Origin of the sequence: Candidatus Formimonas warabiya, from assembly GCF_002777255.1 — a bacterium.
GTDB lineage: Bacteria > Bacillota > Dehalobacteriia > Dehalobacteriales > Dehalobacteriaceae > Formimonas > Formimonas warabiya.
Genome location: NZ_CP017634.1, coordinates 5,709,052 through 5,766,722 on the forward strand (window position 1 = coordinate 5,709,052; position 57,671 = coordinate 5,766,722).

Genomic DNA, 57,671 nt, shown 5'->3' on the forward strand with positions numbered 1-57,671 from the left:
GTATAACCGTCAACCATACAGCTTGCCCAAACCCTTCTTCTTTCTCCGCATTCCGGGTTGTCCTGGTAAAAGATATCCTTCATGGTGAAACAGGTACAGGTGGGACAGGAAAAATTACATCTCCCGCAGCCGATACATCTTTGATCATAGTCCTCCCAAAATGGATGGTGGAAAAGATCAGCCTGATGTTTATTTAATGCCTCGATGGATGGAAGCCGGACTTTCATGGAATTCTCATGAATAAATTGGGGTTGGTAATCAACGATCTCTCCCCTGCCGAAAAGAGCGGTGAATTCCTGAGATTTTACATCACAGACAATCTCTTCTTTTGCTAGGCGTAAAAAGACATCATAGTTTAAAAATTGATGAGATCCCACAGAAACACAGGAGCAGGTTTCAAAACCCGTGAGGCATTCCACCACGAAAAACTTCACCTTTTCTCTTAATTGCATATAATAACTGTCTGCACAGGAGCCATTATGAATCAGGATATGATCTAATTTTAAGACGGCATTGGCATCACAAGGCCTTAAAAAGAGAATCATCTCTTTCTCATCAATCTTAGGTTCCATAACTTCATCTTGCGTAAAATAAAATAAGGTTTGTGTAATAGGGTGGATGATCTCCTTGGGGGAGAATCTGGTCTTTTCCTCCCAAACCATATCCTCCAGACAGGAGATTTCACCATAGGTAATCAGATCCGTGTCGGAAAATGCGCCTAAACCTTTCCTTCTTATGGGGCCATACAAGCGATATTTGTCTTTTAAAACTTGTGCAATTGTGTTGAATTCTGTTGGATTTAATTTGACTCCCATCTTATCACCACTTTCTCGGTTCACGAATATTCTCCTAAATACGCCTCATGCAGCGATGTTCCTTTAATTTTAACATAATGGGCTATGGACGTGGAATATTTGTTTTTTCCTTTTTATCAAAGATTCAGGATTGTGACCCTGACCGGACTGCATGACAATACAAAAAAAGGAAGGATATGGATGACGAATCAGATCGCGCAGGCTGAGCGTATCCCTGTTAGGGCAGGGTACTTAGAGGGGATGAAGGAAGCCATGGTGATAAAAACCATGGCTCATTTTTGTCCTATAAAAATAATTTGGCCGGGGAGTTGTTTCTTATCTCTCCATTCCGGTGTATAATTTTAACCAGTGCATTATTAACTTCTGGGAGTATGCCGATGAATCACGAAAATAATGGAAGCATCATGAAACCGAAAGGGCAAAAATATCTTGGGGAGAGAGGGTTTGTCGTCTTTATCGCTTTTTTAGGTGCCTTTATCCCCTTGTCTACGGATATTTACCTCCCTGCCCTTCCCAAGATGGTGCAATACTTCCATGCTGCCCCCAGCATGGTCAATCTTACGCTGACATTTTTCTTTATCTTCTATGCCTTGGGAACCCTGTTTTGGGGTCCGCTCAGTGATAAGTACGGCAGAAAGCCGGTATTGCTGATCGGTATGGGCATCTATTCCTCGGCCAGTATTCTGTGTGTGTTCTCTGTTAATATTTATGCCCTGATTCTATTTCGGGTTTTCCAGTCCATTGGCTGTGGGGCCGCCACCGCCGTAGCTACCGCCATCGTCAAGGATGTCTATGCCGGCCGGAAAAGATTGACCATTCTTGCCGTGGTGCAATCAATGGGCATGGTTGCACCAATCATTTCACCGGTGATGGGGGCGATTATATTAACCTTACTTTCCTGGCGGGGCGTTTTTGCGGTATTGGCTGTCTTTGGGATCCTATCCTTGCTGGGGAGTATCGTCATGGAAGAGACGATAGGCATACGCAATACGGGAAGTATCCTCAAATCCCTGGGACGATTAGGGGTGGTGGTAAAAAATAAGAGCTTTTCATCCCTTCTCTTTACTTTTTCCCTGACCTCGATTGCCTTTATGGCCTTTATATCTGCCTCATCCTATATTTATGTGGATGACTTCGGGCTCAGCGAACAAACCTACAGTTATTATTTTGCCGCGAACGCCCTGTTCTTTATGTTAGGACCCTTAGTGTATATCAAAATATCAAAACACTTCGGCAGCCATTCCATTATCACTTTCAGTTATCTGGTGATGAGCATCAGCGGTTTGATGGTAAGTATCCTGGGAAATTTGAGCCCCGTGGTATTTGCCTTATCCCTGATACCGGCATCCTTGTTTGGCAGCATTATCGGGCCTGCCCGGACGAACCTGATGATTGAGCAGCTGGACGGGGACACCGGAGCCGCATCCTCCCTGATGAGCTGCGCATATACCTTTTTTGGCAGTATCGGCATGCTGATCATTTCTTTTGATTTTTCCAATCGTATCTTCGTATTGGGATTGTTGCATATGGTCATTGGCGTTGTAAGCCTGATCCTATGGACCATTATTGCCCAAAAACCATACATTAAACAGGTACCTGATCAGGTGAAAGACAGAGACACTATCATTGCATAATAGCTATAGACGGCCCTTTGTTACATGTATGGTTCCAGAACAGAAGCTCTTGCGCTCATTTGTTTTTCAAAGTCGAAAACTTCCCGGAATTTGGCCTGCCCGCGGGCAGACATCAGGTATAGTTTTTCCGGGTCATGATAATACTCCAGGATACTGTCGGCAATATCGCCTGCACTGAGCGGGATGAGGAAAATATCCTTTCTATGTTCAAAATACTCATTCTGGTTAAGTCCGTCGGTGCAGAAAATGCCCACGTTGTGTAAGGCGGCATCGATGCAGCAGCCTGTAGGAAAGCCGTCGTAATTTTTACCCGGGATCAGGATGAACGGAGCATTCGGTGAAACGATCATATCCATTCCCGCATAGAATGCGGGGAAAAAACTGTGGTCTCTCAGCCCGTAAAATAGGATCCTGTTCTCTAGGCCGCTGATATCGAGTTCATACCTGTCAAAGTTGCCCACCACATGGAACATGATATCCTGGGCCGCCGGGGCAAGCTTTTTGCACACATCGATGAAAATGTGATATCCTTTGTCCAGTCCCAGGGGCATATATTTATGGGCCACAAAACAGATATCAAAGGTTTTTTTATCTTTTTCGTAGAATTTTTTGGTTTCGGTGGTATGGAAATACTGGGGATGAGTTACCATCCCATAGATATAGGCAATTTTGTCGGGAGTAACAAAACCACGGTTGATAATATAATCCGCGGTCATTTTCTGCGTCACAATCACTTTTCTTAAAAGAGGGGATTGCAGGACCTTGATCAGCCTTGCATCAATCTCTGCATCATTGATCCAATATCCCCCGCCGGGATATAATTCAAATACGAAGGGTGTATTTAACAGTTCATAAACGAAGTAAAAACTATAGGCATTACTTAGAAAAACCGTATAATATAAGGAGTAAGCTTTGCCTGTCCAATCAAAAAGCGTAAACGGCTTAATTCTATCCTGGAATTGGGGATAGGCGGCCGCATATTCAGCATGGTGCATGTCATACCTGGTAGAGTATACTACGCAGTTGGGATATTTCTCCAGGTAATAATTGAATTCGGATATCCGGAAGCCTGTCTTTAGATTGGGAAAATAATCATCGAGAATCGCCAGTTTTCTTGGCGTCATATCACTTGTTTCCATGCCTGATCCCTCTATTCTTTTGATTTTCCTCAGGTATACAATTGTGATGTTGTGTTGTTTTATTTACATTTTACTTTTTTCCGCCTACTTGTCCTTATTTGACCAGTATTTTGCTTTCAGCGGAATTGGTTCCTCTCAGCCTCCTCATTTTTTTCTTCCTAATTCCCATGGATGGCATAAAAGTTGAAATTCTCCAGTGCCCAATCCATATGATAAAGATGGGTCCGGTAGGATTCGGGATCATGGATGGATGCGCAGTAAACCGTTCTCTTGCCCTGGTTTAGCTCGTTGAAGTACTCGAAATATTTCCACCTGTTGGTTTCAGCGAAGGATAAGTTCTTGTGCTTATTGTTCCTGATGCTAAAGCAGGTATTGGCAATTTTGTCAAGATGGCACCACTGGCTGCCTTCGCAGGCCTGACAAGGTATGGTTTGGGTCATATCGATGGGAATGTCGGTAGTAAATCCGGCTTTGAAGGGAGTATATTTATGTACTCTGATGGACAGTTCCGCATCCCCGTAACCGTTTTCTTCGCACCAGTATCCGATGAGGCTGATCAGTTCCGGCCTTAGGCACTGGCAGTGTCCGGGTACAAAATCAATGATTGTGCCCACTTCGCTGTTCTTTAACTGGAGATAACTTACGCCGTCTCTCTCCTGGGGGACGACATCCGGTTGAAAGGCCGGAAGGGGGTAAGCTCTGGGGATTCCCAGGAGCCCCACCTCCGGAAAGGTCTGAAAGATTTTCATAAAACGGCTGATCCAGTCGGGAACATAAAAAAATACATCGCTTTCCAGGACAATAAAATACTGGTCGGGCCTGCGGCGGGCCAGATTAAAATTGATGGGGTAAATCGGTCCGGAATTCACGGGAAACCTGGTTTTCGACTTGATGCGACTGTCTGCCAGGCTTTGGATATACTCCCAGGTGCCATCCTGGGAATTGTTGTCGATAATATGGAGCTCAAAATCATCCGTTGTTCTTAAAAGGGAACTTAAGTTTCTGACTGTTAATCCCATTCTATGGAAGGTAGAATAGCTGATTAAAGGAGGTGTCATAGATATCTCTCCGTATTCATGCCGGCAAAAACCGAAAGCAGAAATTTGATTTTTTTATGAACCGGTGCCTTTCCAAAGCTGGTGAGAGAATAGTTCTAATCATATTTATTTAGTATATTATTATCTTATGCAACCGGCGGGACATGTTGTGACAAAAAATGTGGGGTCAGGCTTGGCTTATTTGAAAGTTTTACTTATTCAAAGATAAATTTGCCCACCCCAGGTGGCCTGGTTTCGTCATAAGTTATGGTGCCGGTTTTTCGTGCCCATAACATACCAAAGGAATTTCCCCATCGAGAGAGAATTTATTACATAGCTGGCAAACCAGAATCATGTATCCTGGCTTGTTTTATGTTGCCGGCTTCTGCCCGGAAAGGACAAATCGCCATCGCGCATTTTTTCTTGTAACAGAACTGTGACAATTTGTGGGTATACTATAGTGCGGAAAAATTAAATTAAAAGAAAAACTTAAAACAGTTAGAAACAATTGGTGATTTGTAGGACAATCTTTTTAAGCTTCTTAAAATGAAATTTACTAAAAGTTTTGAATCAAACGGATTCCTTTGCGACAATTATTTATGCAGGAGAAGTAATTTGCCTATGAAACGTATTTATATAGCACTTATTATACTTGCTTTTTTATTACTCCGGGTACCACCGGCCTATGCCGAACCGCCTTCTGCCGAAAATCTTGTCACAGATGCTAAGGCATGTATTCTGATAGATTCCCAAACAGGTCAGGTGCTTTATGAGCAAAACGCGGATCTGCGCCTGTATCCTGCCAGCACTACCAAGATGATGACGGCAATCCTGGCGATTGAAAACGCAAAGCCCGGGCAGGTGATGACGGCTAGCCAGAAAGCCATCAACGAAATCGGTGCGGACGGCATGAATATTGGCATTATGCAGGGGGAAAAGATGACCATGGAGCAGCTATTGAAACCTCTGCTAATAAGTTCTGCCAATGAGGCTGCCAATATATTATCGGAAAACGTATTCAGCAGCCAAAGCGAATTTATTGATCAGATGAATAAGAAAGCCCAGGAGATTGGCGCCGTTAATACACATTTTGTCAATCCTAACGGCATGCATGACCCCGACCATTACACTACGGCGCGAGACCTTTCAACTATCGCCCGTTACGCAATGAGCCTGCCTGTTTTCCGTAATACTGTTTGTCAAAGGTCCTATCAGCTTGGCGCCACCAATAAGCATAGCAGCTGGCCTGTTTTATATACAAGCAACCCGCTCTTATACAGAGAATCAGAGTATTTTACAAAGGTGACAGGCATCAAAACCGGTTACACAAGTGAAGCCGGGCATAACCTGGTATCAGCTGCGGCAAACGACAAGGGGATGGAGCTGATTGCCGTTGTGCTGGGGGTTTCCGGCACCGGTGCCGGTGCCAAAGCCAGGAGCGCGGATGATTGTGAGAAACTTCTTGAGTATGGCTTTCAGAATTATGGAAGGCAAAATGTGATCGGCACGAACCAATTTGTCAAGAAAGTGAGTGTAAAAGATGCAAAAGATGATACGGAGTTAACTCTTGTAACAGCGGCATCTGTTGATTATGTTTTACCTTATGATAAAAGTCAGTGGAATATTGTATCGACTTCCCTCATTCCAACAAGCTTCCAAGCACCTATCCAGAAAGGGGAGGTTTTGGGATCTATTGAATATAGAAGGAACGGGGTTTTACTGGGAAAAACCGACGTAATTGCTGCGAATAGCGTGGAAATAAGTCCAATAACCATATTTTTTAAAAAAATACGGTATCCTCTTATCGGGGTGGTCCTATTTTTTATTTTAGGGATCATATTTAAAAAGGTGTCTAGGTCATTCCGGTGACGCGAAATATTCTAAACTACAGCATCTGTTAATTCAGATGCTTTTTTCTGCCAGACCATGATCCTGACGAATTGTCTTGTACCCGGAAAGATGGAAAAAATATTGTTAAAAATTAGCATAGATGTGGTACAATTTTAATGGTATTCTGTTCGTAAATGAGTTGTACAGGTGGGCCAGTATGATAAAAATCCTTCAAGTTATTACTTTATCAGAAATCGGCGGTGCCCAAAAGGTATTGTTTGATATTGTCCGTTCATTAAATAGGAAAGAATCCTTTGAGTTCCACGTGGCCTGCGCTCCCGGCGGTGAGCTGGTGGAGTGGTTGAAGTCAATGGAAATCAAGGTCTTTGAACTGCCTGAACTGGTTCGCCCAATTTCCCCTGGCCGAGATCTGGCTGCCTTTATTAAATTACACCGGATTATCAAGGAAAATAAATATGAGGTGGTACATTGCCACAGTTCCAAGGCAGGTATTCTTGGAAGGCTGGCGGCAAAATTGACTGGGGTACCGCGGATTGTATTTACCGTACATGGCTGGGGGGTAACGCCCCTGCAGTCCCCGTTAAAAAGGTTTGTGTTTGGCTTTTTCGAAAGGCTGGCCGGGAAAGCTGCTACCGATGTAATCTGTGTGTCTAAAGCAGATTTCGAAATGGGAAAAGGTTTTGTCCCGGGGAAAAAACTGAAGGTTATCTATAATGGGGTGGAATCTCTTAAAGGTTCCCCTGGTGGACTCCGGCAGGAAATTGACGTTGGGGAAAAGGATGTCATTGTTGGCATGGCTGCCCGGCTGAAAGAGCCGAAGGACCCCTTGTTTTTGCTGAAAACGGCTGAGAAGATACTACAAAAACATCAAACAGGTGTGTACTTTGTCTTGGTTGGGGACGGGCCTTTACGGGAAGAATGTGATGATTTTATAAGAGCTAATAAGCTCCAGAGCCGGATTCATCTGTTGGGGACAAGGCCAGATTTAATCCATTTGTATCAAGATTTTGATGTTTTTGCATTATTTTCTTCCTGGGAAGGGCTGCCTCTGACAATTTGTGAGGCGATGATGGCCGGTTTGCCGGTTGTGGCCTCTCAGGTAGGCGGGGTGGGGGAGCAGGTAACACAAGGATGGAACGGTTTTCTTTTGGACAAGCATGATGTTGATAAGGCGGCCGACTATGTGAACCGGCTAATTCTTAACGAAGCCCTGCGAAAACAAATGGGGGAAAACAGTAAGAAACGGGCAGAAGAATTATTTCGGATAGAACGAATGACGGAAGCGTATAAAGAGTTGTATTTAGCTTCTAACAAATAAACCTTGTGTTTATGGTCATGTGGACGCCTGGCCAAGGAGGAGCGGATTCCAAAATCCGGGTACAGTTACCGGAATAACTTGGGGAGCGTTGGATGCCTACTTAGTGATCAATATTTATCAGTATATATATGGAAGGGGCAAAAGGATGAAGGTTTTGGTAACCGGAGGGGCAGGGTTTATTGGTTCACATATTGTAGATTTGTTAATTGAGAAGAGTTATCAGGTAACAGTGGTGGACAACCTGTCTTCTGGGAAACGGGAGAATGTGAATACTCAAGCAGACCTTGTAGTTAAAGATATTAGAGATAATGATTTGATAAATCTTTTTGAAATACTCCGCCCGGATTATGTCATTCACCAGGCTGCTCAAGTGAGTGTACCCCGTTCCTTAAACGATCCTTTAGAAGATGCCCAGACAAATATCTTGGGACTGATTAATGTGTTGGAATGTTGCCGGAAAACCGGGGTGCGTAAAGTGGTATTCGCCTCGTCTGCAGCCGTATACGGCAACCCAGAATATTTACCTGTTGATGAGAGTCACCCCTGCAATCCATTGTCTCCTTATGGAATTTCTAAACACACCGCTTCTTATTATTTCAAAATATATCAAGAGTTGTATGGATTGGATTATGATGTTTTACGTTATGCCAATGTTTATGGCCCTCGTCAGGACCATCTGGGAGAAGGTGGTGTAGTGACGATCTTTATTAATAAGCTTTTGGCTGGGGAACAGCCGGTTATTTTTGGAGACGGGAACCAGACTCGGGATTTTGTGTATGTAGGTGATGTGGCGCGGGCAAATGTTATTGGCATGGAGGCATCAGGATGCCAGGTTGTGAACATCAGCACTGGGAAAGAAGTTACTGTTAATGAGCTTTATGGAACAATAAAAGATGAGTTGGGATCCAAGATGGCACCTGCCTACTCTCAACCCAGAGCTGGAGACATTTACCGAAGCTGCTTGGATAACTCTGCTGCAAGGAAAATGTTGGGATGGCAGCCTGAAATCTTATTGGGAGAAGGAATAAAAAAGACGATATCTTTTTTCCATAATATTAGGCTTACATGATTTAAGGAATGAAATAGATGTCAAATTAAAGGAAATTTTCGTGGAACGGAGAATTAGAGAGAAAGTATGCGAAGAGCAAGGGAGGCACTAATCATTGATAATACTTGTTAGTAGGGAAGCAGGTTTTATTGGGCCTAATTTTTTACGAATGAAGGATAGTGTGGAGATTTTAACAGGGAAGAAGACTGAAAAAGAGCCGTGGACGTATTCTATGATATGATAAGCTATGATAAAAGCTGGAGTGTGAAGATGTGGGCTCTAGTTTTTATTTTGACATTAATTAGGAGGAAAAAGATTAATGAGAATATCTATTATAGGGACCGGTTATGTTGGCTTAGTAACCGGGGCATGTTTATCGGAATTTGGTTTACAAGTCACATGTATGGATATTAATGAAGAAAAAATTGGGATGTTAAAAGAAGGTACAATTCCCATCTACGAACCTGGACTGAAGGATATTGTTGAGAAAAATATAAGATTAGGTAGGCTATTTTTTACCTCAGATATTAAAGAAACAGTAAAAAATTCAACGGTTGTTTTTATTGCTGTTGGTACTCCTCCCAATGAAGACGGTTCTGCTGATTTAAAGCATGTGTTATCAGCTGCTTGTTCTATTGCAGAAAACATGGAGGGATACATACTTTATGTTAATAAAAGTACAGTTCCAGTAGGTACTGGAAAGAAAATAAAAGAAGTCGTGAAAAAAGTTTTAAAGGATCGAGGAATTAATCTGGATTTTGATGTTGTATCGAACCCTGAATTTCTACGGGAAGGATCTGCAGTTGGGGATTTTATGCATCCTGATAGAATTGTCATTGGTGCTGAGAATGAAAAGGCTCGAGAAATCATGAAAAATGTTTATCATATTCTATACCAGAATAAACATCCTTTCGTTTTTACAAATATTGAGACGGCTGAGTTGATTAAATATGCTTCAAATGCATTTCTTGCTACTAAGATCACATTTATTAATGAGATAGCCAACCTATGTGAAGTAGTTGGTGCAAATGTTCAGGATATAGCCAGAGGAATGGGGCTAGATGAACGTATAGGTAAGTATTTTTTACATGCTGGTCCAGGATATGGTGGAAGTTGTTTACCTAAAGATACCAAAGCCTTGGTAAGTATAGGTGAGGAGTGGGGCATAGATGTTTCGATTGTGGACGAGGTTGTAAAAGCTAATGATCGACAGAAACTTCGTATGGTGGATAAGATTATCAGTGCAATGGAATATGTGGATGGTAGGAAAGTGGCAGTATTAGGATTGTCCTATAAGCCTGAGACTGACGATATGCGTGAAGCCCCATCTATTACGATTGTGAAAGAGTTATTAAAACGAGGTGCCATCATTAGTACCTTTGACCCTGTTGCCATGAAAAATGCTATGAGATATGCTTTTAAGAAAGACGAAATTTACTATGTTCCGAATGAGTATGATGCTGTGGATGGTGCTGATGCGCTGGTGATAATAACGGAGTGGAACCAATTTAGAAGTCTTGATATTGATTTAATTAGGGAAAAAATGTCTGGGAGGTTCTTTTTTGACTTAAGAAATATATATGATAGGAAAGTACTGGAAGAAGCAGGATTTGAGTACTATGGTGTAGGAAGATAGGATGTGAAATTGTGACGAATGTCACATGAGTTATTAGTTCTCGTGTCTTAAGGATTGTTTTCCAGATACATTAAGTGGTGTGTTTGATAATTTTATGATTTTTTGTCCAAATCTAAGAGGCAAAGATCATTAAAGTCTGAAAAATATTATAATCTATGATGGAGTAATTCGTTTGTCAGGAAAAAGGAAGGTATTGAATCTTTTAATGATGCTTGGCTGGATATAGGCTACTAAAGATCATTCCATGACGTCCTATCTCTATTAAAATTGATTTTAATCCACTAGCTCAGATTCTATTACTATTAATAAAGGTAGAAATGCAATAGATTCAGGAAAGTGAAAATACTTAAAAGTGTATTACTGACACGTAGCAGGACTTTAGTTTTTATCCGAAAAACGTTGATTACCAATGAGGTTACTGCTTTATCACTAACCTGTGAATTGATTAGGAAAGATAAGGATGATTATAATGAAAAAACATGCAATCTTAGGAATTTCTGGATTGTTTTTAGTTTTTGTTATTACATTAAACTCTAATATACAATCTTATGGAATTTATGGGGATGAATCAACACATCTGTTGCAGGCTAAAAGCATTGCATTAGATAAAGACCTTAAATTTTCTTATAAAGATGTCGAACATTTTTATGAAGACGGGTGGACCAATGCACCTGGAGGTTTATTTTTAAAAATAAATAATAAAGGAGAAGTTTTTTTCGCTAAACCTATACTCTATTCATTGTATTCTTCATTCTTTGTTTTCTTCTTTGGCACAAAAGGAATAATACTTGGTAATGGTATTTTACTTTATATTTTAATAGTTTTAAGCTATTTATGGTTAAAAAAATATAATTCAGAGTTACTATCTCTGATTTTTTCTTTATTATTTTACTTAGGGTCAAATGCATTTGGCTATGTTTTTGTCATTCATCCTGATATTTTTATAGCTACGCTCTTATTTTTATCTTGGTTTTTCTTGAATTTATATTGCGATACAGAAAATGAAAAATTATACGCAGATGATTTAGCCAATATCAAAGGATTAAATAGATCTTTTATATCGAAGAAATATCTCTTTTTGTTTGTTTCAGCAGTTTTTATGGGATTGAGCTTATATGAAAAATTACCATTTGGTATATTTTTTATTTGTGCAATAGTATGTTTAATTATTAAAAAATATTATAAAGGAGTTCTAATATTCTCAATAATAGTCACATGTGTATTCGTTATTCCGACATTAGTAAACATATTTCAAGATGGTAATTATAGCTCATATAAGGGAGAGCGCTACTATTTTGGGGATAATATTCCTGGAGTGAACTTCGGTAGTGAAAACTCACAAGAAAAATTTGATGCAAACTTAGTGAAAGAGTTTAAAAGCAAAGGGATTTCTCCACAAACTGAAGAGCTATTTTCATTTAAAAAAGTTTTAGTAAATTTAGTTCATACTAATATTGGATTAATTAGGTATTTTGCGGATTGGTTAATTGGAAGAAACTTAGGAATAATATTATATAGTTTTCCTATTATAGCATGTTTATTCTTTGCTTATAAGAATCGCGATAAAGTTTTTGTCTTAGTTATTCTTTTTGGTATTTTTACATATACTATTTTTTATTTTATGTTAATTCCGAATAATTTTTATGGAGGTTCAACCTCATTTGGCAATAGATATTTTTTACAAGTATTACCCCTTTTTATATTTTTAGTAAAAGAATTTACTGGATACAACTATTATAAACATTTAATTTTTATTAGTATAATATTTGTAACTATTTTTTTAGGACCTTTTTATCAAAACCCATATGCTTTACCATTAAGAAAATGGGATAATATTGAAAATAATTTTATTTATACAATTTTTCCTATTGAAACAACACAAATAGAAACAATATATTATGGTAGAAAAAATAGTATTGTCAAACTAAATGACGATGTTACTTTATATAAATTAAATGGTGTATATGATAATGAATCGGACGGAAATTTTTGGACAAAAGGAAAGCATACGTCTAATTTTGTAATTAAGTCATCAACAAGAATTAACCAAATTTCGTTTAATTTATATAATGGCTTTAAGATTAACAAGGTTAGAATACAATTTAGTAACCAAAACAAAACTCTTAACTTTATTCCATTTCAGTCTGAAAATATTGTAATTAATATTAGTGATATGATAGAAGTGAAACAAGGACTTAAGGCATATTGGGTATATAAATTTAGCATAGGTTCACTTAATGGATTTACTCCAAAGTTATATGTTAATCAAAATTTAGATGATAGATTTTTAGGTGTCAGAATTCAAAATATCATAGTGCAATAAAAAGCAGATTTTATATTTAGAAAAGAGAGCGAGGACACAATATGAATTCAGTAAATTGTATATCGTTAGTTATACCTTTATTAAATGAGCAGGATAGTATTAAAATATTATATAATAAGCTTACATCAATTTTAAAGGTAATTGACAAAGCATATGAAATAATATTTGTTGATGATGGAAGTAACGATAATTCTCCAGAAATAATTAGGGAGATATGTAGACAAGATATAAATGTAAAGTTAATTAGATTTCGTAGAAATTTTGGTAAAGCTACTGCTTTATCCAGTGGTTTTGAAATAGCAAAAGGGGATGTAATTATTACTATGGATGCTGATCTGCAGGATGAACCGAATGAGATTCCAAAAATGTTAGCCAAGTTAACAGAAGGATTTGATTTAGTATCTGGCTGGAAACTAATCAGAAATGATCCTATTTCAAAAACTCTTCCATCTAAATTGTTTAATAAAACGGTATCTTTTGTTTCTGGTTTAGAATTGCATGACTTTAATTGTGGATTCAAAGCTTATAGGAGAGAAATTATAAAAAATATCCAATTATATGGGGAAATGCATCGGTATATTCCAGCACTTGCTCATAATATGGGCTTTAAGGTAGGGGAAATACCTGTAAAACATAATGCCAGACAATTTGGAAAATCAAAATATGGGTTTAATAGGTTTCTAAGAGGGCTATTTGATTGTCTTACTGTGTTATTCTTGACTAAGTATGTTAAAAGACCACTGCATTTTTTTGGGAAATTTGGTTTAATTTCGGGGTTCGTTGGGGCCGTTATATGTATTTATCTCACAATTATTAAAATATTGGGAGAAAAGATTGGGAATCGGCCGTTACTTAATTTGGGAATTTTATTAATAATTCTTGGAGCACAGTTTTTTTCTACAGGGCTAATAGCTGAAATGATAACATTAAATAATCATAAAAAATATAATAAAAATAATCAGGTTCAAATATTAGAGATTATTAATATAAATGATAGCCGTTTGCAAAATGCTGTTAATTGATTAACTGTAAGAAAGTAACAAAAAGTAAGGTGACGATTGCCGTCATGAATAAAAAAAGTCGTGAAGAAATTAATTGTACCTTGTGTTAACTCGAAAAAACTGCACAGAAAAACAAGCCTCAATAACAAGAGATGTTATGAGCGTATAAAATTAAGCGATCAGGGGCTTGAGGCTACGGAAATATTTAGGTTGATGGATTCTATCAGCAAGTATAACAGTTATTAATTGTGTAATACCTGCCAGAAACAAATCAGCTTTGATTGTGAATCGGTCAGAAGTTTTGGTATTTCCAACAGCCATTGGATCTTTGAAAAATTGAATCGTCCTTTCGATGGTGCACCGGGTTTTGTATTCCGTAATCCACTCCTCAGAATCCCTGATAATACCGGGATACGAGCGAAGATCCTGACCAGAGGATGTATAAATCATTCGGCCAGAGGGCTTGTCCGTGCAAGGATTAGGACAATGGCAAAGGCGTTTTCTGCCATCCCAGTGGGTCTCAGGGCATATCCATTTAAATCTGTCACTTCGTCCTTTTTCCCTGGTCCATCCGCAAGGAGTCATAGCCTTAGAGGAATCTTTTGGGCAAAGAGGCCAGCCTGATTCGTTGTAACCGGGCTTAGCCAAACCGGTATTGGAGTTTCTAATGTTAAAAGGAATTAGTACCTTTTTAAACTTAAATTCTTTAAGGAGTAGGGGATACGTAGCAAAGGAATCAAATATGGCATCACCGAGAAATGTATCGTAAGAGACCTGGGGATGGAGTTTAAAGAAATCGGACAAAACGGGCTTTAAAGATTTGGAGTCGCTAATGGATTTATCCTCCTCCGGAGAGTCGGATTTCTTATCTACTTCGATTTCAGGATGTTTGGACATAAAATCCTCATCGAGAAACGAGATATTTCTAACGATGCCAAGCCCATTGGTCATAATGGCAAATTTGTAAGCATAGCAGAAACAACCGTTGATGTAAAGCTGTTTAACCTGATGATTGGCAGACGCGCAGGAGGGCATAAGGCCATAGGCCATTTTATAGACGTCGATATCAGGGTTATCTTTGTAAGCGCGTTTCAGTTTTTTGATAAGAGCGTTGATGAACTTGGGATTGTTCTCGGTCACATAAGGTTCAATACCGGAAGTATCGAACACCAGGGTAGAAGCTAGTTTAGCGTCAAGACTTTGGCAAATAGGCGCTGTGACGTCAACCAAATGATGGAAAAGAGATTCGATTTGAAGTACAAAATCTTGCTTAAACCTTGTAAACCGAGAATTGTCGGGTACTTTGCGAAAACCACAGAACTCTCTGGCTTCACGACAAAGGAGTAAAAAAAGAATCAGTAGTGAAACCGTGGGAATACCGAGAACTTTCTGAAGAATAAGAGCTGCTAACATGGAGGTTAGGGAATACTCCCGGTCTCTACCCAGGCTTTTGTAGTAGGACCAATAGAATGGAGCAGGGATAAGTGATGATAAATCCATGTGTTTTGACAGCAGTTCGAGGAATTTTGGTTTGTTGTTTTGTAAAACCTCTTCACAGTCTCGATACGTATCAGACAAAGAAAGTTGATAAAAATGTTTTACCATTTGTTCGTAATTGTCAAATCCTAAGCACCTAAAGTAAACAAAACAAAAAAGCCCAACCCAAAGGTTGGACGTAGATTCTCAATTTTTAGTTTTGTAGCAGTTAGCCGGGAGCTCTTTCGACCAAGGAACAAATTTCTCAATCAGTTCTGGATGTTGGTTGAAATCGGTATTCGGCATTTGTTTCAATAAATAGACTAGATATTCATAAACTTTCAGGTCGTTAGCCAGCGCAGTCTGTACGATGCTGTATACTATGGAGCTGTCGTGCGCACCGCGGTCCGTTTTCATTGTGACCCAATTCTTCCGGCCAATTGTGAAGGGACGTATACTTCTCTCGACTAGGTTATTGGTCAGCTCCAGTCGGCCATCCAAAAGGACATTTTCAAAATACGGCCACTGGTTCAACGCATAATTTATGGCTTCATAAGCATGGGATTTGGGTACAGTAATGGGCTTGGTCTCTTTAAGCCACGACAAAAAGGCATCCATCACCGGTTTTAACAGGGTGAGACGCTTGTTATGACGCTCCTCGGGGGTAGCATCCTTGTATTTCTTTTCAATATGGAACAGGTAGTCGCAATACTCCTGTCCCTTGAAGCAAACGGTTTTCTTTTGCTCCTCCGGACTTAATGCTTTAATAGCATCAGTGAATTTGCGTTTAATATGGGCGAGACATCCAACCACCGTGATTCCCGGCTCCAAACGATGGTAAACCTCGTAGCCATCTGTATGCAAAAAACCAGAGTAATCCTTTAGGAACTCCTTGGCCGATTCCGTAGCCCGGCTTTCATGGAATTCATAGTAGATAATTGGCTCGTCATGGACCCCGCTGCAGTAAACCCAGATATAGCATTTTTTCTTGGAGTCTCTGCTGTCCTGCTGCACGACACGGGTCCAAGTTTCATCGGCGTGCAAGATGTCTTTGCTCAGAAGGACATTTCTCATATGGGTATAGATCTTTGAAAAGTATTCCTCCGAACATTGGAGTACCCAATTGCTCATATTCTGCCTAGAGATCCTGACGCTGTCCATCCGGTCAAACTCTCGCTCAATCCGGGCAAGTGGCATTGCATTGGTATATTTGCTATTGATGATGCCAGCGATCAACTCCGGGGTAGCAAAACTTCCGGGAATCGGCAAGTTGGGCATATTAGCACGAACGAAGGGTATTTTATCACCTTCACCTTGATTCTTTTCACACGTACGGCAGGTATAGACATGACGGCGGTGTTCCTCAACTTCGAAATGAGCTGGTACAAGTTTCAGTGTCTTAGTAATTTCAACTTTCATATCGTGTAAAGGACTGTCACACACTGGACAAACCTGCTGTTCTGCAGGAAGCTCATGTTCAATGACGGTGACCTTCAAATCTTTAAAGTCTTGTTCACGCTTACCCTTTTGTTTGGGTTTTCTGGGGGTCTTCGCCGTCGCTTCTTCAAAGGTCGGTTCTGGCACTCCTTTCTGAGCAGTGGCTTCGACTTCGTTGAATAAGCAGAGTTGATCCAAGCCATCAGGATAGGATACAGAATCACCGCTGGAACCATACTTCTTATGGTTATTCAAACGAATCATCTCAATGAGACGATTCATATTCTGAGTCAGTTCGGTAATGGCCTTATCTTGCTTTTCGCAGTGTGCAGCTAGTTCTGCTTGTGACATTTCCATGTAATTCAGTTGTGGTTTTTGAGGTAACTTTATCTCGTTATTCATGTCCTTATTATATAAGAATTTAACGAGAAATCACAGGATAATAGCGGTAAAAAGCCCTGAAACAGGGGAAATACAGCAATTATTTTAGGTGCTTTTCCGCAAAACCGGTTAAAGGATTATCCGCTGCTTAACAGGCTTATGTGCTGATGGCTGATCCATTGATAAACCATCTAAAAGCCATCTAAACTGCCGTTCAGAAACCTCAAGGACCTGTTTGTTTTCGTAAAACTTCCATCGGAAGATACCACGGCTCAATTTGCGATAGTATAACCACCAACCGTTATTAGACCAATGAAGGATCTTACATTTATCACAGGTCCGGTTACAGAACACGTAAAGGCAGTTTTCAAAAGGGTCCATTTGTAACTGCGTCTGGACCAATGTAGCAAGACCTTCGATGCTTTTTCGCATATCGCAGGGCTTGCAAGAAAGGAATATTCTAAGGCCAGCAGCATTTAAACCCATGTGGAACGAATAGCAGCAATAGCTTCGCGTAGAGTCTCTGCTTGAAAGCCTGAATACAGCTCGATAGAAATCACACCGATTTTAAGAATGACCGGAACTTCTTTTAAGGATGGTTGCTTCAGCTCAATAAAGGTTTCTTGTTTGAGGCCAGCTTTGTTTTCGCGATTGCACTTGGTAAGCCAGTACCGAAGTGTGCTGATGCTTAGGTTATGTTCCGTACACCATGCGGTAGCAGTTAGGCCAGAAGCACGAAAATCGTTTACCTGCTGGCGTCTGATCATGGACTGCTCTTCAAGAGTCAAGGATAATTCCTCCCCTAAATAGTTTTGAGGTTATTATCCCAATTCTTAAAGGAAGTTGCTATGTGCAAAGTTTTTGACAATTACGGAGCAGGGATAAGTGATGATAAATCCATGTGTTTTGACAGCAGTTCGAGGAATTTTGGTTTGTTGTTTTGTAAAACCTCTTCACAGTCTCGATACGTATCAGACAAAGAAAGTTGATAAAAATGTTTTACCATTTGTTCTTCTCCTTTATGAGTAAAATTTGGTGTGCATAGCTATATTTTACAAGATCTAGAGGAGAAGAACAATTAAAATTGAAGCTTTAAGTCCTTGATATTCAAGGGCTGCAAGGTTTCACAAACGTCTAACTATAAATGAATGAAGGAGAAATACTCAATGCAACAACCAAATCTATCAGAATCACTAGTAAGGTGGGATAAAATATCTAGGTATTCAGACTGGATGTATAATAATTTCAAACATTATCTAGGTAATAGAATTTTGGATATTGGATCAGGTACAGGAACTTTTGTGGAAAAATTTCTCAAAAAGAACAGTTTGGTAATGGGTACTGATATCTTCGAAAATCAAGTAGAATTTATGAAACAAAGATTTAAAGATTTTCCGAATTTTACATGTTTATTAGTGGATATTGAAAAATCAGATATTAGCTTCTTAAAAGAATATAAATTTGATACAATAACCTGTATTAATGTATTGGAACATCTTAGCGATGATTTAGAAGCATTAAAAAAGTTTGTTACTATATTTAATAAAGAAGGTACAATTATTATCCTTGTTCCAGCTATGCCTTTTTTATTTTCTGATATGGATAGAGCCTGCGGCCATTTTAGAAGATACAAAAAGGGAATGATTGCTGAAAAAGCAATGAAAATTGGTTTAAAGGTTTTGGAAGATAAATATATGAATTGCCTGGGAATTGTACCCTATTATATAAAAAGTAAGTCGACCAACAAAGGAACCTTTTCTGATTCTTTAGGAAATGTAGATTCTAGATTATATAATTTGTTCTCGTCCCTGCTGGAACCTATGGAAAAATTGATTAAACCACCTTTAGGTATTTCAGAGATTATAATACTGAAAAAATAAATTTTACTCTTATTTACAAGGATGGTAATTACAGTGGGAAAAATAAATGAATAATTTGTTCGAGAAACTAAAAAAGAGTATATTCGCTAAGCAAATAAGTTATTTATTGATTTTTATATCTTTTGCATATATTTTTTATTTACTAAGCATTAACTGGAAGAAATTAATATACACGCTTCCCCTCGATAAAATGTTGGCTTCTATCTTTTTAGGTAGTATATTTTATGGTTTGAATACGATATTACTAGCTTATACATGGTATCGCTTACTCAAAGTACTAGGTGAAAAAGTCGATTATAAAACTAGTCATTATATTTTTGGTTATTCTCAAATAGCAAAATATATTCCGGGCAATGTAATGCATTATTTGGGTCGGTTTGTCTTATCTAGAAATTCGGGTATGTCTGAAAAAAATATTTTGACAAGTATATTTTTGGAAACACTTCTTTTAGCATTTTCTGCATTATCGATTACCTTTGTTACAGTATTTTTTTTTGAATGGAATACAATTTTTAATATAATCTTTAGAAAACTTATCATTATATTTTTTATAATTTTGTTTATTACTGCAATAATTTTTTTATTAATATTTATTTTTAAAAAGTATAGATCTATAACCAAACTGGGTTATTTTTTTAAAACTATATATCAAAAATATGTTTTTAGAGAATTATTTTATTCATACTTAAAATATTTTTCATTTTTTGTTTTAAATGGCATTTTTTTATGCTTTTTATCAAAAATAATGTGGATGATTAATTTAAAAAGCAATATTTTAATTTTTATTGGAGCATATGCTGCTTCTTGGATAATTGGTTTTGTTACTCCTGGTTCCCCAGGTGGAATAGGTGTCAGAGAAGCTTTATTAATTTTAATTTTACAGATGTATATTTCAGAGTCTCAAGCTGTTACTCTTGCTCTTGTTTTTAGAATAATTACTACTCTTGGTGATATTTTATTTTTCTTTTCATCAAGTTATCTTAATGTAAAATATTTAAAAATTAAATCTTAATTGAGGTCTATTGATCATCGGAATAGTACTAATTTGAAGGAATCTCCAAAAATATAAAGGGGTTAATCTATCTAATATTTGCGTGTTTTAAAAATATAAACATTTGGTAATATGATGTAGCAGGAATTTAATAATACAGCAAAGAAATAGTCGAAGGAACAGAGGTGATGTAATGATTTTTCCTGTGATACTAGCTGGGGGAAAAGGGGAGAGGTTTTGGCCTCAAAGCCGGGAAAAAAGGCCCAAGCAGTTTCTTAACTTAATTGGAGAAGAGTCTCTATTACAGCTGACCGTAAAACGGTTGTCCAATCTAGTTCCATTTACTAATACATTTATTGTGACAGGACAGAATTATGTTGGCCTTGTGCAGGAACAACTGCCCCAACTGCCGGTAGCTAATATAATTGTGGAGCCTATGGGTAAAAATACTGCTGCTTGTACAGGATTGGCTGCTGTTTATTTGGAACGGATCAATCCAGAGGGTGTGATGGTTGTTTTGCCATCTGATCATTTAGTTGGGGATAGTAAAGAATTTCTTCAAGTGGTAAAGGCAGGCATTGCACTTGCTCAAGAAGGTGATTTTCTTATTACTATGGGGATAACCCCTTCTCATCCAGAAACTGGTTATGGCTATATAAATTATGGGGAAGAGTATGGTATTTATGAATCTTATCCTGCTTTTTCAGTGCGTCGTTTTGTGGAGAAACCTGATTTACAAACCGCTAAAGAATATTTAGAATCAGGTGAATTTCTGTGGAACAGCGGGATGTTTATTTGGAAGGTTTCTACAATACTAAAAAAGATAGAAAAATATATGCCTGATCTTTTTCAGGCCGTGCAGACGATTAAAAATTCTATAGGTACTAGGCACGAAAAGGAGGTTTTATTCCGAGAGTACTGCAGATTGGAGAGCATTTCTTTGGATTATGGGATTATGGAATTGTCTGATCATGTTTTTGTGTTTCCTGGTAATTTTGGTTGGGATGATATTGGAAGCTGGACATCTTTAAGCAGGATTAAGGAGACTGATGATAAGGGAAATGTTTTTGGGGGAAACGTAGTCGAATATGGTGCTCAAAACTGTATTGTAGAGAGTTCGGAAAAGCTAATTGGTGTAATTGGAGCAGAAAATCTCATTATAGTGGAAAGTGATGATGCTTTTTTGGTCTGTTCTAAAGAGCATGCTCAGGATATTAAAGGGTTGTTGCAGAAGTTGAAACAGGAAAAAAAAGTAAAATACCTATAGGGTTATATCAATGGAGGGGTTTGCTACGTGTAAGTCGGAAATAAAGTTCGGGACAGATGGATGGAGAGGAATTATCAGTGATTCTTTAACTTTTGAAAATGTTCGCGTGGTGGCACAAGCTATTGCTGACTATCTTCAAGGGATAAATCAAGGTGATAAGGTGTTTGTTATTGGGTACGATACCCGCTTTCTATCCCGACAGTATGCAGAGGAGTGTGCGCGGGTAGTAGCCGCCAACAAAATAAAGGTGTTTTTAACAGACAAAGTTGCTCCTACCCCAGTGGTATCATATGGAGTAAAACACTTGCAGGCTAGTGGAGCTATTATGGTTACAGCTAGTCATAATCCTGCAGAATATAACGGAATTAAGTTTAAGGCTCCTTATGGAGGGTCTGCTTTACCCGAGATAATTACTGAAATTGAGAAGAATTTATACTGCAAACCAGTAAAGATCATGAATTTTTTTGAGGCCTTAAATCTGGGTATTGTTCAATATTTTAATGCGGATGAACCGTATTTGAATCAAGTAAGACGATTTATCAATTTCGATCTTATTAAAAATGCTAATTTAAAGGTTGTAATTGATCCTATGTACGGTGCAGGAGCAGGTTATGTCAGGACATTATTGGAAAATACAAGTGTTTCAGTTACAGAAATTCGGGGTGAAAAAAATCCAGGTTTCGGGGATATTTCTCCTGAGCCTATTGCTAAAAACTTAGATTTGCTAAAAAAAATTGTATTAGAGGAGCAAGCGGATATAGGGTTAGCCACTGATGGAGATGGGGACCGTTTAGGAGCTATTGATAACCACGGAAGTTTTGTTAATTCTCACCAAATCTACGCACTTTTTCTACGCTATTTAGTAGAACAAAGAAAATGGTCCGGTGGAGCGGTCAAGACCTTTTCGACTTCAAAAATGATTGATTGCCTAGTAAAGAAATATGATATTCCTGTGTATGAGACTCCTATCGGGTTTAAATATATTTGCGCTCTTTTTTTGAAAAAAGACATTTTAGTTGGTGGGGAAGAAAGTGGAGGTATTGGTTTTAAGAACCATATTCCCGAGAGGGATGGAATTTTGTCCAGCCTCCTTCTTTTAGAGCTTATGGCTGCTCATCGAAAAAACCTGAGAGAGATTCTTGATGATTTAATGAATGAAATAGGACCATTTTATTATGAGCGGGTGGATCTGCACATTTCCAACGAGCGAAAGAAACTTGTTCTGGATCTGCTTCGTAACAATACTCCTGATAAAATTGCCGGTATTGATGTCATAAAGGTTGAAACCATGGATGGGGTTAAATGCCATCTTGCTACGGGAGGATGGATATTATTCCGATCCTCAGGAACAGAGCCGGTGGTACGGATCTACGTTGAAGGATCATCTCCAGCCGAAGTGCAAAGCGTATTAAAAAGCGGCATTAGTTTTGTTGAAGGGAAATAACAATGATTAGTCAGCTCAAAGAGCTATACTTATATAGAGAAATGTTAAAAAATTTAGTGTCCATGGAGCTTCGGGCTCGTTACAAAGGATCTGTGCTTGGTTTTGTATGGACTTTTATAAATCCACTTTTAATGCTGGTGATTTATTCCTTTGTTTTTTCTTTTGTAATGCGGATAAAAATTGAAAATTATTCTATGTTCCTATTTGTAGGACTTTTGCCTTGGACTTTTTTTCAGAATTCAATTTTAATGAGTTCACCTTGTATTGTTAGTAACGGAAATTTAGTTAAAAAGATTTATTTTCCAACGGAAATACTGCCTTTATCCATTGTGATTGCAAATCTGTTAAATTATATTTTTAGCTTGGCTATTTTGCTTCCTGCCTTATATTTATTTGGTATTAAACTTACTGGTTGGATAAGTCTATTTCCAATTATTCTTTTAGTGCAGTTAATACTGGTATCTGGTATATCTTTACTGATCAGCAGCCTTAATGTGTATTTTCGTGATTTACAACATATTGTAAATGTTTTTTTAATGGCCTGGTTTTATATTACCCCAATTTTGTTTCCACCGACAGTTATCCCTGAAAACTATAAGTGGTTAATTGAAGCAAACCCTATGGCACCGATTATTATAGCTTACCAGGATATTTTCTTTTATGGTAAAAGCCCTAGTGGTACATCTTTATTTGAGGTATTTCTTGTTGCATTAGTTATTTCAGTGACAGGATTTCTTATATTTGGAGAACTTAAACGGAATTTTGCAGAGGAGATTTAGCCTTGGAGGTTTTAAATGATTGCAATTGAAGTTAAAGGTGTTTATAAAAAATTCCGCATTTATTATGATAAGAATAAGACTTTAAAAACACATATTCTCTTTTGGAAAAGGCAGAGATTTGAGGAATTTTGGGCCTTAAAAAATGTTAATTTTACTGTGGATACCGGAAAAACTATTGGTTTAATTGGACAGAACGGATCAGGTAAAAGTACACTACTCAAGCTGCTCACAAAAATCATTTTTCCAGATCAAGGGAAAATTAACCTCTACGGAAAAGTGTCAAGCCTTTTGGAATTAGGAGCTGGATTTCATCCCGATTTCACTGGAAAAGAAAATATTTATATGAATGCATCCATTTTGGGTTTGACGAAGCGTCAAATTGACAATCGTTTAGGGGAAATCATTCAATTTTCAGAGTTGGAAGAATTTATAGAGAATCCTGTACGGACCTATTCTTCAGGAATGTATATGCGTTTAGCTTTTTCGATTGCTATTAATGTCAATCCAGATATTTTATTGGTTGATGAAGTTTTAGCTGTTGGAGATGCATCATTTCAAAAAAAGTGTTTGGAAAAAATCAAAGAGCTTAAAAGAGATGGCAAAACGATTGTTTTTGTTTCTCATGATCTTAGTATAATAGAAAAATTATGTGATGAGGTCATATGGGTGGACGGTGGGATAATTAAAGAGCGTGGGCAGTGTCGTAGGGTTATTGACAGTTATTTAGTTTTTTTGGCAGCCAAAGAGAATCAAAAAATGATTCACAAAAATGAAATGACCAACAAAAAAGAAGCTTTATCTTCCGGTTCTGAAAATCAGACCTCAGATGTCCGAAAGGTAACGGATTCTGAACCTTCTGTAGTTGACCGTTGGGGAAATATGAAGGTATTAATCAGTGATGTTAAATTTTTAGATGAAAACGGGCAAATAAAATATGTTTTTGATACAAGTGAAAAATGTGTGATAACTTTTGATTATGAAGTAAAAAATAGAATTCAGGATATTGTTTTTGGCATTGGCATTTATACCAGCGATGGTATCTGCTGTTATGGGACAAATACTTATATTGAAAGAGTTGATCTAGAGAAAATTAGTTTGCAGGGAAAAATCTTTTTTGAGATTCCTGTGGTATCTTTGATTGAGGGGACCTATTTAGTTGATGTAGCGGCTCATGCCTCTGATGGATTACCTTATGATTATCATAGCAGAAGATATTCCTTTAAAGTCCATTCCGAAATAAAAGATGTGGGAATATTTCGCCCAGAACATAAATGGCGGTTTTTATAATTAGGGAAAAGAGGTAACTAAAGTGGACAACATTTATAAAGATAATTTAACAGTGCCGGAGATAATGGCCTTGATTAAAAAAGGTTTAGAGAACAATAATTTAACTGATGTTCTAGTTAACTCTGCTGAAACCGAATCCGTTTGTGATACTTTAGGGGGAGAACATGAAAAAGATGACCAATTAGATAAAATGTCCCAACACTGGTGGGTACACCCTCATAGGCCGGTGGAATCCCACAAGCGCAGGTTACAGTTTGTACATGTTTTTTTAAAAAAGATAATTAGGAAACTGTTAAAATGGTACATTAATCCTCCTTTTGAAGAACAGTCTCGTTTCAACGATATGGTGGTTAGATACCTGAAAAGAGTTAATATACACTTAAGTGAATTAGATAAAAAGTTAGCCGATATAGATAGAGACGCAACCATTAGTTATTTAAATTTTGAGAACAATTTTCGAGGACAGTCTGACGTGGTTAAGCGAAATCAAGAGGTCTATCTTCCGTATTTTTTAAACAGAAAAAATGTTTTAGACGTAGGCTGTGGTCGAGGGGAGTTTGTGGAATTGTTGGTTTCCCATGGGGTAAGCATAACAGGGCTTGATGTTAATGAAGAAATGGTTTGTTATTGTCGAGATAAAGGTTTGCCGGTGTTTAAGGAAGACTTTTTTGACTTTCTAGCTAAGACCCCTAATGAGTCATTAGACGGAGTGTTTATGGCACAGGTTATTGAACACTTAAAACCCTATCAAATGGTGGAAGCTGTTAACTTGGTTTATGAAAAACTAACACATGGGTCTTACTTTGTTTTGGAGACTATCAATCCCGAGTCTTTGTATGTATTTGCACATAGTTTTTATATCGATTTGACTCATGTTCGTCCGCTTCATCCGCAGACTGCGAAGTTTATTTTTGAATCGAACGGTTTTTCCGAGGTTGCGTTACTGTATTCTGGTTTTGTCGATGGCAGTAAACAGGTTCCATTCATCGATGCTTCTCAAAATTTAATTTCAAATATTCAAGAATTAAATCAAGGTATTGAAAGACTTAATAAGTTAATTTATGGACCCCAGGACTATGCTGTAATTGGGAGAAAGTAACGTTAGTAGCGAGGTTAAAACAATGAAAATTGCGTTGGTGGGCCCCAAATCAGTACCATACGTTTTTGGCGGCATGGACAGGTTTTATAATGGGTTAATACAATCATTGATTGAGGAAGGACATAATGCAGACTTAATTTTAATTCCTGTTGATGAGAACAGTTTTGAAGGCATATTAAAAGGGTATCATGATTTTTATTATTTAAATTTGGACCAGTATGATCTGGTTATTTCTTGCAAAGCGCCTTCCTTTATGATTCAACATAAGTGTCATTTAAATTATTTAAACCATAGGATGAGGGTTTTTTATGATTTGTACAGTTACCGGGATTACCAGCACGAGTTAAATAAGAAATTGATCCAAAAGCTTGATAACTGGGCTTTAAGTCCCGAACGGATAAAGAAGCAGTTTGCCATCGGGGAAACAGTAGCAAATCGCCTAAAAAAGTGGGGAGGATTGTCATCGCAGGTGGTGTACCATCCCACAAACCTTAACTCTTTTAAAACCGGAAAGTATGAATATTTTTTGGCCGTAAGCAGGTTGCATCATCTTAAACGGGTAGATCTAATTATAGAAGCATTTAAACTGTTTCCATCGGACTACGCAATAGAACTTCATGTAGTAGGGGAAGGACCGGAGGAGCAACAATTGAAAAAACTAGCGGCAACAGACTCTCGCATTAAGTTCATTGGACGAGTTTCTGATGATAGACTTGTTAATGAGTATGCTGATGCCCTGGCCGTTTTATTTACTCCAGTCAACGAAGATTTAGGAATGGTTACAATTGAGGCATTTATGAGTAAAAAAGCAGTTGTTACGTGTACGGACTCAGGTGAGCCGGCGGTAATTATAAAACATTTAGAGAATGGGATGATAGCTCAGCCGAATCCCGACAGTATTTTTTTTACCATGCAATATTTACTAGATCACAGAGATCAGGCCTCTCTTATGGGTGAAGCTGGGTATCAAATTGCACAAAAGATTACCTGGAGAAATGTAGTAAGGACCCTTTTGGATGGTGTTGAGAAGGAAATCCAGGCAAAAACGGAAAAATCTGCGAAAGTAGTGATTACAGATAATCAAATTCTTGATCCTCCGGTCGGTGGTGGTCGTATTCGCATATACAATTTGTTTCGGAATCTGCCTGATAAATTTGATTGCACTTACGTGGGAACTTATGATTGGTTAGGACCATCATATCGAGAGCAACAGCTTGCGCCAACTTTACGTGAGGTTGTCACACCGCTCACAGTCCCTCACTTTGCTTTTGATCGGATATTTCACCGACTTACTGGTAGAAAAGTAACTATTGATGTTACTATTCCTTGGTTATTGAGGTTTTCCCCTAAATATCAAAGAGTGTTAAAAGAGAATTTATTAAATGCATCTGTTGTTGTGGTATCACATCCTTGGGTATATCCTTATGTAAAGAGAGCTATTAAAAATTTAGGTAATAAGCCAGTTCTTGTTTATGATTCTCATAACTGTGAGTATGTAGTAAAGAAGCAAATATTGGGTGATTCGCTAATTGGGCGTATGTTGGTTCGAAACATTTTTTCTGTAGAAAAACAATTATGTCAGGAAGCAGATATCATATTTGTTTGTTCATCAGAAGATGTAGGCAAGTTTGGAGACCATTATCGAGTATCTAAAGAAAAAATGGTTTTAATCCCTAACGGAGTAATGGTTGACGAGATACTACCGTCTAAACAGGAAGAAAAAGTAAGATGTAAGCAGGATTTAGGATTGCCTCCAAACATATGTGGAGTATTTGTAGGAAGCAATTATGACCCTAATGTTGATGCCGTGAAATTTATAGTTGATATATTGGCACCTCAACTCCCTTATGTAAATTTTCTTATTGTAGGTGGTGTAGGGGAAGGATTTTTACAAGCCATGGCGGATTCTAATGAGTTGCCGAACAACGTAAAGATATACGGAATAGTAGACGATGAGAAAAGAAATTTAGTTTATAAGGCGGCGGATTTTGCGGTAAACCCCATGTTCCGTGGATCAGGAACAAACATCAAAATGTTTGATTTTATGTCGGCCAAACTTCCGGTTGTCAGTACTCCTACTGGAGCAAGGGGGATTGATGCGGAATATGGAAAGGATTTTATTGTCTGTGCTCCTGAACAGATGTTAACAAATATTCAGAGTTTACTTTCACAACATGAAAAAATGGAACAAATGGGGGAAAATGCACGAAGACTAGTTGAAAAATTGTACGATTGGAAAGTTATTGGACAAAAAGCCGGAGAAGTGTTACAAGGTTTCCTTGGGGAAGGGTAAAAAATGAAAATCTTGATGGTATCAACCTATCCACCGATGAAGTGTGGCATTGGAACATATGCTTTTCAAGCAGTCCAAAAATATAGAAGTGAAGGAAATATTGTAGATACGTTGACTCCTCATGAGGGTAAGGGTGATTTTGTAGAAGACTTGTGTGGGAGTTTTAAAATACTAAAACTGTTGAAGTATGTCTTCTTTTATAATAAAGTTATTATTCAATATCATGCTTCTTTTTTCTATCGGAACGGGCTTGAGAGATTACTTACCCACTGCTCTTTTATTATAGTTATGTTGTTATTCCGGAAGTTTGAAGTAATAGCACATGAAATAAATTATCCATTAAACAAGGATACCATCAGACTTAGAGATTATTTGGAAAATTTGCTGGAAAGAATTAAGTGGGCTGTAACTCCAAAGATTATTTTTCACACCAATACAGAGCTTCAAGACTTTAAGAAGTTTTTTAAAATTAATCCTGGTAAAAACAAGGTGTCAATTTATCCACCACATTATTTTTTCTATAAATTTAGAGATATTAGTCAATTCGATGCTCGGCAAGAATTAGGGCTAATACCAGGGAAAATTTTTTTATGTATTGGGTTTATCCAGCCTCATAAAGGATTTGACCGGGCAATAAAGGCATTTAACAAATATCATAGTACCAATATGCATCTTTATGTAGTAGGTTCTCTTAGGTTAGCTTATAAAGAAACGATAGACTATTTATCTAACCTTAAGTTTCTAGCTGCACAAAGCTCCCAGGTGCACATAATTGAACAATTTGTCTCTGATGAGCTATTTGATACGTGGATTTCAGCTAGTGATGTGGTGATTGTTCCGTACCGGGAAATATGGTCTTCAGGAGTAATGGGTCGAGCTAAGTTATTTGATAAGCCTGTTATTGCTGCAAAGGTAGGGGGCCTTAAGGAACAGGCTGAGGGAAATGATCTGTTTTTTTCTAATGACAAACAATTAGAATATATTTTTGAATGTTTTGGCAAGTTTTAATAAACAGACAACAAACTTCTAAGTTTAGAATCTACTGCTCCTGTGTATATCAGCATCAGAAATATATTTTTTAGTAGTGTTTTGTACTATTAGTAGTGAAGATTTATGAAGGAAGTATAAGATGATTAATCTGAGTATTGAGTATAAAAGGAGAAAATAGGAGATTTTTATGAACAATGTATTCAAGTTATTTCAATGATTATCAAGAATAACAGAGAATGTGGATACTATGTAAATTATCTAATGTTATACGCATTTTATGATTTATAGAACCTTAATAATTTAATCACACTTATTTCCAGTAAGCAATATGAGGCAACGATTTTATTTTCTAATGGATACTGGGACTATAAGATATTTGTATTTACTAAATACTAAGGTTATTATTATTATGGTATAGTGAGAGCGAGTCTAAAAAAAGATGAGAATTGGGATTGATGCCAGATCACTAACTAGGATAAAAACCGGAATTGGACAGTATACGGCAAATTTGGTACGGTCAATGGCTCAGTTAGCTCCTAATGATGAGTTTATTCTTTTTTCAAACCAGGAAATTGTTTTTCCAAAGGAATCAAACTGTCACTTTGTTGTAAAAGGCCAAGGGGTAAAGAGCAATGTCTGGCTACAGACGGTAATGCCTTGGTTGCTTTTAAGGTATGGGGTTGAACTTCTGCATTCACCTGCTTTTCTACTACCTTTAATAAATAGGGTTCCTTCTATAATTACTGTCCATGATTTAGTTCATGAAATCTATCCGGATACTACTGATATAAAAAACCGTTTACCTTTAAAGTTACTTTTACCTTTATCATTAAAAAAGGCTGGAAAAATTGTTGCTGTGTCAGAAAACACAAAGAAAGATATTTGCCAATATTATAATGTTGACGTTTCCAAAATTCAGGTGATCTATTTAGGATGTGATAGTCGTTTCCAGCCTGTTTCTGATAACAAGCTGATCCATGAGGTCCGAAAAAAGCACGGTCTTCCCGAAAAATATATATTAACAGTCGGAACCCTTGAACCAAGAAAAAACCTGATAGGGTTGTTTAAGGCTTTTTCCAAAATGTTAAAGATCTGCCCAGAAACGGAATATCGTCTGGTGGTTGTAGGTATGAAAGGATGGAAATATAGCAAAGTTTTCTCCGAGTTCAAGGGGTTAAATCTGGAGGGGAAAGTGGTAATTGCCGGCTATGTCCCAGATAATGATTTACCTTTGATTTACGGAGGAGCAGATGTTTTTGTTTTTCCTTCATTTTATGAAGGATTTGGTCTTCCTCCTTTAGAAGCGATGTCCTGTGGCATCCCAGTTATTACTTCTAATGTTGGGTCTTTACCGGAAGTGGTAGGAAACGGAGCACTATTCATCGACCCACGTGATGAGAGTGATTTGTGTCAGAAGTTAATTTCAGTGTTATTTGATGCAGAGCTTAGAAGGAATTTAATTATTCGTGGCCAAGAGCAAGTTAAGAAGTTTTCTTGGCAACATACGGCACGAGAAACTCTTGCCCTTTACCGTGAACTTTGGATAAAAGAAAACAAAAAAGGGGTAAATTTGTGAAAGTAATAATCAGTGCACTTCAGGTTTCTAACAATAATTCTGGAATTGGTCATTATATTATGAATATGACAGATGCTTTAGTAAAGAACTTTGATCACTCATATATAATTTACATTTCAAAGGGTGTTAAAGGAGATTATTGGACTAACGAGAAAAATGTTAAGGTATGCCAAAAAGATTTTGATAAGACCAGTTTTTTCCAAAGGAATTTTTTTGAGATATTTTGTTTTGGACCAAACGTCAACCGCTTTTATCCTGATGTGTTTTTTGCTCCAGATACAAAGCTTCCTTTGGGTTTAGATAAAAGAATTAAAAAAATTGTTACAGTTCATGATTTGGCTGTATTTAAGTACCCCGAGACATATCAAAAATCTCGTGTATTATATTGGCAGAAGTATTTTGATTCCTCTGTAAAACGAGCGGACAGGGTCATTGCCATTTCATATGCAACAAAAAATGATTTGCAGGAGATTCTACATGTGCCGGAAGAAAAGATACAAGTAATATATAATGGGGTGAGTTCTATTTTTAGACCGGTTAATGACCCTAAAATATGTCTTGAAGTAAAGGCTAAATATGGGTTGCCGGAAAGGTTTATTTTGTTTGTGGGAACTTTTTCACCTCGAAAGAATTTAGGCCGTTTGGTCGATGCCTTTGCTAGACTTCATAATGAAGGTAGTTTACCCCACAAGATGGTTATTGCTGGAGAAAAAGGATGGAAATTTAAACAGGATTTGGAACGGGTTAAAGCTCTTAACCTAGAAAATGATATTATCTTTCCAGGTTTTATTTCTCACGAAGACCTTCCTGTAGTATATAGCCTTGCAGATGTCTTAGCGTATCCTTCTCTATATGAGGGGTTTGGTCTGCCTCCCTTGGAGGCGATGGCATGTGGAACTCCAACAATTATTTCTAACACCTCGTCGTTGCCGGAGGTAGTGGGAAAGGCGGGGGTACAAGTTAATCCGTTTTCAATAAGCAGTATTACGGAAGGACTATTTCATCTCCTTACTGACTCTCAGCTTAGAAAAAGATTAATTCAATTAGGTTTTGAACGGGCCAAATTTTTTTCCTGGGACAAGGCTGCTGATGAACTTAATAAAACAATGAAGTTATGATAAAGGAAAATTGTAAGACATTTATACTAGAGCTTGACTAAAGGGAGAGGGAGTATTTATGCTAAACAGCAAATTTTATGGTTTTATCCAGATAATTGTTGATGTATTATTAATTCATGCTGGGTATCTGATTGCTTTCTATATTAGGTATCTTGGGGAATTTCCAGAGGCTAATTTTCCTTCGTATATAAGATTAATTCCTTGGATATCGTTATTAGCTATTTTAATGTTTTTCATTTATGGACTGTATGACACAATATATAAAAGATGGATAGAGATATTTTCCAGCATATTATGGGTGATCGGTTTTATTTTCGCAGGAAATACAGCTCTTTCTTTTATGTTGCGTCAGTTTGCATTTCCACGGACAGTTCTATTAATGGCTGTATTTGTACATGTCATTTTACTTAGTTTTTGGCGCTATTGGATCTGGAAAATGGCGAAAAAAACTCACGGTAAAAAAACAGTTATTATAGTCGGAAAACGTGACGAGGCTGAATTTCTGGCAGGAAAAATAAATGAAAGCACACCTGATTTATATAAGGTAATCGGAGTTGTTGTTACAGTAGACTCGATATTATCTGAAAAAAAGGATCATTGTTTTTCTATTTTGGGCGAAATTAATAGTCTGGAAAGTGTTTTAATAGAGAACAACCCAAGTGTAGTTTTTGTATGTTCAGATTTATCCAAAGAGGAAAAGGTTGAAATTTTGAGTAAATGCTTAGAATATGATTGTGATATCAACTTTATACCCGACTTTTATGATACGCTAATGGCTCAAGCGAAGATTCTCCAAGTTGATGATATTCCTGTGTTATATGTGAATAGCTCCATTCTACCTTCTGCTGATAGGACAGCCAAACGAGTTATGGATATATTCGTAGCTGTTTTTGGCTTATTATTGACCATGCCTTTATTCCTTATCATTTCTCTTTTAATTAGATTAGATTCTAAAGGACCAATCATTTTTAAGCAAGAGAGAGTTGGTCGCAAAGGGAAAATATTTTTTCTCTACAAATTCCGAACGATGGTTGATAATGCGGAAAAAAGTTCTGGCCCGGTTTTATCTAATTTGGATGATGTTAGAGTAACCAGAATTGGAAAGCTGTTACGTCATTCCCGGCTTGACGAGTTACCCCAGTTTATTAATGTTTTAAAGGGGGATATGAGTATTATCGGACCCCGTCCGGAAAGGCCATTTTTTGTGGAACAGTTTAACGAAAGTATTGCTGGGTATGATTATCGTCATAGAATTAAAGGCGGCATTACAGGCTTAGCTCAAATTTCAGGAAAGTACAGTACATCCGCTGAAGATAAACTACGTTTTGATTTATTGTATGCAAAAAATTACACTCCCTTAATGGATCTGCAGATATTGTTTCGTACTTTAAAAGTATTGCTGATTAAAGATAAGGCGTCCTAACTTGGAAAAATGGTGCAGAAATTAGTTTTTAAATGGAAGATTATTAAAAACGAATACAGTTTGGAGTGTGGCAGATGACTAAGGTAAGAGGTTCTTTTATAGAAAGTAATTTTTTGTTTTTAGGTAGCTTTTTGGGGCTTATAGTTCTTATTTTTTATCCTCCTTTTTTTCGGGGACTATTTTTTCAGCCTGAGCAGCAATGGGCTTTAATTTTTGCTTCTTTACTATTTGTCATAACCTGGTTTTGGAAGCTTTCCTGCCGGGAAGCAAGCTTCTTAAAAAAACCGGTGGATTATTTAGTAGTAGCACTGGTTTTATCATACGGAATTTCTTTTTTTGCTGCGGCAAATCCCAGGCTCGCCCTGGCTGAAGTAATTAAATATGCCATCTATTTTCTGGTCTTTTGGCTTTGTTCCCAACTAGTACGGAATCATAAAGATGTAAAGATATTGCTTCACGCCATCTATTTGGCCGGAATTGGCGTGGCTTTGGCCGGGGTGATGTGCGCCACCGGTTTAATTTATATCAAAGACGGCTTTTTATATGGCCGGATTTTTTCTACCATGCAGTACCCCAATGCTTTGGCCTCTTATTTAGCGGCCTTGAGTTTTATTGGCATCTATTTGTGGCTGCAGTTTTGGAAAACAGATGAGGGATCAGAATTCGGGAAAAAAGCAATTCCTGGCTTTTTGTATGCCATCGGCAATTACATCCTGCTTTTGATCTATATCGGTACCGGATCCCGGGGTGGATTAATTGTTTATCCTTTGGTGCTGCTGGTTTATTTTATTGGGCTCGGGAAAGAGTATCGCTATTTAGCTTTTGGTCATTTTACCCTTACTTTTATCGCTGCTATGGCGGCAAATATAAAATTAATGCCCATGCTGGTAGCTGGTAATGCAGGGGGAGCCTGGCTGTGGTTTTTCATAGGCGTTCTAGCAGCTGTTATTGGACAGGCATTGATTCTGGCTCTGTCACGGTTGAAAATCAGCAAGCAGGTAATCGGTGCCGCCGCCGGTATAATTGTGATTGCAATTTTAATATTTGGCTGGATGCAGGTAAAAGATACCGACGTATCGAGCAAACTGATGCCCAGTCACTTGATATCCAGTATTCGAAATATTAATTTGGCGGACCGGAACGTACAGGAGCGGTTTGTCTTCTGGCAGGATGCGTTTAAGATTGTAAAAGATCATCCCGTCTTTGGGTTTGGGGGCGGGGCATTTGAGGAAACCTACCGGAAGTACCAATCCTACTTTTATTCTTCTACCCAGGTACATAACCATTACATGCAGTTGTGGGCGGAAGTTGGCACTGTAGGTTTAATCATTTTCCTCAGCATCTGGCTCTTTTATAAGCTAATGGTATTTAAACTATGGTGGAAACAAAAGGACCGGGAAACCAAGCTCTTGGTGTGGTCGATCTATGGCACGGCAGCAACGATTGGCCTGCATGCCTTTCTCGATTTTGACCTGTCCCTTTCCGCCATTACCATTGTGTTATTTGCCATGCTGGGACTTACGCGAGGTATGGAACGGTACACATTTAATGAATATAAATATATGGACTACCAGAAATTTGCCCAGTGGAAATGGGTCTACCAAGGGGCGGTTATTGGGGTCTCTGCACTGGTGATTATCTTTGTGTCCATGCTGAATATGGGCATATCGGAATCGCAGGCCGGTTCTAAAGCCTTTACGGCGAAGGATTATGCCCAGGCCAAATCCCATTTTGAGAAAGCGGTATCCTATGATAGATTCAACCCAGACTACCGAAGCAGCTTGGCTGTAGCATATTTGAATTTGAATGAGCAGGAGGAAGCGATTAAGACTATTGAGCAGGCGGTTGCAATTGCCCCCTATAATGTGAATGTTCTGGGCACGGCGGTGAATGTTTATGCAGAAAGCGGCAACCTGGACCAAGTTTTGAAGTATTCTGAGAAAACGGTAGAGAGCTTTCCTTATAACTATGCTTTATGGGAGGGTTTGACGTACAGATATTTTGTGGTAGGCTATCAAGCCTGGGCAAAGGGTGACCGGGAGCAGGCGGCAAAGATGCTGAAAAAGGCACAGGAAGTGCCGGGACGGGTGGAAAAACAGATGGCCGGAGTAACGGAACAGTATAAGAGTATGTGGGGGACTCAACTATTGCCGGTCCTGGAGGTAACCCCATCGATGAAATTATACGAGGGGGCGTCACAGTATATTTTGCATGATTGGACTAATGCGGAGCAAAATCTTAAATTCGCCTTTGAGCATTTACAGGACAAACAACTGAAAGGGGAAGCCGCGATGTGGCTGGGAGTGCTCTATCAAAAACAGGGGAATAAGATTCAGACAGCAGTAATCTCGGCTGCCGGCTCTCAGCTTATGGATAAATTTGAAGCAAATGTGCGCGGATTGGCTGAGTTGGAAACGTTGCAATAAAAAAACAGATCAGGAACAGGTACGTGCGAGTTAGAGATAATTCGCACGTTTTTGGTTGTAACAAGCAATAGCAAAGTGAATCAAGCCGTCTCCATCCCCGGCGTTTTTTTGCCGTGTAAGAAATAATATAAAAAACTACAGGCGAACACCACGAAAACCATCCCTAAATACATGCCGCGGAACCCGGTTGCCGGTACGAGAAAGCCTAATAGGAAGGGCCCGATTCCCACCCCTCCATCGATAAAGCTAAAGAAAGTAGATGTGGCCAAGCCCATATTATGAGCGGGCGATACCTTAATCGCAATGGCTTGAGCGCTGGACAGGAACGTTCCATATCCCAGGCCGACAAAGACTCCGGCTAATAACAGGAGAAATCCGTGATGAGCCTGGCTCAGGATCAACAATCCGATGGCAAATAAGAAAAACGATGGATACATGACAAAATTTTCCCCTCTCTGATCAAACCATCTTCCCGTTAACGGCCGCGATATTAAAATGGAGGCAGCATAAACAACAAAGAAAAAGCTGCCCGGTCCTACCAAATTGATTTCCCTCGTATAAGAAGTTAGAAAGCTAAGGATACTGGAAAAGCTTAATCCGATCAATACGCCGATGATAGAAATCGGAATGGCTTTAATTTCAAAAAAATAATGTAAGCTGAATCCTTTTATTTTGTCCATTTGCTCTTTCGTAAACTTTACCTCAGGAATTGTTAAAAAGAATGTGGCGATCAAACTGGCGGCTAATAGAATCACCGATAAAATCAAAACGGTATCAAAGTCTCCCTGACGAATGAGCATCATTCCTAAAAAAGGCCCGATGGCCGAAGCAAGGGTGGCGCTCATCGCATAATAACTGGTACCTTCACCACGCCGGGCACAGGGGATAATACCTGCAACAATCGTTCCTGTCGCTGTGGCAGAGATACCGAATCCTGCTCCGTGCAAAAAACGAATCACAAAAAGGAGCATCAAATTGTTTGCCACAAAATAGAGCAGGGTCGTGATTAAGTAAAAAACTAATCCGCAATAAAGAATCTTTTTTTGTCCCACCTGGTCTATTGCTCTTCCTGCAAAGATACGTGCCACCAGGGCTCCTAAAATAAAAATGCCGGATGCGAGTCCAGCCTCACTTGGCGAAGCCTGCAAATGGTCACTGGAATATGCGGCTATGGTGACCATGAGAAAATAATACACTAAATAAACAAATAAGTTTGTCACAGCGTCAATTAAAAAGTTCTTTGTCCATAACCTGGGTTGATGCATTTTTGTTACCACCTGGCCTCAATGATTGTCTGTAAGATGCAAAAAGTATCTTTTTGTTTCTTAAAGTGCCTTCCGGTATATTATAACTACATACTCTGTAAATTTCTATCATATTTTCATGGCGTGCTTTTGGGGGTGTGAATGTCAACGAATTTGTTTACCACTTGACAGCGAATTTTTTTACCAGTAATGGCAATGAATTTGTTTACCACTTTTGTGTTTTTGACAGTGAAAAAGTTTACCACTAAGTTTTTAAATATAGGGAAACACTGGTTGTGCAGTATTTCCCTTGATGCTAATTGTTGGGAGTATTAGAATACTCTGCTCTGTATGGGTGGTCGGAGTTCATATTTAGTACATGGGACTTAAAGGTTAATCGATCAATGAGTGCTGTTACCATTGTGGTATTTTCAAACATGGTGACCCAATCCGAAAATTTTAAGTTTGTTGATACAATGACGCTCCTGCGCTCAGCCCTGTCAGCGATAACTTTAAATAATAATTCAGACTGATGACGGTTAAAGGTAAGATAGCTTAGTTCATCAATAATCAATAATTCGGTTTTGGAAAGCTGCTTCTCTATTTTGATAAGTTTCTTGTATTCTTGGGCTTCGATTAGTTCATTAGAGAGGTTTGCCGCTGTGTAGAATTTTACGTTCATGCCCTGCATACAGGCTTTAACACCAAGGGCTATACTAAGATGTGTTTTACCCGTCCCAGGGTTTCCGATCATCACGATGTTTTGGCGTTTGCTTACAAAATCACAGCTTGAAAGTTCATGGATAAAGGCTTCTGTAAGATGCTCAAACCGACTGCAATCAAGTTCATCAATGGTTTTAATATATGGAAAGTTTGCCGATTTAATTTTACGCTTCCGACTGCTTTCCATTCTGGAGTCAAGCTCCATTTTCATTAGAGCAAGAAGGAATTCCTCATAGCCTTTGTCACTTCCAAGCTGACGAATTACGTTATCATAGTGATTAAAAGTGGGTAGCCTTAACTGCTTGGTATAAAGCTCAATAGTCTGTACGTTTGTATTTATCATTGACCTGCTACCCCGTATTTCTCGTCATATTTTCTTAAATCCGTTTTGGTTATGGCAATCTCATTTTTAAGATATATAACTGAAGACTTAGCCGGCTCATTTAAGTAGGTTCTTACCATATCGACTGTTGAAATAATATGCCCGGGTATAAGATGTTTGATGGCAAGGATTCGTTCTTCTCCATAGTCCACGCATAAGCGAAGAAGCTTAACCATCTCTTTATTTCCACCCGGTAACTGACTTCCCCAGTCCAGCAGTTCCTTGGTCATGGTCTCCTTAACTGGCCGAGCATTAAATACAGAACGAGGCTTTTTTTCCAGAAGGTCAATGTAGTGCTCTAAGCGGTATTCTGTATTGCCGGTACCATACTGCCGCGAATAAGTTGCAATGACTGATCCTTCATGTAGTATACAAACACTATTTGCGTAACCTTTTACTGTGACATCCTTCCTAAGATATCTTGCAGGAACAGAATAATTGTTTTTCTCATAGCGGACAGTAGAAAAATCATCTACTCTGGTAATAGCGGTTTTGCTTGTGTCAAATCTGAACCGTGGGATAGTATTTAAGAATCTAACCTCTTCTTGGTACATTACTTTTACAGGATGATTCCGGTGTTCAACCTTATGGTTCTCACGGTAACTGATGCAAGCATTCCAAAGCTTATGGTTCAGTTCCTCAATGTCAGATATTCTTGGAACAGGCACAAGAAAATTTCTTCTCGAGTAACCAACTAAGTTTTCTACAAGGCTTTTTTCATTACCACTGGCTGGGTTACAAAAATCTAGTGTAAAGGCATAATGGGCACTAAAGGAAAGATATCTGTCCTGTGGCTTCGCATAAATACCGAATCCTTCTTTTACAGCAACCTTTGCATTATCAAATATTAAGCGTCTTGGAATACCACCGAAGAAATCAAACATGAGTTGTTGGGCTTCTAAAAAGGTTTCTTCATTGGCAGCCTTGTACACTTGGACAAAAATGTCACAGCTATAGCATAATCGGCCACAAAAGGTATGTACCTTGGTTTTTTGACCGTCTAAATATACAGTAGCTTCACCCCAATCAATTTGGACAGCTTCTCCTGGTGCATAGGATAGTGGAACACAACTTTGTGGTGGTACTGTTCTTTCAGTTTTTAGAGTTCTAACTGCTGCACGTATAGAGGAATAAGATCCTGTAAATTTTTTCTCTACCACCAACCGGTCATATATTCGCTTTGCTGTATGTTTTTGCTTTTTAAGGTTTTCATCCTCATCTTCTTTGAAACAGCTAAGAATGAAAGCATTGACATTATCGGTTAATACTTCAGGTTCCCTCTGATAAGTCTTTCGTATTTCCGGATGGGTGGAACCTTCGCAATACTTTTTAACAGTCTGCCTTGAAATACCAAGGCTTTTGGAAATTGATCGTATGGATTCGCCATCAGAATACCGGATTCGAATCGCTGAATAAATGTCCACTCCAATAATCACACCTTTCGATTCCTCCTAGTAAAATATTAATAATATTTTACTGGATTCTAATATTAGGTGGTAAACTAATTCGCTGTCAAAATGCCTTGAAGTGGCACACTTTTATATTATCATTTACATTTGGGGGCTAGTAATTTCTAAGCAGTCAGTGCTGTTTCTGTGCACAATAATTAAGCTGTCAAGAAAATTGTCGTCTAATTGAAATAAAAAAACACCTTTCAGATAGAAAGGTGCCGGGTAAATTGGTTCCCAGTTTTTAAAAGAAAACGGTGCCAAATCGTTTTATTTTTATCTTATAAAAGTGGATCTGCTTTTTCAGCCTTAAACACAATGGTACTGCCCTCAATACAAGCCTTTCCTTCTAACCTGTAGCCTTTTGGCCCGCCTTCCATAGATGCCAGAATTACCTGCATCAGGCCGGTTTCCTTTACATTTTGTTGCGTTGTTTGCATTTTGTAAATCCCCAAAGACAGTTTGTCATCCCCCAGCACTTCCTTCACTTGGCCGACCACAATAGTATGGGGTTTTCCTGCCGCCGACACAGTTGTAACGGGAACAAAAGGGACAGCTTTGATGAGTTCTTGGATCTGTTCATTAATAAGCATAATATCAACTCCTTTTCTTCTAATTAAGCCTATTTTAATTCCATAGGGGGAAGGTGGCTGTAAAAGAATTTACAATTGTAAGAAAAATTTTTTTCCAGGTAAAGATGAAATTAGCCTGAGAAGTAAAATATTTTACTGAAAAATTATTTGGATCGTCATAATATTAATTAACTAGAATCAAGGAGGGAATTTTACCTTGGCAAAGAATTTAGTATGCTGTGGAATTCTGGAACAAGAAATAAGGCATCTGTTAAAAGACAGACAAACCAATATTAAGTTTATCGACCCTGGCCAACACGTTGACCTGGCTTCATTAGCCGGGGCTTTGGCCAAAACTGCCGGGGAGATAGACGGGTCGGACACCGCCTTTGTCATCGGCCAACACTGTCATCCCGATATGGCAGACCTTATTTCCGGCAAGGGTAATATTGTACAGGCCAAAAATTGTATAGAGATGCTGATCGGGGATGATTTGGCGAAATATGATGGGGAGGCGCGTACTTTCTATATTACGGCCGGCTGGTTGGAAAATTGGCGCAAGATTTTTATAGACGGATTGAAATGGGATGCTGTTGATGCCCGGCAGAACTTCGGCTTCTATGACCGCATTCTATTACTGGATACAGGTTTGGCGCCGATCGACGAGGAAAAGGTTCTGGAGTTCTTTGAATATACGGAGGTCCCCATCGAAATTGTTTCTATTAATCTCGATCACTTCAGAAAAATTTTGGAGGATACCATAGGAAGGTGATCCCGCACATGTACAGACCCAAATGTATGATGGATTTGGAGATTTTTTCCGGTCTGAACAGAGAAGAAAAAGAAAGAGTATGCCATTTGACCCGAAAGAACGTTTATGAAAAGAATGAGTTTGTTTTTCTGGAAGGCGAGACTGCCGACGCTATTTACGTGATCAAGTACGGGAAGGTAAAGCTGCTCAAAGTATCGGAAAACGGCCGGGAAGTTATTTTGGATATCCTGAAAGAGGATGATATTTTTGGGGAGAACACTTTTTTCGACGATGCCGTGCACACCATCTCGGCTCAAGCCTTGGAGAAAACGGTGGTTTGCTCTTGCTATAAAGACGACTTTTCTGTTTTGCTCCAAAATCCTAAAACATCCTTGAAAATTATCCAGTTATTAAGCAGCAAGATCAACAATTATACCGAGCAGGTGGCCAGCAACGCCTTTCAGGATGTGAAAGGAAGAATCGCCGCCACACTTTTGCGCCTGGCAAAAACCTATGGCCAATCCAATGGGATCAGGACCACTATTGATATTGATCTCACCCATCAGGACTTGGCTAACCTGGTAAATGCTTCCCGGGTGATGGTGACAAATGTTCTCTTGGACCTCAGGCAATCCTCCCTTGTTACCACCGAAGGACATAAAATTATATTGCTGGATCAAAATAAACTTGCTGAAGCTGCACGAGCCATATAGATAGATGGTGAAGATAAATTTGACCATGGAAAATTCTGAAGTTATTAAGACGATGGTCGGCCGCCTCAATCTTATGATGAATTTACTGCAAGCAGTGAAAACGGATTCGCCATTAGGAAGAACACTTCGGGTCCTGATTCATCTCTCATGGGAGAATGAGAAACAGCCCCTCAAAGGACAAATCGAGTATGAAGATTTACTTACTCTATCGGAAGACATTGCTCAAAATGACCTGGAAGAATCCCTTAACTACCTGCTCAGTAACGGTATAATTTCCATTCATTATCAGAATAAGTAAATGTCTTTAGGTACTTTGCGTTAGCAATACAGGTAAAGTAACCCAAAATATGATACAATGATAGAGATAAGGCAGTAAAGCCAGTCTTGACAAATAGTCGAGTAGATCAATCATTATTGGGCAGAGGAGTATGAAAATGGAATTAGATGTGTTTGAAGCTTTAGTAAAGAAAAGAAGATCGATTAGGAAATGGCTTGATAAAAAGGTTCCCGAGCAGGACATATTAAAAGCAATTGAATTGGGCGGCTATGCACCCAACGGAGGCAATTCCCAATCCTATCACTTTTACATTGTCAGTAATGAAACGAAGATAAAAGAAATTGCTTTGGCCGTGGAGCAGAAGATGCGTCTGATTGCTTCGTGGCCGGAGGCTGCTCCTCTTCAAGGTCAACTGGAGCAATTAATAAAATCGGGAAAAATCCTGGAAAAAGCCCCGGCGCTTGTACTGGTCTGTTTCAAGACCGGTGAATCCTCGTTTGATCATCTCTTAGACAGCAGGCCCCTTGATGAAAATGCGGTTAAAACGAAAGAAGCCTTGCGGAAGTCGAACTCGAAATTACAATCTGCGGCAGCCGCGATTAATACCATGCTGCTGGCCTTTCATATTATGGGACTGGGGGCCCTCTGGATGTCCGGACCGGTCCGGGCAAAGGAAGAAATCGAAAAAATTGTGGGCATACCGGAGAACCTTGACTTTATTGCCCTGATTCCTGTAGGCTATCCGGCGGAAGAACCTGCCATGCCACCCCGTAAAAAAGTGGAGGAAATTACGACGATATTGAAATAAAAAATTGATAAGAAAGTTTTCCAACTGATATGCTCCCTTTTTTTGACACAGAATCTTAACTAAAAGCCTTTGTATGAAGTTCAATACAAGGGTTTTTTGTATCACGAGGACAAAATCCCTGTCGTAGTCTATTCTACATGAAGGGGAAACGTCGATGATAGCAAAAAATATAGAACAAAGAAATACTGTTAATTTATATAATTTATAAACGAAAACTGTATGGATGGGAAAAGAGGGGTTTTATGGGTGCCGGTGGAATATTTAGGACATCATTACGCAATTAGTGAGGTCATTTTTATGAATGGGACGAATAATAAAAATGTGGAGCTGCTTGAAAAAGAAAACCAACTGCTGCGGGAAATTATTGACCGGATTCACGAGCCTGTTTCCGTTTCGACGAAGGAGGGGGTAATTGTATTATACAATAGTGAGTCCGAAAAAAGTGAAGGGATGAAAAGGGAAAATGTATTAGGAAAGCATGAACGTGATATCTATCCTGATACCAATGGGAAAGGTTTTTTTGACCAGGTAACGAAAAAAGTGATCGAGACCGGCAGACCCTTAATTGAACATCATTGTAAATACCGTTTGGATAATGAACGATTAATTGAAATATTTATCGATTCTTACCCTTTTTTTTACCAAGGAAATCTCGAGGCGGTCTACAACATTGGTCCAAATGTGAAACAGGGAAATGTATTCGTGTCCCGGTCCCTGGAATTGCAAAGAAAAGTAAACCGGGAAAATAATACGAAAACAGCCATCTATCACAATGGAACCTATTATTCACTACAGGACATCGTCGGCAGGTCGGAAAAAATTAGCAAAGCGGTTTTATTGGCTAGGAAAATCGCCGGTAGAACGTCGCCCATCTTGATATACGGAGAAACCGGAACCGGGAAAGAACTTTTTGCCCAAGGAATCCATAATGCCAGTCTCTTTGCTGAAGGGTCTTTCATTGCCGTAAATTGTGCGGCAATTCCGGAAACCTTGTTGGAAGGTCTGATATTTGGCACATCAAAAGGAGCATTCACCGGCGCCATTGAGACTCCCGGTTTGTTTGAACAAGCCGAGGAAGGAACCTTGTTTTTGGATGAAATTGATTCCATGCCGATCTCACTTCAGGCCAAGCTGCTCCGCGTCCTGCAAGATAAGGTGGTGCGCAGGATTGGGGGAAAACAACAGAAACCGATAAACTGCCGCATCATTAGTGCCACAAACATGGACCCCTTTGAGGCGGTAAAAAAGCAGCGCATGCGGGAAGACCTTTTCTATCGTTTGGCCACAGTAACCCTGGGTGTTCCTCCCCTCAGGGAAAGAAAGGAAGATATTGCTCTTTTGGTGCAGTTTTTTATTGATAAGTATAACCGTTTATTCGGGCTGTATGTCGGCGGCTGTTCCGAACAGCTAACAAAAATGTTTGAGGAATATCACTGGCCGGGGAACGTAAGGGAATTGGAAAATACCATTGAAAGTGCCATCAACTGCATTGAGGTCGGCGAGAAGGAGCTTAATTTAAGGCATGTGCCCCCTTATATCAAAGAGAGATTTGGGAATCCGGGCGTGGATGTGTTTATTCCTTATAAAGAAGGAAAACTTCACGCCATTCTAATGGCAGTTGAAAAAAGGGTGATTAAAAACTGCCTGGATAAAAACGGGGGCAATGTTACCAAAACAGCTGAAGAATTAGGTGTACTCAGGCAAGCCCTCCATTATCGGATCAGGAAGTTTGGTTTATATCAGAAATAGTATTTTCTCTAACGTTTCAGGAGTGAAAAATAATATTTCATGAAAAACTGCATTTCACCCACGAACATCTTTCAGAGACACAATCATTTTGGAACTGAAATATTTTTTTTCATGTTCCTTATTTTTTTATCTTGCCGGGACGTGAAACGGGGAACGCCAAATCCGGAAATACCGGCCCATTGTTTGCTGTAAGGCGTTCAGGTTTGATTTGCCGGCTTTGGCATTATTTTTGCTTATTAAATGAGTTATTCTCAGGAGGTGGTAGTAGCATGAGCAAGAGAAGGACGCGCACAGGCCAATATTTGTTGGCAGGATGCAATCTGGAGTTTCTAACAAAAGATGCCATTGAACTTATTCATTTGGGCTCCTTAGCGGTATTGGAAAAAAGCGGTTTTTTTGTGGAGCATGACCAGGCATTGGATATTTTTGAGGAAAACGGCGCACTTGTTGACAGGCACCATAAAATGGTCAAAATTCCCGGATACCTGGTGGAAGAGTGTTTGCGTACATGCCCTCCCCAAGTACTTGTAGCCGGCAGGGATCCCAAAGATGATGTTCATTTTGAAAGCAACCGGGTGCACTTTTGCCCATTCGGCATCGGGGTTGGGGTCCATGATCCTTTTACCGGGCAGTATCGCAAGGCGGTTAAAGAAGATGTGGCCAATGCCGCCAAATTGTGCGATGCCTTAGAGGAGTTTGACATGCTGGAGCTGGTGGTTACCCCCAGTGATGTAAACCCTAAAACTGCTAATTTGCATATCTACGAGGCGTTGATGGCCCATACCACCAAACCATGTTTAACAGATCCTGAACCCTGCTTGTCTCCTTATATTTTTCGTATGGCGGAAGCAGTAGCCGGAGGAAAAGAAAATTTAAAAAACAGACCTCCCATGTGTGGGATCGTTTGTCCCCAAAGCCCATTAATGCTTCATCATAACCTTTGTGAAGGAATCATTGCCTATGCCCGGAGGGAACTGCCTATGATCATGGAGCCGATGACCATGGCAGGGGCCTCCTCTCCTATCACCTTGGCAGGAACTTTGACAGCCCATAATGCAGAAGTTTTGGCCTGTATCGCATTGGCTCAATTAACCCAAAAAGGAACTCCGGTGATCTATGGGTGCACGTCGACGATTTTTGATATGAAATCGGCCACCTCACCGGTAGGCTGTCCTGAATTAGGCATGATTGCGGCGGCCTCAGTAAAGATTGCCCAAAACTATCACATCCCTACCTGGGTCGCCGGCGGGTTAACGGACAGCAAGCTTAATGATATGCAGGCCGGTCATGAAAAAACTCTCACCGCCCTCTTGCCTGCATTAGCGGGGGCGAATATGGTTTATGGTTTTGGCATGCTGGATACCGGAATGACTTTTGATTTCAGTTCCTTAGTAGCCGATAACGAATTCATCCGGATGATGCGCAGGATCCTTCAGGGTATTCCGGTGACGGATGAGAGCCTGGCCGTCGATGTGATTCAAGAGATAGGAGCGAGAGGAAGTTATCTGATGCACGACCATACCTTAAGCAACTATCGAACGGAGCAGTCACGCATCAGCCATTTGGAGAGAAGAAACCGGGAACAGTGGTTAAATAGCGGGGCAACAGATTACACTACCCGGATTGAGGAAGAAGCGAAGCAGATCCTGCGCACCCATCAACCGAAGCCCTTGGAGGAAAGCGTAGCACAGGAACTGCGTGAAATCATCGCAGAAGCAGAAAAAGACTTGCTTTAAATGGCCGAGAAAAAACACATAAATGATAGGGGGGCATGCTGTGGTAAAAAGACGCATTTCATCGGGCCAGGCCATGCTTGGCGGCTTCGGCATTAACATTTTTACGGAAAATGATTTCATGGCGATTCATTACGGAACTCTTGAGGTGTTGGAAAAAACCGGAGTCTTTGTAGACAATCCAGAAGCGATAGATCTTTATGAAAGCGGTGGGGCCAGGGTTGACCGGAGCAATAAGAAGGTAAAAATACCGGCGTCCCTTGTTGATGAATGTCTGCACTCCGCCCCGAAAAAAGTGCTCTTAGCAGGACGCGACGCCAAAAATGATATTCTTTTGGAAGGCACCAGGGTCCATTTTTGTTCTTTTGGCATCGGCTTAAATGTATATGATCCATTCACAGGAGCGTATCGAAAGTCCACCAAAAAAGACGTAGGCGATGTGGCCAGGTTGTGCGATTACCTGGAGGATATTGATATGCTGGAATGCACGCTCACGCCAAATGATGTGCATCCCAACGTATATAACCTGCATATTTTGGAGGCAAATTTGAGGAATACCACCAAGCCTTGTCTATCCGACCCTGATCCGGGCCTGTTTCCCTGGATTTTGGAAATGGCCTCAGCAGTAGCCGGGGGTGAGGACAAACTCAGGGAAAGACCGATCATTTCCGGGATTGTCTGCCCCCAGAGCCCCATGACTTTTCACCATAGCTGCTGTGAAGGCATTATGCAATACGCGCGCCACGAATTGCCCATGATCGTTTTACCTATGGCCATGGCAGGAGGAACATCACCGGTGACTCTGGCAGGAACGGTGATCAGTCATAACGTGGAGGTATTGGCGGGGCTTGTCCTGGCCCAAATTGTGCACAAAGGAGCGCCCATTATTTATGGCAGTTCCACCACCATGCTTGATTTGAAAACTGCCACTGCCACGGTAGGATGCCCGGAGTTGGCCATGTTAAACGCTGCTCTGGCCAAAATGGCCCAATTTTACCTGCTGCCCAGCTGGGTTGCCGGAGGGTAGGCAGACAGCAAGATTCTGGATGCTCAGGCAGGTCAGGAAAAAATGCTTACAGCCCTTTTACCGGCGTTGGCAGGTGCCAATATGGTTTTCGGTTCAGGGATGCTGGAAAGCGGAATTGCTTTAAGCTTTGGTTCATTGGTGGCCGACAATGAAAATGCCCGCATGATCAGACGGGTACTCCAGGGGATCCCCGTTAATGATATTACCATGGCCGTCGATGTGATCAAAGAAATGGGCACCAACGGCCTCTACCTGGTGAATGAGCATACTCTGGAGCATTTCCGGGCCCATCAGTCTCAACCTGTGGTGATCGATCGCCGGATCCGGCAAAGGTGGTTGGATGACGGTGCTCGTGATTATGCCTTTCGCGCGGAAGAGTATGCGCGGAATATCCTGCAAAATCATCAGCCTGCCCCTCTCCCTGATGCAGTGTCGGAGAAAGTTAACGCGATTGTGGAGGATGCGGAGAAGAGACTGATTCCCAAGAAGAAATAAGAGGGTGACATCAGGTGGTACGAAGGATCCGCCCTGGATCAACCTATTTTCCGGACTTCTTACTAGAAGAGGAGAGATCAAAATGGAGAAGATCATGACTTTTATGGGAGATGGTTCAAGGATCTTTATGAATGCGGCGGAGATCAGAGCCGACCTGGAATCAGGTACGGCAGATGCAGCCGACCGGGGCAAGATCCCGGAATTAACAGAAGATGAGATCAACCATCTGTTTGATATTATTACGGCAAAATCAAAGGTCGTAGGTGTAGAGAACGGCAAAGAGATTGTTACGACCACTGACTCGGGGATCAAAATTCCCATGCAGGGGTTTGTTCCGGTAGATCGCTCCACCAACGCCCAAATTCATGAAAGGGTGCTCTGCAGCGATACCTTTGAGTTAAGCCATATTGATTACAGCTTTAAGCAGATCAAAACGATTCTGCCCACGGAACAATCGGTGCTGGAATATACCCAAATGAATATGACTGCTCCGGTACTTTATGGCGCTATGCCTAATTTGGGATTATATACGGTACCGGATGGCCCGGTGGCCAACTGGAATGAACTTTTACCCCAAGGCGAGATCCAGGCAGCTTTAGCGGCCCAGGAAGAAGCCGTGGAATATGCGGTGAAGGATATGGTCTTTGTTTCCGGCGGCATGTTTGATGCCGGGGCGGACGGCATCGACTTTGATACGGTGGGAGCCTCCGGTGACGCGGACTTTCTTGCCGCTCTGAAAGCGACACAAATACTTAGGGAAAAATATCCGGACTATGCTGTGGAAATGGGCATGGCCGGAGAATTTGTTCTGGGGATACATGGAGATTTATATTTTGGCCCGGATCGGCTAGCCGGTTTATATCCCCATCAACAGGTGCGCGTGGCGGAAAAGGCAGGAGTGACTATTTTTGGGCCGGTCGTCAATACCAATAGTCTCAGGTCTTTTCCCTGGAATATTGCCCGGGTGTGTACTTTTATAAAGGCCTGCGCCGAAGCTGCCCGTATTCCCATCCACCCCAACGTAGGGATGGGGGTGGGGGGGATTCCCCTTACCCTCAAGGTGCCGGTGGAACTGGCTACAAGGGCCGTAAAAGCAATTGTAGAGATCGGAAAAGCGGATGGGTTGTAGACTGGCGAGGGGGATCCTTTTAGTACTGAGGCTGCATTTGAGTTGGCTGCAGGCATGGGTGGCATTCGTACCTCCGGAGATCTGGTGGCACGGGTGCAACTGGCCAAGGCTCTGAAAATTGACGAGGCAAAGAAATATGTGGCGGAAAAATTAAAATTATCCCTAAGGGATCTTACGGATCCGGTGCTGATGGAAGAGGTCAGACTGGATTTAGGTCTCGGCCGGGTACAGCCTTATCCGGAAAATGCCCTGGGCATGGAAGCAAAATTTAATATTGCAGAATTATTAAATATAAAAATTAAATCAGTAGAAAACTTTAAGAAAAAATCAAGGATTCAATTGTAATGAATGCTAAAGGCTGACAGGAGTGTGAAAAATGGATCAGGAAATGATCATGAAAGAGGCGGCAAATGCCATCGTCAACTGTGATAAAAATGGTGCCGTAGACGTGGCACAACGGGCACTGTCCTTAGGATTGGATCCTATTGAGGTTTTAAATAACGGTTTCAGTGCCGGAATTAAAAAGGTAGGCGATCTTTTTAGCAGGGGGGAAAAATTTTTACCGGAGCTAATCTTGTCGGCAGATGTGATGAAAGCCGCCACAGAAATATTAAACGGGGCCATTCATGAGCAGACCGCCCTGCGCAAAGGGAAAATGCTCATTGCTACCGTAGCCGGCGACGTCCATGATATTGGAAAGGGGATTGTCATTTCCGTGATCAAGACCCGGGGTTTAGAAGTGATAGATCTGGGGCGGGATGTGCCGGTAAGCACCATTATGGAAAAAGCCGTGCGTCTTGAGGCGGATATTATTGGGACCAGTGCCCTTTTGACCACAACCATTATGGAGCAAAAAAAATTAGAGGATGAATTAAGGAAAAATGGGCTGCGTGACCGGTTTAAGACAATGGTAGGGGGGGCTCCCGCTACCCAGCGCTGGGCAGACCGGATTGGCGCAGACGCTTATGGGGAAGATGCGGCGGATGCTGCAGTAAAGGCTGTTGCCCTGTTAGCCAGGTGAGGCTTGCTTCAAACTACGCCGAGTGATGGGGAGATTTTATTGGCGGCGGCCGAGATTTAAGAAAAAGGAGGTGAAACATATGGCCAAGGGATCAGGATTTGATGAAGCGCTGGAAGCGGAAGTGGAAAAGAGAGCTGACATCATCAGCGACCCTTCCTATGCATTCGTTCCGGCGGTTACCAAGCAGGATGGGATTTATATCGTCGTGTTTATGATTGCTTGCCTGGCGTTATTGGCTTATGGTGTTTTATAAAAATGAAGGGGGGATGAGGATGGCTAATTTACAACAACAGATTGATAAAGAAATATTTGGGGGTCTTATTCCTACATTAGGAAATGAACGGGTGTTTAGTTTTTGGGATTTATTAATGGTCTGCTCCGGGTTGGGCATTGCCACCTGGTGTTATGTCCAGGGCGGTTTTTTAGGTTATTATCTTAACTTGAAGGAAATCTTCTTTAATTCCTTATTCGGAATTACCCTCGGTTGTGCCGTCGTTTTTCTTCCTGTGTTTATTTCTACTCGATTTGGCATCGATCTAGCCGTTTTTATGCGGGCAGTTTTTGGTTATCGGGGCGTGGTGGTCTTTATCGTCGCCACCTTTTTCCTCACCTTCGGCTTCGAAGCGATCAACTGCCAGATGTTTGGCAGTGCCATGACAAAATTGGCGGCCGCAGGAGGGGTCGTTTTACCTGGCTGGGCTTCTCCTGTTTTAGGTGTCGTCTGTGCCGCAATTGGCTGGTGGATTGCCCTGCACGGGCCGGAAGCCGTGAAGAAGGCCAACTGGTTCATGGTTCCCTGCCTATTGGCGGTGGCTCTTCTGATAATTATCCTGGTCTTTAAGGATCACTCCATTTCGGATCTCATGGCGATAGAACCGCAGAGCGCAGGTCAGTATGGGGGTAAGCTTACCACCTATATGATCGCCACGGAATGGAATATTGCTTTTGCCATCTCCTGGATCAATGCCATCGGATCCCTGCCCAAGCTGGCCAAGACGGAGCGGGGAAGTTACTGGGCCTTTGTATTAGGAGCGGGTGCGGTGATGGCCCTGTTCATTTTCGTCGGGGCGCTAACCGGATTAGTGATGGCGGAACAAACCGGGACGATCAGTACGGACCCTACAGAATGGCTGGTTACCTTGGGCGGTCCGTTTCTGGGCACCCTTTCCCTGGTGATGATCGGCATGGCCAATGTTTCCACCCAATCGGTGATCCTGTACGTCATCTCTCTCTCCACCAAAGTTGCCAATCCTAAATGGGATTACAAAAAGCTCGTCACATTTTGGAGTGTCTATTGCTCCCTTCTGGTTGTTTGGGGCGGTATCTGGAAATATTACGGCACCTTTATTTCTGTCGTGGGCGTCGCTTCCGGACCGATCCTGGGGTTAGTTTTGGTTGATTTTTTCCTGCTCAGAAAACAGATGGTTTCCCTTTATTCTCTTTTCAAGCTGCGCCAAAACTTTTCCTATGAATACACCGGCGGTTTCAATATCGCCGCCATTGTCTCCCTATTCATCGGTATTCTCTGCTTTGTAGCGGTTTATAACCCTATTGCCTATGCCGTCCGGTCGCCTCTTTTCTATTTTACTACAGCAACCGGTCTGGCCACTTTGACCTCGGGCCTCAGCTATTACATCCTGGGTCAAATTGCACCGGTCCGGCATTATATCTTAAAAGACCGGGGTGACAAACTGGCCTATGTGCGAAGGGATTCAGGAACTATTTCTCCGGGGGTTGGTACCAAGGCATAAAAAATCTGTACCGGGCAGGTTTTTTCACCTGCCCGGATTGCTTCTAAAGGGTGAGGTGATCCCAGATGGAAAAACAATTGAAATATGTCGGGCAAACCTACCCCATTCATAATGCCCGGGAAAAAGTAAGAGGGGAAGAGATGTATACCGGGGACTTAAAATGGCCCCGGATGCTCCATGCCAAGCTGTTGTTGAGTCCTGTGGGACATGGACGGATTAAAAAAATCGATGGGGAGCAAGCAAAAAACTTCCCCGGTGTGATCGGTGTTTTTTCCTGCCAAAATGGGCCAAAGCAGAAATTCAACCGTTATGTCACATATCCGGGACAGGAAGAGTATTGTCCTCTTGATCAAAATATTTTTTCGGACACGGCACGGTTTGTGGGGGATGTGGTGGCGGCAGTCGTAGCAGTCGACTATGATACGGCCCAAAAAGCCGCCGACTTAATCCATGTAGAATATGAAGAACTTCCCGTGATGATCACTGTAGAAGAAGCCTTGGAAAAGGGCGGTTATAAAATTCACCCTGAGGGCAATGTCCTTGCCGAGTATACCACGGAGGCGGGCAGCGAAGATACGTTACCAGACGGAGGTTGGGTCATAGAGAGTTCCGCCCGCACCCAAAAGGTGCATCATGCCGCTATGGAAAACCACGTGTGCGTTGCCAGCTTTGATACCAGGGGACAGATGACCATCTGGACGCCCTGTCAGGGCGCTTTCGGAGTAAGAACGGTAGTTGCCGATTTACTTGGTTTAAAATATAGCATGGTGCGCGTAATCAAAATGACCATGGGAGGGTCTTTCGGGGGAAAACAGGAAGCTATTTTGGAGCCGCTCACCGCCTATTTGGCCAAGGAGACAGGATCCCCCGTAAAGGTGCAGTTTGAGAGATGGGAGAGCATGCTTGCCACCATGACCAGGCCGGCTACCCAAACCAAGATCCGAACCCAGGTAACTCCGGAGGGAAATTTTCTCGCCTGCCGCCTGTGGAGTACCCTTGATGCCGGCGCCTATGCCACCAGTTCTACAGACTATGCGTTGGCATTGACCAATAAAATATGCCGGCTGTACAGGATACCTTACTACCGGCATGAAGCGAAAGCGGTTTACACCAATACACCTGTCGCCGGGGGAATGAGAGGGTGGGGTTCGCCGGAAATATTTACGGCCATGGAAATCCATCTGGATCAAGTGGCGCAGACCATTGGGCTTGATCCGGTAGACTTAAGGCTGAAAAATTTGGTTCACCCCTATGACCTGGATCCAGTATTCAAATTGTCTTTGGGCAATGCGCGTGTAGTTGAATGCCTCCAAAAAGGGGTGGAAGAATTTGCCTGGAAGGACAGATATCAAAAAGCGAGGGAAACAGGAAGATTCCGTCGGGGTGTGGGCATGGCCTGCGCGGCCCATGTCAATGGAATGTATGGTGACGGGGACTTCCCTGAATTCAGCATGATGACTTTAACTTTAAACGAAGACGGCACTTTTATCCTGAATACGGCTGTCCATGATTTAGGCTGCGGGGCTGTGATGTCAATGAAGCAGATCGTGGCCGAAGCCTTAGACATCCCCCTGGATTTTGTTACGGTTCTGGAAGCGGATACCGCATCCAGCCCCTATGATTTAGGATGCTTTGCCAGCAGGACCACTTATGTATGCGGCGCTTGTGCCCTTAAGGCGGCAGAAAAAATGCGGGAATTAATCCTGGAAACTGGGGCTGGGATCCTAGCAAGGCCGAAACAGGATTTGACAATTGATCATGGGTGCGTACTAAGCCAGGGGGACGGGAGAAGCCTTCCCTATCGGCAAATTGCTGCCCATGCCCTCATGAAAAATAGCACCAATATTACTGTTCACGAATTGTTTCAGGCTGTTTCCAATCCCGGGGCATATGGAGTTCATTTTGCCGAGGTGGAAGTAGACACGGAAACAGGGCGCACCAAAGTGATTGATTATTTGGCGGTCCAGGATATTGGCAAGGCGATTAATCCTGGGGCGGTTGAAGGTCAGGTCCAGGGAGCGGTACAGATGGGAATCGGATACGCTCTTTGCGAGGAAATTAAGTTTAATGATGCCGGAAAACCGGTGAATTACAGCTTCAAAAACTATCACCTGATTAATGCGGCGGATATGCCGGCGGTAAAAGTAATGCTGGTGGAGCAAGGAGGCGATCATGGTCCCTTCGGGGCGAAAAGCGTGGGAGAGTGCGCGGCTGGCCCTGTAGCTGCGGCTGTGGTAAACGCTGTCAATCATGCTTTAGGCACTGAATTGTCCGAACTGCCCCTGACCCCAATAAAAATACTTACAGCCCTGAAACAAAAAAGTTTAGTGAGAAAATGAGAATAGGGGAGATCGCATGACAAAGTTATTTACCTTGCATCGGGAGACGGACCGGTATGTTAAAATTCAAAAGAAGACCCAGGAGCTGGACATTATGGTGGAGATTAGCACCGAATTTGATCGTCAGCTTAGTCCGGATACCGGCCTTGACTTTTTGGATCACTGTATGGAATCTTTATCATGGGGGCTATGCATGTCGCTTGGATGTAAAATAGAGACGGGAAAATGGAAATCCACGCATACCATTGCTGAGGATCTGGCCATTACCCTTGGCGCCGGATTAAAGAAGCTGTTCTTCAAAAAAATGAATGATGTGGGCATAAATATTTCCGGGTGGTCTTTATTTTGCCTGGATGAAGCCTTGGTAAGATCAATGGTCAGTTTAGAAGGAAGAAGAAATACCTTTATTTCCTATGCTCCTGATTGCCCGGGTGCCCAGTGTGAATGGGTGGAGGACCTGAAATCGGCGGATTTAGTGGCGTTTATGGAAGGATTCTTTCAGGGTTTTCCCGCCTCTTTTCATCTGGATTTTCTCAAAGGGAGAGATCCCCATCATTCATGGGAAGCAGCTTTTACCGCTCTGGGAGAGTCTCTAAGAATGGCTTATGCCTCAAATCCCTGGAGAATTGCCAAAAACAACCCTTATTACGCCGAAGAAGGAATTGCCGATGCTTCCCTGATTTAACCTGGGTGAAATGTACCATGGCATCATGGGCAATGGATAAGGGAGTTTGGTAACTGGTAAAAGGAGGAATCTTGATGGGCCGACTTCAAAACAAAGTTGCTATTGTCACGGGCGGGTCCATGGGTATCGGGGAGGCCACCGTAAGACTGTTTGTTCAGGAAGGTGCGCAGGTTATTTTTTGCAGCCGCAACCGGGATGCGGGGAAAGAACTGGAGCAGGATCTGAACCAAAAAGGAAATCAGACCAAGTTTTTTCAAATGGATGTTTCTGATGTAAAAAGATGGCCGGAGCTAGTGAAGACTGCATCAGACACATTCGGTAAATTAAATATATTGGTAAACAATGCGGGTATTTCCTATCATTTAAACATAGAAGACACCGATTTGGATTCTTGGGAAAGGACCATTGCTGTGAACCAGTCTGCGGTCTTCTATGGGATGAAATACTGCATGGAAGCTATGAAAAATAATGGTGAGATGTGCTCCATTATCAACGTCTCATCAAGCTATTCCATGATCGCGGACGGGGAATATTTTGCCTACTGTGCCACTAAGGCAGCTGTTGATAATATGACGAAAGCGGCAGCTATTTACTGTGGCCAAAAGAAATACCGGATTAGGGTCAATAGTGTTCATCCCGGAGCAGTTATCACACCGATGGCCGCATACAGTGCGAAACAGGCTGGAATTTCCCTGGAAGAATACTGTGCGGGGTATCTGGCGGTAACCCCCATCGGATATTTGGGCGAGCCTAATGATATCGCCTACGGTATTGTTTATTTGGCATCCGATGAATCAAAATATGTCACGGCATCACACCTTGTGATCGACGGCGGGTCCATCGCCATCTAATGCACCGGACGGAGCTTTAAGAAGAAAAAAGCACAAGTATCGTAAACATAAAAAATCAGGGAGTGTCACAAAACTACTCTTTAAGTAGTTCGCGACACTCCTTTTTTATGAGGGAAATTCAGGGACGGTTCTTGAATTGAATGGGTTTGATTTTTTTGGCTGTAATCTCTTCTCTGTAATCGTACTCTAACCCCTGTAGTTTAATTGATTCAATTCAAGAACCGTCCCTGAATTTCCTTAAATATTATTGAAATAAATTTCAATAATATTGTTAAATTTCTAAATATATTCCGATGAAAATGCTTCGGGATTTTATTAACATAATAAGCAAAGATCATCTTGATAAAGCTGAAGGAGTACTTGCCAAGTTTATTAAACCCGGGGAAGAACTGACAACGAAGATTTTGAGGAGGGGCAAGAGACTGTTATCAGGCAAGGTTGATAAACGCAACTGGACTGATTCATGATCAAATGCGTTCTTTTGGAGGAGCTGGAAATGGGTATGGACTCTTTGGGGGATCTTTTGTTCGAGACACTTACAATTATTGTAATTAATTTGGCCCTGTCCGGTGACAATGCAGCCGTGATAGGTCTGGCTATCAAAGATTTGCCTAAGGAGCAGAGAAAAATAGCCAGTGTCCTCGGCGCCGGGGTTGCCATTGTTTTACGGGTGATATTTACCGTAATTGCCACTGTACTGATCCGCATTCCTTATCTAAATGCGCTCGGAGGGCTCATTCTGGTTTGGATTACCTGGAGTTTAGTAAAGCAGGAAGACCGGGCTGATGAAGAGATTTCAGGTAAAAGAAGTGTGATGGGAGCCGTTTGGACGATTCTGATCGCTGATATGTCCATGTCCTTTGACAACGTGATGGGAGTGGCGGGTGCCGCCGAGGGAAATGTCCCCTTAGTAATCTTCGGGCTGATCGTATCCATCCCGATTATTATCTACGGTAGCAACTGGTTGGCGGACTGGATGAACCGTAAGCCTTTCTTGATTTATATCGGTGCTGCCGTATTGGCCCATACGTCTTTTGCCATGGTGTTCCACGACAAAGGATTAAACCTTACCGGCCATTTCGGGGGCCTGTGGGAAATAATTATTCCATACGGGATGGCAGGGACCGTACTGGTGTGGGGATGGTTCCAGGCCAAGAAGATAGTGGTTGCCCGAACTATCCAAGAATCGGGCAATATTTCTCGGAAATAGTTCAGGAGTCAGAGTCAGCTTGATGTTTATTTTTAGACATTGAGTGAGGACGAAGAATTTGGCACTATGGGCGGGAATGAGAGCGGGATTAGCAGGCAGGAGGTATTGTTCATGTCGAGAGAAGAAAAGCTGGCCAGGTTAGCAGCGAAACGAGAAAAGGTGCTCAAGGGGGGAGGCGACTCCAAAACTGAGAAACAGCACAAGGAAGGAAAGCTGACTGCCCGGGAACGTATTCACAAATTGTTGGATCAGGGCAGCTTTGTGGAGTTGGATCAATTCGTGGTACACCGGGGGATAGAATTTGGCATGCAGGATGTTGACGCCCCGGGCGAAGGCGTAGTCACCGGTTATGGTACCATTGATGGACGTTTGGTGTATTTGTTTTCCCAGGACTTTACCGTTTTAGGCGGCTCCCTGGGAGAGATGCATGCGGCCAAAATATGTAAGGTGATGGATCTGGCCGTCAAAATGGGCGCTCCTTTCATTGGTATCAATGACTCCGGAGGAGCCCGGATTCAAGAAGGAATTGATGCTTTAAATGGTTATGGGAAGATTTTCAAACAGAACACATTCGCTTCGGGTGTGATTCCGCAAATTTCCGTGATCATGGGGCCCTGTGCAGGGGGTGCGGTATATTCACCGGCCCTCACCGATTTTATTTTTATGGTAAACAGGATCGGCCAAATGTATATTACCGGTCCCCAGGTCATCAAGGCAGTAACAGGAGAGGAAGTCAGCGCCGAGGATTTGGGTGGTGCCATGACCCACAATCAGGTTAGTGGTAACGCCCACTTTTTCGCTACGGATGAAGAAGAATGCATGAACCAGATCAAAAGACTGTTAAGTTTTCTTCCCTCCCATAACTTGGATTCACTATCCGTATGGGAGAGCAATGATCCGGTAGACCGAATGGATGAAATGTTGCAGACAGTTGTTCCGGACGATCCCAATAAAGCATACAACATGGGGGACGTGATTACCGCTTTGGCCGATAACCGGGAATTTTTTGAGATCCAGCCCCATTTTGCCCAGAATATCATCATCGGTTTTTTACGCCTTCATGGCATGCCGGTGGGCGTGATTGCCAATCAGCC

45 protein-coding genes and 2 pseudogenes (2 of these 47 only partly in view) are annotated in these 57,671 nt (G+C 40.9%); 36 read left to right on the forward strand and 11 right to left on the reverse strand.

Translation table 11 applies throughout. The annotated features are described in order from the left end of the window. Window positions 1–815, reverse strand: partial view of an anaerobic sulfite reductase subunit AsrA gene (gene asrA / locus DCMF_RS25770; protein ID WP_148138083.1) — the 5' portion only. 214 nt of this gene lie to the left of the window's left edge; the window shows 815 of its 1,029 coding nt (coding positions 1–815); its start codon is at window positions 813–815; its stop codon lies beyond the left edge, outside the window. A gap of 377 nt (window positions 816–1,192) precedes the next feature. Here asrA and DCMF_RS25775 point away from each other — a divergent pair, with 377 nt between their 5' ends. After that, a complete protein-coding gene (locus DCMF_RS25775) occupies window positions 1,193–2,449 on the forward strand; it encodes a multidrug effflux MFS transporter (RefSeq protein ID WP_214658912.1) in 1,257 nt (418 codons plus the stop codon). A gap of 20 nt (window positions 2,450–2,469) precedes the next feature. Here the strand turns inward: DCMF_RS25775 and DCMF_RS25780 are convergent, their stop codons facing one another. After that, entirely contained in the window at window positions 2,470–3,588 is a 1,119-nt protein-coding gene (locus DCMF_RS25780; protein WP_148137091.1) for a glycosyltransferase family 4 protein, read from the reverse strand. Window positions 3,589–3,746: 158 nt separating this feature from the next. Next, window positions 3,747–4,646, reverse strand: coding sequence for a glycosyltransferase family A protein (locus tag DCMF_RS25785; RefSeq protein ID WP_148137092.1), 900 nt, complete (start codon window positions 4,644–4,646; stop codon window positions 3,747–3,749). Window positions 4,647–5,246: 600 nt separating this feature from the next. Between DCMF_RS25785 and DCMF_RS25790 the strand changes: the two genes are divergently transcribed. The 6 genes from DCMF_RS25790 to DCMF_RS25815 all read left to right on the forward strand — a co-directional run bounded on the left by DCMF_RS25790 (window position 5,247) and on the right by DCMF_RS25815 (window position 13,823). Further along, entirely contained in the window at window positions 5,247–6,494 is a 1,248-nt protein-coding gene (locus DCMF_RS25790) for a D-alanyl-D-alanine carboxypeptidase family protein (RefSeq protein WP_214658913.1), read from the forward strand. A 178-nt stretch (window positions 6,495–6,672) separates the two neighbouring features. Continuing rightward, a complete protein-coding gene (locus DCMF_RS25795; RefSeq protein WP_214658914.1) occupies window positions 6,673–7,794 on the forward strand; it encodes a glycosyltransferase family 4 protein in 1,122 nt (373 codons plus the stop codon). A gap of 145 nt (window positions 7,795–7,939) precedes the next feature. Continuing rightward, window positions 7,940–8,863 carry an SDR family oxidoreductase gene (locus DCMF_RS25800; protein ID WP_148137095.1) on the forward strand — a complete coding sequence of 308 codons (924 nt, stop codon included), beginning with the start codon at window positions 7,940–7,942 and terminating at the stop codon, window positions 8,861–8,863. 298 nt (window positions 8,864–9,161) lie between these two features. After that, complete coding sequence (locus DCMF_RS25805) at window positions 9,162–10,478, forward strand: UDP-glucose dehydrogenase family protein (RefSeq protein ID WP_148137096.1); 1,317 nt, start codon at window positions 9,162–9,164, stop codon at window positions 10,476–10,478. Window positions 10,479–10,947: 469 nt separating this feature from the next. Then, entirely contained in the window at window positions 10,948–12,801 is a 1,854-nt protein-coding gene (locus tag DCMF_RS25810; protein ID WP_148137097.1) for a hypothetical protein, read from the forward strand. A 41-nt stretch (window positions 12,802–12,842) separates the two neighbouring features. Next, window positions 12,843–13,823 (forward strand): glycosyltransferase family 2 protein, encoded by a 981-nt coding sequence (locus tag DCMF_RS25815; RefSeq protein WP_148137098.1) that lies wholly within the window; start codon window positions 12,843–12,845, stop codon window positions 13,821–13,823. Between the two features lie 150 nt (window positions 13,824–13,973). Here DCMF_RS25815 and DCMF_RS25820 read toward each other — a convergent pair whose 3' ends face one another. From DCMF_RS25820 to tnpA, 4 genes are all read right to left on the reverse strand, one after another. Beyond that, window positions 13,974–15,407: a transposase gene (locus tag DCMF_RS25820; RefSeq protein WP_148137099.1), complete on the reverse strand. Its 1,434-nt coding sequence runs from the start codon at window positions 15,405–15,407 to the stop codon at window positions 13,974–13,976. Window positions 15,408–15,485: 78 nt separating this feature from the next. Beyond that, a complete protein-coding gene (gene tnpC / locus DCMF_RS25825) occupies window positions 15,486–17,117 on the reverse strand; it encodes an IS66 family transposase (RefSeq protein ID WP_148132926.1) in 1,632 nt (543 codons plus the stop codon). Between the two features lie 108 nt (window positions 17,118–17,225). Then, window positions 17,226–17,582, reverse strand: a complete 357-nt coding sequence (gene tnpB / locus DCMF_RS30175) for an IS66 family insertion sequence element accessory protein TnpB (protein ID WP_148132925.1) — start codon at window positions 17,580–17,582, stop codon at window positions 17,226–17,228. Continuing rightward, on the reverse strand, window positions 17,573–17,884 hold the full coding sequence (gene tnpA, locus DCMF_RS25835; RefSeq protein WP_148132924.1) for an IS66 family insertion sequence element accessory protein TnpA: 312 nt from the start codon (window positions 17,882–17,884) through the stop codon (window positions 17,573–17,575). The genes tnpB and tnpA overlap by 10 nt, the downstream gene beginning before the upstream one ends. 378 nt (window positions 17,885–18,262) lie before the next feature. Here tnpA and DCMF_RS25840 point away from each other — a divergent pair, with 378 nt between their 5' ends. From DCMF_RS25840 to DCMF_RS25900, 13 genes are all read left to right on the forward strand, one after another. Next, window positions 18,263–18,976, forward strand: coding sequence for a class I SAM-dependent methyltransferase (locus tag DCMF_RS25840; RefSeq protein ID WP_214658916.1), 714 nt, complete (start codon window positions 18,263–18,265; stop codon window positions 18,974–18,976). A 46-nt stretch (window positions 18,977–19,022) separates the two neighbouring features. Further along, window positions 19,023–19,988, forward strand: coding sequence for a lysylphosphatidylglycerol synthase domain-containing protein (locus tag DCMF_RS25845; protein WP_148137101.1), 966 nt, complete (start codon window positions 19,023–19,025; stop codon window positions 19,986–19,988). Between the two features lie 172 nt (window positions 19,989–20,160). Then, the gene (locus DCMF_RS25850) at window positions 20,161–21,234 is read left to right on the forward strand and encodes a mannose-1-phosphate guanylyltransferase (protein ID WP_148137102.1); all 1,074 of its coding nucleotides are present in this window, start codon (window positions 20,161–20,163) and stop codon (window positions 21,232–21,234) included. Window positions 21,235–21,244: 10 nt separating this feature from the next. Next, entirely contained in the window at window positions 21,245–22,678 is a 1,434-nt protein-coding gene (locus DCMF_RS25855) for a phosphoglucomutase/phosphomannomutase family protein (protein WP_148137103.1), read from the forward strand. Between the two features lie 2 nt (window positions 22,679–22,680). Further along, on the forward strand, window positions 22,681–23,457 hold the full coding sequence (locus DCMF_RS25860) for an ABC transporter permease (protein ID WP_148137104.1): 777 nt from the start codon (window positions 22,681–22,683) through the stop codon (window positions 23,455–23,457). Window positions 23,458–23,472: 15 nt separating this feature from the next. Next, complete coding sequence (locus DCMF_RS25865; protein WP_148137105.1) at window positions 23,473–24,744, forward strand: ABC transporter ATP-binding protein; 1,272 nt, start codon at window positions 23,473–23,475, stop codon at window positions 24,742–24,744. 22 nt (window positions 24,745–24,766) lie between these two features. Beyond that, window positions 24,767–25,843 carry a class I SAM-dependent methyltransferase gene (locus DCMF_RS25870; RefSeq protein WP_148137106.1) on the forward strand — a complete coding sequence of 359 codons (1,077 nt, stop codon included), beginning with the start codon at window positions 24,767–24,769 and terminating at the stop codon, window positions 25,841–25,843. A 22-nt stretch (window positions 25,844–25,865) separates the two neighbouring features. Beyond that, entirely contained in the window at window positions 25,866–28,136 is a 2,271-nt protein-coding gene (locus tag DCMF_RS25875; RefSeq protein ID WP_148137107.1) for a glycosyltransferase family 4 protein, read from the forward strand. 3 nt (window positions 28,137–28,139) lie between these two features. Then, the gene (locus DCMF_RS25880) at window positions 28,140–29,144 is read left to right on the forward strand and encodes a glycosyltransferase (RefSeq protein WP_148137108.1); all 1,005 of its coding nucleotides are present in this window, start codon (window positions 28,140–28,142) and stop codon (window positions 29,142–29,144) included. Window positions 29,145–29,565: 421 nt separating this feature from the next. Further along, window positions 29,566–30,702, forward strand: a complete 1,137-nt coding sequence (locus DCMF_RS25885) for a glycosyltransferase family 4 protein (protein WP_148137109.1) — start codon at window positions 29,566–29,568, stop codon at window positions 30,700–30,702. Further along, window positions 30,699–31,820, forward strand: a complete 1,122-nt coding sequence (locus DCMF_RS25890) for a glycosyltransferase family 4 protein (RefSeq protein WP_148137110.1) — start codon at window positions 30,699–30,701, stop codon at window positions 31,818–31,820. Before DCMF_RS25885 ends, DCMF_RS25890 begins: the two co-directional genes overlap by 4 nt. Before the next feature lie 58 nt (window positions 31,821–31,878). Further along, window positions 31,879–33,243, forward strand: coding sequence for a sugar transferase (locus DCMF_RS25895; protein WP_148137111.1), 1,365 nt, complete (start codon window positions 31,879–31,881; stop codon window positions 33,241–33,243). A 74-nt stretch (window positions 33,244–33,317) separates the two neighbouring features. Beyond that, window positions 33,318–35,669, forward strand: coding sequence for an O-antigen ligase family protein (locus DCMF_RS25900; protein ID WP_148137112.1), 2,352 nt, complete (start codon window positions 33,318–33,320; stop codon window positions 35,667–35,669). Window positions 35,670–35,749: 80 nt separating this feature from the next. On the opposite strand, the gene DCMF_RS25905 is transcribed toward DCMF_RS25900, so the two are convergent. From DCMF_RS25905 to DCMF_RS25920, 4 genes are all read right to left on the reverse strand, one after another. Then, complete coding sequence (locus DCMF_RS25905) at window positions 35,750–36,934, reverse strand: MFS transporter (RefSeq protein WP_148137113.1); 1,185 nt, start codon at window positions 36,932–36,934, stop codon at window positions 35,750–35,752. Between the two features lie 295 nt (window positions 36,935–37,229). Continuing rightward, window positions 37,230–37,979, reverse strand: coding sequence for an IS21-like element helper ATPase IstB (gene istB / locus DCMF_RS25910; RefSeq protein WP_148137114.1), 750 nt, complete (start codon window positions 37,977–37,979; stop codon window positions 37,230–37,232). After that, window positions 37,976–39,454, reverse strand: coding sequence for an IS21 family transposase (gene istA, locus DCMF_RS25915; RefSeq protein ID WP_148137115.1), 1,479 nt, complete (start codon window positions 39,452–39,454; stop codon window positions 37,976–37,978). The genes istB and istA overlap by 4 nt, the downstream gene beginning before the upstream one ends. 293 nt (window positions 39,455–39,747) lie before the next feature. Continuing rightward, window positions 39,748–40,059: a pyridoxamine 5'-phosphate oxidase family protein gene (locus DCMF_RS25920; protein WP_148137116.1), complete on the reverse strand. Its 312-nt coding sequence runs from the start codon at window positions 40,057–40,059 to the stop codon at window positions 39,748–39,750. Window positions 40,060–40,255: 196 nt separating this feature from the next. Between DCMF_RS25920 and DCMF_RS25925 the strand changes: the two genes are divergently transcribed. The 16 genes and pseudogenes from DCMF_RS25925 to DCMF_RS26005 all read left to right on the forward strand — a co-directional run. Beyond that, entirely contained in the window at window positions 40,256–40,810 is a 555-nt protein-coding gene (locus DCMF_RS25925) for a DUF1638 domain-containing protein (protein WP_148137117.1), read from the forward strand. 8 nt (window positions 40,811–40,818) lie between these two features. Then, window positions 40,819–41,502, forward strand: coding sequence for a Crp/Fnr family transcriptional regulator (locus DCMF_RS25930; protein ID WP_148137118.1), 684 nt, complete (start codon window positions 40,819–40,821; stop codon window positions 41,500–41,502). A 4-nt stretch (window positions 41,503–41,506) separates the two neighbouring features. Continuing rightward, a complete protein-coding gene (locus DCMF_RS25935) occupies window positions 41,507–41,800 on the forward strand; it encodes a hypothetical protein (protein ID WP_148137119.1) in 294 nt (97 codons plus the stop codon). A gap of 136 nt (window positions 41,801–41,936) precedes the next feature. Continuing rightward, a complete protein-coding gene (locus DCMF_RS25940) occupies window positions 41,937–42,587 on the forward strand; it encodes a nitroreductase family protein (protein ID WP_214658917.1) in 651 nt (216 codons plus the stop codon). A 297-nt stretch (window positions 42,588–42,884) separates the two neighbouring features. Further along, entirely contained in the window at window positions 42,885–44,336 is a 1,452-nt protein-coding gene (locus tag DCMF_RS25945; protein WP_148137121.1) for a sigma-54 interaction domain-containing protein, read from the forward strand. A gap of 269 nt (window positions 44,337–44,605) precedes the next feature. Next, entirely contained in the window at window positions 44,606–46,072 is a 1,467-nt protein-coding gene (gene mttB / locus DCMF_RS25950) for a [trimethylamine--corrinoid protein] Co-methyltransferase (protein ID WP_148137122.1), read from the forward strand. Window positions 46,073–46,145: 73 nt separating this feature from the next. Further along, a pseudogene (gene mttB, locus DCMF_RS29905) lies at window positions 46,146–47,591 on the forward strand ([trimethylamine--corrinoid protein] Co-methyltransferase). Between the two features lie 103 nt (window positions 47,592–47,694). Next, window positions 47,695–49,065: pseudogene (mtbB, locus tag DCMF_RS25965) on the forward strand ([dimethylamine--corrinoid protein] Co-methyltransferase). Between the two features lie 31 nt (window positions 49,066–49,096). Next, complete coding sequence (locus DCMF_RS25975) at window positions 49,097–49,741, forward strand: methyltransferase cognate corrinoid protein (RefSeq protein ID WP_148137127.1); 645 nt, start codon at window positions 49,097–49,099, stop codon at window positions 49,739–49,741. A gap of 79 nt (window positions 49,742–49,820) precedes the next feature. Continuing rightward, window positions 49,821–49,994 carry a hypothetical protein gene (locus DCMF_RS29420; RefSeq protein ID WP_214658919.1) on the forward strand — a complete coding sequence of 58 codons (174 nt, stop codon included), beginning with the start codon at window positions 49,821–49,823 and terminating at the stop codon, window positions 49,992–49,994. A gap of 19 nt (window positions 49,995–50,013) precedes the next feature. Then, on the forward strand, window positions 50,014–51,492 hold the full coding sequence (locus tag DCMF_RS25980; RefSeq protein WP_214658920.1) for a purine-cytosine permease family protein: 1,479 nt from the start codon (window positions 50,014–50,016) through the stop codon (window positions 51,490–51,492). 65 nt (window positions 51,493–51,557) lie between these two features. Then, window positions 51,558–53,831 (forward strand): xanthine dehydrogenase family protein molybdopterin-binding subunit, encoded by a 2,274-nt coding sequence (locus DCMF_RS25985; RefSeq protein WP_148137129.1) that lies wholly within the window; start codon window positions 51,558–51,560, stop codon window positions 53,829–53,831. Window positions 53,832–53,847: 16 nt separating this feature from the next. Continuing rightward, window positions 53,848–54,516, forward strand: a complete 669-nt coding sequence (locus DCMF_RS25990; RefSeq protein ID WP_148137130.1) for a hypothetical protein — start codon at window positions 53,848–53,850, stop codon at window positions 54,514–54,516. 74 nt (window positions 54,517–54,590) lie between these two features. After that, window positions 54,591–55,367, forward strand: a complete 777-nt coding sequence (locus DCMF_RS25995) for an SDR family oxidoreductase (RefSeq protein ID WP_148137131.1) — start codon at window positions 54,591–54,593, stop codon at window positions 55,365–55,367. Between the two features lie 496 nt (window positions 55,368–55,863). Further along, window positions 55,864–56,577 (forward strand): TerC family protein, encoded by a 714-nt coding sequence (locus DCMF_RS26000; RefSeq protein ID WP_214658921.1) that lies wholly within the window; start codon window positions 55,864–55,866, stop codon window positions 56,575–56,577. A gap of 111 nt (window positions 56,578–56,688) precedes the next feature. Next, window positions 56,689–57,671, forward strand: the 5' portion of a protein-coding gene (locus DCMF_RS26005; protein WP_148137132.1) for an acyl-CoA carboxylase subunit beta. The gene runs 568 nt beyond the window's last position; 983 of the gene's 1,551 nt are visible here — the first part of the coding sequence; it begins with the start codon at window positions 56,689–56,691; its stop codon lies beyond the right edge, outside the window.

What these genes read in the sequence shown, in the direction of transcription:
- DCMF_RS25775 (WP_214658912.1), top strand. Translation starts at nt 1,193, where the DNA reads ATGAATCACGAAAATAATGGAAGCATCATGAAACCGAAAGGGCAAAAA.
- DCMF_RS25780 (WP_148137091.1), bottom strand. Translation starts at nt 3,588, where the DNA reads ATGGAAACAAGTGATATGACGCCAAGAAAACTGGCGATTCTCGATGAT.
- DCMF_RS25785 (WP_148137092.1), bottom strand. Translation starts at nt 4,646, where the DNA reads ATGACACCTCCTTTAATCAGCTATTCTACCTTCCATAGAATGGGATTA.
- DCMF_RS25790 (WP_214658913.1), top strand. Translation starts at nt 5,247, where the DNA reads ATGAAACGTATTTATATAGCACTTATTATACTTGCTTTTTTATTACTC.
- DCMF_RS25795 (WP_214658914.1), top strand. Translation starts at nt 6,673, where the DNA reads ATGATAAAAATCCTTCAAGTTATTACTTTATCAGAAATCGGCGGTGCC.
- DCMF_RS25800 (WP_148137095.1), top strand. Translation starts at nt 7,940, where the DNA reads ATGAAGGTTTTGGTAACCGGAGGGGCAGGGTTTATTGGTTCACATATT.
- DCMF_RS25805 (WP_148137096.1), top strand. Translation starts at nt 9,162, where the DNA reads ATGAGAATATCTATTATAGGGACCGGTTATGTTGGCTTAGTAACCGGG.
- DCMF_RS25810 (WP_148137097.1), top strand. Translation starts at nt 10,948, where the DNA reads ATGAAAAAACATGCAATCTTAGGAATTTCTGGATTGTTTTTAGTTTTT.
- DCMF_RS25815 (WP_148137098.1), top strand. Translation starts at nt 12,843, where the DNA reads ATGAATTCAGTAAATTGTATATCGTTAGTTATACCTTTATTAAATGAG.
- DCMF_RS25820 (WP_148137099.1), bottom strand. Translation starts at nt 15,407, where the DNA reads ATGGTAAAACATTTTTATCAACTTTCTTTGTCTGATACGTATCGAGAC.
- tnpC (WP_148132926.1), bottom strand. Translation starts at nt 17,117, where the DNA reads ATGAATAACGAGATAAAGTTACCTCAAAAACCACAACTGAATTACATG.
- tnpB (WP_148132925.1), bottom strand. Translation starts at nt 17,582, where the DNA reads ATGGGTTTAAATGCTGCTGGCCTTAGAATATTCCTTTCTTGCAAGCCC.
- DCMF_RS25840 (WP_214658916.1), top strand. Translation starts at nt 18,263, where the DNA reads ATGCAACAACCAAATCTATCAGAATCACTAGTAAGGTGGGATAAAATA.
- DCMF_RS25845 (WP_148137101.1), top strand. Translation starts at nt 19,023, where the DNA reads ATGAATAATTTGTTCGAGAAACTAAAAAAGAGTATATTCGCTAAGCAA.
- DCMF_RS25850 (WP_148137102.1), top strand. Translation starts at nt 20,161, where the DNA reads ATGATTTTTCCTGTGATACTAGCTGGGGGAAAAGGGGAGAGGTTTTGG.
- DCMF_RS25855 (WP_148137103.1), top strand. Translation starts at nt 21,245, where the DNA reads ATGGAGGGGTTTGCTACGTGTAAGTCGGAAATAAAGTTCGGGACAGAT.
- DCMF_RS25860 (WP_148137104.1), top strand. Translation starts at nt 22,681, where the DNA reads ATGATTAGTCAGCTCAAAGAGCTATACTTATATAGAGAAATGTTAAAA.
- DCMF_RS25865 (WP_148137105.1), top strand. Translation starts at nt 23,473, where the DNA reads ATGATTGCAATTGAAGTTAAAGGTGTTTATAAAAAATTCCGCATTTAT.
- DCMF_RS25875 (WP_148137107.1), top strand. Translation starts at nt 25,866, where the DNA reads ATGAAAATTGCGTTGGTGGGCCCCAAATCAGTACCATACGTTTTTGGC.
- DCMF_RS25880 (WP_148137108.1), top strand. Translation starts at nt 28,140, where the DNA reads ATGAAAATCTTGATGGTATCAACCTATCCACCGATGAAGTGTGGCATT.
- DCMF_RS25885 (WP_148137109.1), top strand. Translation starts at nt 29,566, where the DNA reads ATGAGAATTGGGATTGATGCCAGATCACTAACTAGGATAAAAACCGGA.
- DCMF_RS25895 (WP_148137111.1), top strand. Translation starts at nt 31,879, where the DNA reads ATGCTAAACAGCAAATTTTATGGTTTTATCCAGATAATTGTTGATGTA.
- DCMF_RS25900 (WP_148137112.1), top strand. Translation starts at nt 33,318, where the DNA reads ATGACTAAGGTAAGAGGTTCTTTTATAGAAAGTAATTTTTTGTTTTTA.
- DCMF_RS25905 (WP_148137113.1), bottom strand. Translation starts at nt 36,934, where the DNA reads ATGCATCAACCCAGGTTATGGACAAAGAACTTTTTAATTGACGCTGTG.
- istB (WP_148137114.1), bottom strand. Translation starts at nt 37,979, where the DNA reads ATGATAAATACAAACGTACAGACTATTGAGCTTTATACCAAGCAGTTA.
- DCMF_RS25920 (WP_148137116.1), bottom strand. Translation starts at nt 40,059, where the DNA reads ATGCTTATTAATGAACAGATCCAAGAACTCATCAAAGCTGTCCCTTTT.
- DCMF_RS25930 (WP_148137118.1), top strand. Translation starts at nt 40,819, where the DNA reads ATGTACAGACCCAAATGTATGATGGATTTGGAGATTTTTTCCGGTCTG.
- DCMF_RS25935 (WP_148137119.1), top strand. Translation starts at nt 41,507, where the DNA reads ATGGTGAAGATAAATTTGACCATGGAAAATTCTGAAGTTATTAAGACG.
- DCMF_RS25940 (WP_214658917.1), top strand. Translation starts at nt 41,937, where the DNA reads ATGGAATTAGATGTGTTTGAAGCTTTAGTAAAGAAAAGAAGATCGATT.
- DCMF_RS25945 (WP_148137121.1), top strand. Translation starts at nt 42,885, where the DNA reads ATGAATGGGACGAATAATAAAAATGTGGAGCTGCTTGAAAAAGAAAAC.
- mttB (WP_148137122.1), top strand. Translation starts at nt 44,606, where the DNA reads ATGAGCAAGAGAAGGACGCGCACAGGCCAATATTTGTTGGCAGGATGC.
- DCMF_RS25975 (WP_148137127.1), top strand. Translation starts at nt 49,097, where the DNA reads ATGGATCAGGAAATGATCATGAAAGAGGCGGCAAATGCCATCGTCAAC.
- DCMF_RS29420 (WP_214658919.1), top strand. Translation starts at nt 49,821, where the DNA reads ATGGCCAAGGGATCAGGATTTGATGAAGCGCTGGAAGCGGAAGTGGAA.
- DCMF_RS25980 (WP_214658920.1), top strand. Translation starts at nt 50,014, where the DNA reads ATGGCTAATTTACAACAACAGATTGATAAAGAAATATTTGGGGGTCTT.
- DCMF_RS25985 (WP_148137129.1), top strand. Translation starts at nt 51,558, where the DNA reads ATGGAAAAACAATTGAAATATGTCGGGCAAACCTACCCCATTCATAAT.
- DCMF_RS25990 (WP_148137130.1), top strand. Translation starts at nt 53,848, where the DNA reads ATGACAAAGTTATTTACCTTGCATCGGGAGACGGACCGGTATGTTAAA.
- DCMF_RS25995 (WP_148137131.1), top strand. Translation starts at nt 54,591, where the DNA reads ATGGGCCGACTTCAAAACAAAGTTGCTATTGTCACGGGCGGGTCCATG.
- DCMF_RS26000 (WP_214658921.1), top strand. Translation starts at nt 55,864, where the DNA reads ATGGGTATGGACTCTTTGGGGGATCTTTTGTTCGAGACACTTACAATT.